At 35.9% G+C, this 55,686-nt stretch carries 81 protein-coding genes (2 of these 81 only partly in view); 78 read left to right on the forward strand and 3 right to left on the reverse strand.

Going from position 1 to position 55,686, the window contains the following annotated elements; translation table 11 throughout:
- The 39 genes from EO127_RS05570 to EO127_RS05750 form a co-directional block, all read left to right on the forward strand.
- On the forward strand, window positions 1–479 hold the 3' portion of the coding sequence (locus EO127_RS05570; protein WP_164742300.1) for a DNA cytosine methyltransferase. 394 nt of this gene lie to the left of the window's left edge; 479 of the gene's 873 nt are visible here — the last part of the coding sequence; the start codon falls outside the window, past its left edge; it ends in the stop codon at window positions 477–479.
- Window positions 476–862, forward strand: coding sequence for a hypothetical protein (locus EO127_RS05575; RefSeq protein WP_127448420.1), 387 nt, complete (start codon window positions 476–478; stop codon window positions 860–862). The genes EO127_RS05570 and EO127_RS05575 overlap by 4 nt, the downstream gene beginning before the upstream one ends.
- Window positions 863–871: 9 nt before the next feature.
- Complete coding sequence (locus EO127_RS05580; protein WP_127448422.1) at window positions 872–1,297, forward strand: hypothetical protein; 426 nt, start codon at window positions 872–874, stop codon at window positions 1,295–1,297.
- 9 nt (window positions 1,298–1,306) lie between these two features.
- On the forward strand, window positions 1,307–1,552 hold the full coding sequence (locus EO127_RS05585; protein ID WP_127448424.1) for a hypothetical protein: 246 nt from the start codon (window positions 1,307–1,309) through the stop codon (window positions 1,550–1,552).
- 8 nt (window positions 1,553–1,560) lie between these two features.
- The gene (locus EO127_RS05590) at window positions 1,561–1,965 is read left to right on the forward strand and encodes a hypothetical protein (RefSeq protein WP_127448426.1); all 405 of its coding nucleotides are present in this window, start codon (window positions 1,561–1,563) and stop codon (window positions 1,963–1,965) included.
- 12 nt (window positions 1,966–1,977) lie between these two features.
- Window positions 1,978–2,322, forward strand: a complete 345-nt coding sequence (locus tag EO127_RS05595) for a hypothetical protein (protein WP_127448429.1) — start codon at window positions 1,978–1,980, stop codon at window positions 2,320–2,322.
- A gap of 20 nt (window positions 2,323–2,342) precedes the next feature.
- The gene (locus tag EO127_RS05600) at window positions 2,343–2,708 is read left to right on the forward strand and encodes a hypothetical protein (protein WP_127448431.1); all 366 of its coding nucleotides are present in this window, start codon (window positions 2,343–2,345) and stop codon (window positions 2,706–2,708) included.
- Between the two features lie 18 nt (window positions 2,709–2,726).
- Window positions 2,727–3,194 (forward strand): hypothetical protein, encoded by a 468-nt coding sequence (locus EO127_RS05605; protein WP_127448433.1) that lies wholly within the window; start codon window positions 2,727–2,729, stop codon window positions 3,192–3,194.
- The gene (locus EO127_RS05610) at window positions 3,194–3,562 is read left to right on the forward strand and encodes a hypothetical protein (RefSeq protein WP_127448435.1); all 369 of its coding nucleotides are present in this window, start codon (window positions 3,194–3,196) and stop codon (window positions 3,560–3,562) included. The genes EO127_RS05605 and EO127_RS05610 overlap by 1 nt, the downstream gene beginning before the upstream one ends.
- A gap of 9 nt (window positions 3,563–3,571) precedes the next feature.
- On the forward strand, window positions 3,572–3,841 hold the full coding sequence (locus EO127_RS05615) for a hypothetical protein (protein ID WP_127448438.1): 270 nt from the start codon (window positions 3,572–3,574) through the stop codon (window positions 3,839–3,841).
- 27 nt (window positions 3,842–3,868) lie between these two features.
- A complete protein-coding gene (locus tag EO127_RS05620; protein ID WP_127448441.1) occupies window positions 3,869–4,186 on the forward strand; it encodes a 3D domain-containing protein in 318 nt (105 codons plus the stop codon).
- A 272-nt stretch (window positions 4,187–4,458) separates the two neighbouring features.
- The gene (gene thyX / locus EO127_RS05625; RefSeq protein ID WP_127448443.1) at window positions 4,459–5,118 is read left to right on the forward strand and encodes an FAD-dependent thymidylate synthase; all 660 of its coding nucleotides are present in this window, start codon (window positions 4,459–4,461) and stop codon (window positions 5,116–5,118) included.
- 439 nt (window positions 5,119–5,557) lie between these two features.
- Window positions 5,558–6,229 (forward strand): sigma-70 family RNA polymerase sigma factor, encoded by a 672-nt coding sequence (locus EO127_RS05630; RefSeq protein WP_127448445.1) that lies wholly within the window; start codon window positions 5,558–5,560, stop codon window positions 6,227–6,229.
- A 35-nt stretch (window positions 6,230–6,264) separates the two neighbouring features.
- Window positions 6,265–7,026 (forward strand): hypothetical protein, encoded by a 762-nt coding sequence (locus EO127_RS05635; protein WP_127448446.1) that lies wholly within the window; start codon window positions 6,265–6,267, stop codon window positions 7,024–7,026.
- Between the two features lie 3 nt (window positions 7,027–7,029).
- A complete protein-coding gene (locus EO127_RS05640) occupies window positions 7,030–7,218 on the forward strand; it encodes a hypothetical protein (protein WP_127448448.1) in 189 nt (62 codons plus the stop codon).
- 423 nt (window positions 7,219–7,641) lie between these two features.
- Complete coding sequence (locus tag EO127_RS05645; protein ID WP_127448450.1) at window positions 7,642–7,887, forward strand: hypothetical protein; 246 nt, start codon at window positions 7,642–7,644, stop codon at window positions 7,885–7,887.
- A gap of 38 nt (window positions 7,888–7,925) precedes the next feature.
- A complete protein-coding gene (locus tag EO127_RS05650; protein ID WP_127448452.1) occupies window positions 7,926–8,153 on the forward strand; it encodes a hypothetical protein in 228 nt (75 codons plus the stop codon).
- Window positions 8,146–8,358: a hypothetical protein gene (locus EO127_RS05655; RefSeq protein WP_127448454.1), complete on the forward strand. Its 213-nt coding sequence runs from the start codon at window positions 8,146–8,148 to the stop codon at window positions 8,356–8,358. Before EO127_RS05650 ends, EO127_RS05655 begins: the two co-directional genes overlap by 8 nt.
- Window positions 8,359–8,360: 2 nt before the next feature.
- Window positions 8,361–8,804, forward strand: a complete 444-nt coding sequence (locus EO127_RS05660; RefSeq protein WP_127448457.1) for a dUTP diphosphatase — start codon at window positions 8,361–8,363, stop codon at window positions 8,802–8,804.
- A gap of 74 nt (window positions 8,805–8,878) precedes the next feature.
- Entirely contained in the window at window positions 8,879–9,151 is a 273-nt protein-coding gene (locus tag EO127_RS05665) for a hypothetical protein (protein WP_127448458.1), read from the forward strand.
- Between the two features lie 15 nt (window positions 9,152–9,166).
- Window positions 9,167–9,634 carry a hypothetical protein gene (locus tag EO127_RS05670; RefSeq protein WP_127448460.1) on the forward strand — a complete coding sequence of 156 codons (468 nt, stop codon included), beginning with the start codon at window positions 9,167–9,169 and terminating at the stop codon, window positions 9,632–9,634.
- Window positions 9,627–10,031: a hypothetical protein gene (locus tag EO127_RS05675; protein WP_127448462.1), complete on the forward strand. Its 405-nt coding sequence runs from the start codon at window positions 9,627–9,629 to the stop codon at window positions 10,029–10,031. Before EO127_RS05670 ends, EO127_RS05675 begins: the two co-directional genes overlap by 8 nt.
- The gene (locus EO127_RS05680) at window positions 10,028–10,834 is read left to right on the forward strand and encodes a Dam family site-specific DNA-(adenine-N6)-methyltransferase (protein ID WP_127448464.1); all 807 of its coding nucleotides are present in this window, start codon (window positions 10,028–10,030) and stop codon (window positions 10,832–10,834) included. The genes EO127_RS05675 and EO127_RS05680 overlap by 4 nt, the downstream gene beginning before the upstream one ends.
- Window positions 10,835–10,841: 7 nt before the next feature.
- Entirely contained in the window at window positions 10,842–11,216 is a 375-nt protein-coding gene (locus tag EO127_RS05685) for a hypothetical protein (RefSeq protein WP_127448466.1), read from the forward strand.
- Window positions 11,213–11,797 (forward strand): hypothetical protein, encoded by a 585-nt coding sequence (locus EO127_RS05690; RefSeq protein WP_127448468.1) that lies wholly within the window; start codon window positions 11,213–11,215, stop codon window positions 11,795–11,797. The genes EO127_RS05685 and EO127_RS05690 overlap by 4 nt, the downstream gene beginning before the upstream one ends.
- A 42-nt stretch (window positions 11,798–11,839) precedes the next feature.
- On the forward strand, window positions 11,840–12,280 hold the full coding sequence (locus tag EO127_RS05695) for a hypothetical protein (protein ID WP_127448470.1): 441 nt from the start codon (window positions 11,840–11,842) through the stop codon (window positions 12,278–12,280).
- 14 nt (window positions 12,281–12,294) lie between these two features.
- A complete protein-coding gene (locus EO127_RS05700; RefSeq protein ID WP_127448472.1) occupies window positions 12,295–12,729 on the forward strand; it encodes a hypothetical protein in 435 nt (144 codons plus the stop codon).
- Window positions 12,730–12,740: 11 nt separating this feature from the next.
- On the forward strand, window positions 12,741–13,148 hold the full coding sequence (locus tag EO127_RS05705; RefSeq protein ID WP_127448474.1) for a hypothetical protein: 408 nt from the start codon (window positions 12,741–12,743) through the stop codon (window positions 13,146–13,148).
- A complete protein-coding gene (locus tag EO127_RS05710) occupies window positions 13,141–13,536 on the forward strand; it encodes a hypothetical protein (protein WP_127448476.1) in 396 nt (131 codons plus the stop codon). Before EO127_RS05705 ends, EO127_RS05710 begins: the two co-directional genes overlap by 8 nt.
- 421 nt (window positions 13,537–13,957) lie before the next feature.
- Window positions 13,958–14,131, forward strand: coding sequence for a hypothetical protein (locus tag EO127_RS08730; protein ID WP_164742301.1), 174 nt, complete (start codon window positions 13,958–13,960; stop codon window positions 14,129–14,131).
- A 3-nt stretch (window positions 14,132–14,134) separates the two neighbouring features.
- Entirely contained in the window at window positions 14,135–14,371 is a 237-nt protein-coding gene (locus tag EO127_RS05715; RefSeq protein WP_127448478.1) for a hypothetical protein, read from the forward strand.
- A 120-nt stretch (window positions 14,372–14,491) separates the two neighbouring features.
- Window positions 14,492–14,845: a helix-turn-helix domain-containing protein gene (locus EO127_RS05720; protein ID WP_164742302.1), complete on the forward strand. Its 354-nt coding sequence runs from the start codon at window positions 14,492–14,494 to the stop codon at window positions 14,843–14,845.
- Window positions 14,845–15,015, forward strand: coding sequence for a hypothetical protein (locus tag EO127_RS08735; protein ID WP_164742303.1), 171 nt, complete (start codon window positions 14,845–14,847; stop codon window positions 15,013–15,015). The genes EO127_RS05720 and EO127_RS08735 overlap by 1 nt, the downstream gene beginning before the upstream one ends.
- A gap of 54 nt (window positions 15,016–15,069) precedes the next feature.
- On the forward strand, window positions 15,070–15,495 hold the full coding sequence (locus EO127_RS05725; RefSeq protein WP_127448482.1) for a hypothetical protein: 426 nt from the start codon (window positions 15,070–15,072) through the stop codon (window positions 15,493–15,495).
- Window positions 15,492–15,845: a hypothetical protein gene (locus EO127_RS05730; protein ID WP_127448484.1), complete on the forward strand. Its 354-nt coding sequence runs from the start codon at window positions 15,492–15,494 to the stop codon at window positions 15,843–15,845. The genes EO127_RS05725 and EO127_RS05730 overlap by 4 nt, the downstream gene beginning before the upstream one ends.
- A 33-nt stretch (window positions 15,846–15,878) precedes the next feature.
- Complete coding sequence (locus EO127_RS05735) at window positions 15,879–16,244, forward strand: hypothetical protein (RefSeq protein ID WP_127448486.1); 366 nt, start codon at window positions 15,879–15,881, stop codon at window positions 16,242–16,244.
- A 142-nt stretch (window positions 16,245–16,386) separates the two neighbouring features.
- Window positions 16,387–16,827 (forward strand): hypothetical protein, encoded by a 441-nt coding sequence (locus EO127_RS05740; RefSeq protein ID WP_127448488.1) that lies wholly within the window; start codon window positions 16,387–16,389, stop codon window positions 16,825–16,827.
- A gap of 47 nt (window positions 16,828–16,874) precedes the next feature.
- Window positions 16,875–17,276: a hypothetical protein gene (locus EO127_RS05745; protein WP_127448490.1), complete on the forward strand. Its 402-nt coding sequence runs from the start codon at window positions 16,875–16,877 to the stop codon at window positions 17,274–17,276.
- Window position 17,277: 1 nt separating this feature from the next.
- Complete coding sequence (locus EO127_RS05750) at window positions 17,278–17,643, forward strand: hypothetical protein (protein WP_127448492.1); 366 nt, start codon at window positions 17,278–17,280, stop codon at window positions 17,641–17,643.
- A 177-nt stretch (window positions 17,644–17,820) separates the two neighbouring features.
- Here the strand turns inward: EO127_RS05750 and EO127_RS05755 are convergent, their stop codons facing one another.
- On the reverse strand, window positions 17,821–18,135 hold the full coding sequence (locus EO127_RS05755; RefSeq protein WP_127448494.1) for a hypothetical protein: 315 nt from the start codon (window positions 18,133–18,135) through the stop codon (window positions 17,821–17,823).
- 1,072 nt (window positions 18,136–19,207) lie between these two features.
- Here EO127_RS05755 and EO127_RS05760 point away from each other — a divergent pair.
- From EO127_RS05760 to EO127_RS05805, 10 genes are all read left to right on the forward strand, one after another.
- Window positions 19,208–19,450, forward strand: coding sequence for a hypothetical protein (locus tag EO127_RS05760; RefSeq protein WP_127448497.1), 243 nt, complete (start codon window positions 19,208–19,210; stop codon window positions 19,448–19,450).
- 229 nt (window positions 19,451–19,679) lie between these two features.
- Window positions 19,680–20,039 (forward strand): hypothetical protein, encoded by a 360-nt coding sequence (locus EO127_RS05765; RefSeq protein ID WP_127448498.1) that lies wholly within the window; start codon window positions 19,680–19,682, stop codon window positions 20,037–20,039.
- 100 nt (window positions 20,040–20,139) lie between these two features.
- The gene (locus EO127_RS05770) at window positions 20,140–20,514 is read left to right on the forward strand and encodes a hypothetical protein (RefSeq protein ID WP_127448501.1); all 375 of its coding nucleotides are present in this window, start codon (window positions 20,140–20,142) and stop codon (window positions 20,512–20,514) included.
- Window positions 20,515–20,526: 12 nt separating this feature from the next.
- A complete protein-coding gene (locus tag EO127_RS05775) occupies window positions 20,527–20,826 on the forward strand; it encodes a hypothetical protein (RefSeq protein ID WP_127448503.1) in 300 nt (99 codons plus the stop codon).
- 248 nt (window positions 20,827–21,074) lie between these two features.
- A complete protein-coding gene (locus EO127_RS05780; protein ID WP_127448505.1) occupies window positions 21,075–21,314 on the forward strand; it encodes a hypothetical protein in 240 nt (79 codons plus the stop codon).
- 4 nt (window positions 21,315–21,318) lie between these two features.
- Window positions 21,319–21,912 carry a hypothetical protein gene (locus tag EO127_RS05785; RefSeq protein WP_164742304.1) on the forward strand — a complete coding sequence of 198 codons (594 nt, stop codon included), beginning with the start codon at window positions 21,319–21,321 and terminating at the stop codon, window positions 21,910–21,912.
- A 217-nt stretch (window positions 21,913–22,129) separates the two neighbouring features.
- Complete coding sequence (locus EO127_RS05790; RefSeq protein WP_127448511.1) at window positions 22,130–22,450, forward strand: hypothetical protein; 321 nt, start codon at window positions 22,130–22,132, stop codon at window positions 22,448–22,450.
- 437 nt (window positions 22,451–22,887) lie between these two features.
- A complete protein-coding gene (locus tag EO127_RS05795; RefSeq protein WP_127448514.1) occupies window positions 22,888–23,481 on the forward strand; it encodes a RadC family protein in 594 nt (197 codons plus the stop codon).
- 196 nt (window positions 23,482–23,677) lie between these two features.
- Window positions 23,678–23,989, forward strand: coding sequence for a hypothetical protein (locus EO127_RS05800; RefSeq protein ID WP_127448516.1), 312 nt, complete (start codon window positions 23,678–23,680; stop codon window positions 23,987–23,989).
- Between the two features lie 333 nt (window positions 23,990–24,322).
- Window positions 24,323–24,511 (forward strand): hypothetical protein, encoded by a 189-nt coding sequence (locus tag EO127_RS05805; RefSeq protein WP_127448519.1) that lies wholly within the window; start codon window positions 24,323–24,325, stop codon window positions 24,509–24,511.
- A 2,082-nt stretch (window positions 24,512–26,593) separates the two neighbouring features.
- On the opposite strand, the gene EO127_RS05810 is transcribed toward EO127_RS05805, so the two are convergent.
- Together EO127_RS05810 and EO127_RS05815 are read right to left on the reverse strand one after the other, a co-directional pair.
- Window positions 26,594–26,887, reverse strand: coding sequence for a hypothetical protein (locus EO127_RS05810; RefSeq protein WP_127448521.1), 294 nt, complete (start codon window positions 26,885–26,887; stop codon window positions 26,594–26,596).
- A gap of 61 nt (window positions 26,888–26,948) precedes the next feature.
- The gene (locus tag EO127_RS05815; protein WP_127448523.1) at window positions 26,949–27,482 is read right to left on the reverse strand and encodes a tyrosine-type recombinase/integrase; all 534 of its coding nucleotides are present in this window, start codon (window positions 27,480–27,482) and stop codon (window positions 26,949–26,951) included.
- Between the two features lie 83 nt (window positions 27,483–27,565).
- Here EO127_RS05815 and EO127_RS05820 point away from each other — a divergent pair, with 83 nt between their 5' ends.
- From EO127_RS05820 to EO127_RS05955, 29 genes are all read left to right on the forward strand, one after another.
- Entirely contained in the window at window positions 27,566–28,210 is a 645-nt protein-coding gene (locus EO127_RS05820) for a hypothetical protein (protein WP_127448525.1), read from the forward strand.
- A 217-nt stretch (window positions 28,211–28,427) separates the two neighbouring features.
- On the forward strand, window positions 28,428–30,101 hold the full coding sequence (gene terL / locus EO127_RS05825; RefSeq protein ID WP_127448527.1) for a phage terminase large subunit: 1,674 nt from the start codon (window positions 28,428–28,430) through the stop codon (window positions 30,099–30,101).
- Entirely contained in the window at window positions 30,089–31,456 is a 1,368-nt protein-coding gene (locus EO127_RS05830) for a phage portal protein (protein WP_164742305.1), read from the forward strand. The genes terL and EO127_RS05830 overlap by 13 nt, the downstream gene beginning before the upstream one ends.
- Entirely contained in the window at window positions 31,422–32,357 is a 936-nt protein-coding gene (locus EO127_RS05835; RefSeq protein WP_127448532.1) for a hypothetical protein, read from the forward strand. Before EO127_RS05830 ends, EO127_RS05835 begins: the two co-directional genes overlap by 35 nt.
- A gap of 18 nt (window positions 32,358–32,375) precedes the next feature.
- Window positions 32,376–33,407 (forward strand): hypothetical protein, encoded by a 1,032-nt coding sequence (locus EO127_RS05840; protein WP_127448533.1) that lies wholly within the window; start codon window positions 32,376–32,378, stop codon window positions 33,405–33,407.
- A gap of 53 nt (window positions 33,408–33,460) precedes the next feature.
- Window positions 33,461–33,706, forward strand: coding sequence for a hypothetical protein (locus tag EO127_RS05845; protein ID WP_127448535.1), 246 nt, complete (start codon window positions 33,461–33,463; stop codon window positions 33,704–33,706).
- 3 nt (window positions 33,707–33,709) lie between these two features.
- The gene (locus EO127_RS05850; RefSeq protein ID WP_127448537.1) at window positions 33,710–34,288 is read left to right on the forward strand and encodes a hypothetical protein; all 579 of its coding nucleotides are present in this window, start codon (window positions 33,710–33,712) and stop codon (window positions 34,286–34,288) included.
- Window positions 34,285–34,872, forward strand: a complete 588-nt coding sequence (locus EO127_RS05855) for a hypothetical protein (RefSeq protein ID WP_127448539.1) — start codon at window positions 34,285–34,287, stop codon at window positions 34,870–34,872. Before EO127_RS05850 ends, EO127_RS05855 begins: the two co-directional genes overlap by 4 nt.
- A gap of 3 nt (window positions 34,873–34,875) precedes the next feature.
- Window positions 34,876–35,436, forward strand: coding sequence for a hypothetical protein (locus EO127_RS05860; protein ID WP_127448540.1), 561 nt, complete (start codon window positions 34,876–34,878; stop codon window positions 35,434–35,436).
- The gene (locus EO127_RS05865) at window positions 35,433–35,846 is read left to right on the forward strand and encodes a hypothetical protein (protein ID WP_127448541.1); all 414 of its coding nucleotides are present in this window, start codon (window positions 35,433–35,435) and stop codon (window positions 35,844–35,846) included. Before EO127_RS05860 ends, EO127_RS05865 begins: the two co-directional genes overlap by 4 nt.
- Before the next feature lie 10 nt (window positions 35,847–35,856).
- A complete protein-coding gene (locus tag EO127_RS05870; protein ID WP_127448542.1) occupies window positions 35,857–36,660 on the forward strand; it encodes a hypothetical protein in 804 nt (267 codons plus the stop codon).
- 61 nt (window positions 36,661–36,721) lie between these two features.
- A complete protein-coding gene (locus tag EO127_RS05875) occupies window positions 36,722–37,123 on the forward strand; it encodes a hypothetical protein (RefSeq protein WP_127448543.1) in 402 nt (133 codons plus the stop codon).
- Between the two features lie 44 nt (window positions 37,124–37,167).
- Entirely contained in the window at window positions 37,168–37,335 is a 168-nt protein-coding gene (locus tag EO127_RS08740) for a hypothetical protein (protein WP_164742306.1), read from the forward strand.
- A 10-nt stretch (window positions 37,336–37,345) separates the two neighbouring features.
- Window positions 37,346–41,707: a phage tail tape measure protein gene (locus tag EO127_RS05880; protein ID WP_127448544.1), complete on the forward strand. Its 4,362-nt coding sequence runs from the start codon at window positions 37,346–37,348 to the stop codon at window positions 41,705–41,707.
- Between the two features lie 68 nt (window positions 41,708–41,775).
- The gene (locus EO127_RS05885) at window positions 41,776–42,195 is read left to right on the forward strand and encodes a hypothetical protein (RefSeq protein WP_127448545.1); all 420 of its coding nucleotides are present in this window, start codon (window positions 41,776–41,778) and stop codon (window positions 42,193–42,195) included.
- Window positions 42,188–42,655: a hypothetical protein gene (locus tag EO127_RS05890; protein WP_127448546.1), complete on the forward strand. Its 468-nt coding sequence runs from the start codon at window positions 42,188–42,190 to the stop codon at window positions 42,653–42,655. Before EO127_RS05885 ends, EO127_RS05890 begins: the two co-directional genes overlap by 8 nt.
- Window positions 42,648–43,460, forward strand: coding sequence for a phage BR0599 family protein (locus EO127_RS05895; protein WP_127448547.1), 813 nt, complete (start codon window positions 42,648–42,650; stop codon window positions 43,458–43,460). The genes EO127_RS05890 and EO127_RS05895 overlap by 8 nt, the downstream gene beginning before the upstream one ends.
- A gap of 13 nt (window positions 43,461–43,473) precedes the next feature.
- Window positions 43,474–47,916, forward strand: a complete 4,443-nt coding sequence (locus tag EO127_RS08845) for a phage tail protein (RefSeq protein ID WP_127448548.1) — start codon at window positions 43,474–43,476, stop codon at window positions 47,914–47,916.
- A gap of 15 nt (window positions 47,917–47,931) precedes the next feature.
- Window positions 47,932–48,291 carry a hypothetical protein gene (locus EO127_RS05905; RefSeq protein ID WP_127448549.1) on the forward strand — a complete coding sequence of 120 codons (360 nt, stop codon included), beginning with the start codon at window positions 47,932–47,934 and terminating at the stop codon, window positions 48,289–48,291.
- A 1-nt stretch (window position 48,292) separates the two neighbouring features.
- Window positions 48,293–48,517 carry a CD1375 family protein gene (locus EO127_RS05910; protein WP_127448550.1) on the forward strand — a complete coding sequence of 75 codons (225 nt, stop codon included), beginning with the start codon at window positions 48,293–48,295 and terminating at the stop codon, window positions 48,515–48,517.
- Window positions 48,518–48,957: 440 nt separating this feature from the next.
- A complete protein-coding gene (locus EO127_RS05915) occupies window positions 48,958–49,251 on the forward strand; it encodes a hypothetical protein (RefSeq protein WP_127448551.1) in 294 nt (97 codons plus the stop codon).
- 1 nt (window position 49,252) lies between these two features.
- Complete coding sequence (locus EO127_RS05920) at window positions 49,253–49,789, forward strand: hypothetical protein (RefSeq protein ID WP_127448552.1); 537 nt, start codon at window positions 49,253–49,255, stop codon at window positions 49,787–49,789.
- A gap of 2 nt (window positions 49,790–49,791) precedes the next feature.
- Window positions 49,792–50,244 carry a hypothetical protein gene (locus EO127_RS05925; protein WP_127448553.1) on the forward strand — a complete coding sequence of 151 codons (453 nt, stop codon included), beginning with the start codon at window positions 49,792–49,794 and terminating at the stop codon, window positions 50,242–50,244.
- 9 nt (window positions 50,245–50,253) lie between these two features.
- Entirely contained in the window at window positions 50,254–50,901 is a 648-nt protein-coding gene (locus EO127_RS05930; RefSeq protein ID WP_127448554.1) for a hypothetical protein, read from the forward strand.
- Window positions 50,902–51,303: 402 nt separating this feature from the next.
- A complete protein-coding gene (locus EO127_RS05935) occupies window positions 51,304–51,849 on the forward strand; it encodes an N-acetylmuramoyl-L-alanine amidase (RefSeq protein ID WP_240646018.1) in 546 nt (181 codons plus the stop codon).
- Between the two features lie 22 nt (window positions 51,850–51,871).
- Window positions 51,872–52,294 carry a hypothetical protein gene (locus EO127_RS05940; protein WP_127448556.1) on the forward strand — a complete coding sequence of 141 codons (423 nt, stop codon included), beginning with the start codon at window positions 51,872–51,874 and terminating at the stop codon, window positions 52,292–52,294.
- Window positions 52,295–52,508: 214 nt separating this feature from the next.
- Window positions 52,509–53,870: a tyrosine-type recombinase/integrase gene (locus EO127_RS05945; RefSeq protein ID WP_127448557.1), complete on the forward strand. Its 1,362-nt coding sequence runs from the start codon at window positions 52,509–52,511 to the stop codon at window positions 53,868–53,870.
- 183 nt (window positions 53,871–54,053) lie between these two features.
- Window positions 54,054–54,842 (forward strand): adenosylmethionine decarboxylase, encoded by a 789-nt coding sequence (gene speD / locus EO127_RS05950; RefSeq protein ID WP_009353328.1) that lies wholly within the window; start codon window positions 54,054–54,056, stop codon window positions 54,840–54,842.
- Window positions 54,843–54,853: 11 nt separating this feature from the next.
- Window positions 54,854–55,686, forward strand: the 5' portion of a protein-coding gene (locus EO127_RS05955; RefSeq protein WP_127448558.1) for an NADP-dependent malic enzyme. The gene runs 355 nt beyond the window's last position; the window shows 833 of its 1,188 coding nt (coding positions 1–833); the start codon lies at window positions 54,854–54,856; its stop codon lies beyond the right edge, outside the window.

A 55,686-nucleotide genomic window follows, 5' to 3' on the forward strand; every position in this document is an offset into this window, starting at 1 on the left:
AGCACCGCGAGAAAATACCACAGGGGTATCGTGTGTATGAAGTAGACGGCATAACCCCTACAGTTAATTGTGCTGGTGGTGGCGTTGGCGGTAAAACTGGACTATATGGTATTGACGTTATTAATCGAGGGGATATAACTCACCAAAGAAGTAGAGTATATAATCCTATTGGACATATCGGAGCACTCACGGCGACAGACTATAAAGAACCGCCTAAAGTTTTTCAGCCTATCGAAATAGACGAAACTATGTATCCGAACGTATGTAAGCTAAAGAATAACCGTGTAATAACAGTTAGAAAGCTAACACCACGTGAATGCTTTAGATTGCAAGGCTTCACAGATGAACAGTTCGATAGAATACCAGCCGAGATTAGTGATACTCAAAGATACAGACAGGCGGGAAACAGTGTGACTGTACCTTTAGTTAAAGAAATCGGAGAATCTATCGTTAAGTATTGGGAAGGAATGGATAAATGAGCGAGTTATTAAAACTAAAGTTTGAACCGTATTATATTAGAGAAGAAAGCGAAGAAGGGTGGAAGGTTGATGTTGTTTACGTGGATAAGAATCTAGCAGGTGAAAGAATTGAAGTTTTTAAAGAAAGTGATGGGTATAGGTTGTATTCGATAGATTTGGGCAATAGTTTTATAAAATTAAAAATCTGTAATCCACAAGTGGACGAAATCGTAATCTATTCAAATAAAAGCGGTTGTTTTGTGAAAAACAAAAATTTAGAAAAAACGAAAAATGCACTTGAGATTTTAAAGCCAGCTATGAAAAGGCGTTATGATGAAATTGTTGAAAAGAAACAGGTAGAAAAAGAATGGCAAGAGCAAAAATCTTTTGAATTAACACTATAGGAGTTAAGTATGAGTGATTTGTTAAAACTAAAGTTTATAGCAGACTGGGATTGTTATTGTTCACCTTATGAATGCTATCGGATTCAAGTAGATAAAGTGGATTACTATTTGCTTGGTGCTGTGATTTCCGTTGTAAATGAAAAAGATAAAAATCAAGAATATACGATTAAAATCGGAAGTTTGGGTATAGAATTAAAGTCATTCTACGATTATCCTTACGATGTGGATATAGATGGTGAAACTAGATTAGTTGATATACCATACAACCGTTTCAGTTATCTTGACGCAGATGACTTAGAGGAAGTCCTTAACGCACTCAAAATGTTAAAGCCAGAGATGGAAAAGTACAGAAACACAATGCGAGACAAAGAACTTGCAAAAGAGAAACGCAAGGCTTTGTGGCTAGAAAAAGAACCTTTTGAGTTTACACTATAGGAGTTAAGTATGACGAATGTAGAATTTAGACAATCACTCAGCAAGAAACAAGTAGGATTCTTGCGAGAAAAATATAAAGACTTACTAAATCAAGTGGAAGAGGAGCTAGACGGATGTAGCTATTTATCCTTTGGGGATAAGGTGGAGAGTGTAGGCAAATTGTTGTTATTAGCAAGTACTTACAAAGAATTACTTCTAGGGGATAGTTTGGATGGTCTATTTAGCGAATGTTATGAACGTTACGAAAACATATAGGAGTTATCATGAACGATTTATTTAAACTCACGTTTACACCTATCGTAAACGGCTATAAAAGTATCAACAAGTATAAAGTAAAAGTTGAGTATTTTGACAAGAATGTCGTCGGGACTATGTTCGACATGAGAGGTGACGATAGACTAGGATTTGTTATTTTCTTTAATGAAGAATTTATCAATGCATTTAATCACTGTATAGAGGGATACTGCGGAGAAACAATAACATCAAGGTCATTAATAGGCGATGGCTATACGATAGAAAAACGATATATTGATTTGTATATCGAAGCCATAAATAAAGTTAAACCACAGCTTAAAGAAGTTTGTTTAGAAAAACAAAGGAAAGAAGATTGCTTGAAAAAGACTTATGAAGAATGGAAACGGGAAAAGCCTATCGAGTATTCATTTTAAAGGAGTAAACCAATGGAGGAATTAATCAGTTTTGACTTAGTGCCAACATTTAAAGAGTGTTATATTGTTGACAATCTACAAATAAACAAGCGCCTTTTTGAGTTTAGGTGCGAAAAGAAAATTGATGGTGTTACATATGAATTTGTTATTTTTAAAAGGTCGTTCGATATTTATGCGAATAAAAACGGCGGAAACACGTTTTGTACTTTATGCTGCATAAAACAGGATAATCCAGTTTGTGAAAACGTCATCGATGATATTCAAAATGTTCTTAAACTGTTTAAATCCGAAATGCAAGAGTATGTAGAGCGAAAAAAGAAATGGGAGCAAAAGAACAAGATTAACATTTCAGTTTAATATAAATGGGAGTGAAACCAATGGATGAACTGATTAGTTTTGATTTAGAAGAAGAAGGCGTTGTAACATATAGGGTTAAAAATCTAAGAATTAATCCAAATCTTGAATATTTCAACAATACTGTAAAATTCAGTGGTCAAAAATATCGTATTAATATTAGTCTTGGATATATCTCTGTATTTCGAGTTGGATTATTTGAGAATGAAACACGTTTATTTTTCTTTAAACACATGTCAAGTTATAACAAAAGAAGATGTGAACTTGTAAAAGAATTGTTAAGTCTATCCAAAGATAAAATGCAACAATATGCTGACAAAGTAAAAGAGCGTATGAATAAAGTTGAAGATTGGAAAACACAAAGAAAAGTCGATAGTTTTAAAATCTAAAGAATAACAGGAGGAATTATGCAAAGGAAATGTCATGCATGCGGTGCAACGTTCACAGTGCAAGGCGATTGTCAAACAAAATGTGAATTATGTACAGCTGGAGTATCAAGAGAGGGTCGCATGGTGTACGGCTATGTACCACCAAAAGAAGAAAAACCTAAAGAAAAATCAGAAAAAAAGTGTAGAAAAACAGCGGAAGTGCTAAAAACATGTGAAATATGCGGTCTTGTTTTTAAGCCAAGCAGTCCAGCTCAAAAAACTTGTTCTTATCCATGTAGATTAGAGCGTGTAAAGAGAATGCGAGATAAAGGCGTTGAAAGACAGTCAAACGTACATGAAGAGACGTGCGTTATATGTGGTAAGCAGTTTATGACAAAACGATACAATCAAATTGTTTGTTCGGAAGAATGTTTAAAAGAAAAAACAAGAAGGCAAAGACGTGAGTATAAAAAGCGTTGTAGAGAACGAGCAAAGGCGGTGAGCTAATGGCAAGAAACATTGAAATACGAATGCTCCCTATATGGTTAGACCACGGCGACAATAGGGCATGTTATCTTATCGAACAAGTAAATGTAGATAAATATCTAAATGGTAAAACGTTTAGAAAAACAGTAGATAACGTGCCTTATGAAATTAGATTTGAAAAGGAGCATATCATAATTCGTGAGGATAAACCAGTATTTTGTGAGTTCTCACTAAAAATATCCAAAGGAAAGAAACATCAAAAAGGCATGATGCATAAAGGGGTAAAAGTCTTACGTGAGATTTCCGAAGAGATTCGTAAGACAGTTATCGAACAGCAGAAAGAGCGAACCGAATGGTTATCTCAAGATAGCTTATTATTTAGTCTATAGGAGATTATTATGTATGACTACAAAGATTTTGCAAACGATTTGAATGACAATCAAAGAGAACTACTGACTAGATACTATGAACAGGCAGTGCAGTGTGCAGAATACAATCTATCTACTTTCATGGATGAACGAATTGATAGAAGAACAACAGCTAATCAAGTAAGATATGCGTTGAATCAAGTAAACTTTCTTTCTAAATTGACAGGAATTGAACTTGAAAGAGATTATATTCGTATTTTACATGAGTTTAAAATCAATGGCGGTATGAATTACTATTGATTGATATTTTGTTTGTAGGAGGTCTTTATGAAGTATATCTTAGCAATTATGCTTGCGATAGTACCTATTATTTTAGGAAACAATGTGCAAGCAGAACGATTGATGAACGTGAGTGCATACACTCACACTGGTAACGTAATGGCAAATGGTGAGTATCCACATGTAGGGGCAGTGGCTAGTGACGATTTACCATTGGGTACAAAAGTATTAGTAAACGGGCAAGAGTATATCGTAAAAGATAGATTTGGCGGTGGATACACTGACAGATTAGACATCTTTATGGATACATACGATGAAGCTATTGAGTTCGGTAGACAGTGGCTTAACGTTAAAGTCTTGGGATAACAAGTATAGTAGAAACAAAGGGGAATCTTCCCTTTTGTTTCCAGTACAGTCGAAATCATTATGAACACAAAAGAAATCAGCAAAATAAGTCCTAGAAGAGAGTATTGTCTAAGAAATTATAAGCAATACTGGTGGACATATGAATGGTATATGTGTGACTTATACAGGATTACTAAGAAAGATAAAAGATGTCCTCTATGTCGTTGCAGGGCTAACTACTCAAGGATTCGTAAGATTGGAAAACGCAATAAAAAGACGGGAGTTATATACAAATGAGGGTAGAAATAAAATATATAGAGTCTTTAAATAAATGTATCAACGGCATGAGTATGTGCTATGGTGCAAAATGTAGTATCAACTCACTAGTAAAAGCAGTTGGTGCTGGTCATCTATCCTTGCTAGAACATGCGAATGCAACGTTTGAAGTAGAGTGCAGTCAAAAGTGTTTAGCACAGATTACAAGGCACAGACATTTCAGCTTTACGGTTGAATCCACACGTGGGAAGGATATCACGGAGAATGGGTACTATGAGTTACCACTGAAAGACAAAGAACTCAACGATACTATCAATCAGTTGTGGAAACTAAGTGTTGAAGCCTATGGACTACTAGTCGATAGTGGTGAGTCTAAAGAACATGCAGCCTATGTATTGCCACTCATGACAAACGTAAAGTTTTATATCACTGGAAATTTACGAGTGTGGTTTGAATATCTACAGAAAAGACTATGCAATAGAGCCAGCGATGAACATAAAGAACTAGCACTAGAGATTTACAAGCGATTACACGTACAGTATCCACCTATTTTTAATTCTACGGTCATGGGTCTGTGTGAGGGATGTAAAGAGAGTTCTTGTGACTTCACCGTACATAAAACGCAAGCCAAAAATCCACTAGTAAAAGTCATTAAAGAAATGGAGCAAGAATTATGAACACGTTGACATTATGGACTGCATTTATCTTTATTTTGGTAGAGACATTTTTATTCATTTACTTAACGTATTTAATTCAACAAAACAATCTATTAACTCAATTCTTATCAAAAAAGAATTGGTCTAATGGATATATAGATTTATAAAAAGGAAAGCAAAATTTGATTATACACTACTATTTAGCAGATATTGCCAATGACGGCAACATGTATTTGTTAGGAGTTAGTGGAGACGATAGTAACGAAATATTAGATTATCTTGAGAGCCAATATAAAGAGGTAATCTATTTAGAAACAAAAGAAAAGAACAAGCGAAATCGTAAGCATGGGTCAAAAGAAATACCATGCGGAATGATTGTAACATGTAAGTATTATTGCGATAGGTGTCAATCACTTGTTAGGTCAAAGAGGATTGTTAAACACGACAGGAGATTTACAGTATGGCAATAACATTGATTTCTTTTCTTGCAGAAAATTACAACGAGATAATCGAACTAGAGAGACTATATCGTATGGACTCATTTCAAGCGTTTACAGACGATAGAAAACAGGCGAGGATATACAAGAAGCTGTTATCGTATGGTGAAACGTTTGTAGAATCTCCCGAAGAGTTAATCATTCGTGAAGAGGATAACAAGGCGATGTTAAAAGCATGTCTTGCGGTCAAACGTAAAATCGGGGAGAAAAAATTTCATATGATGTGGCTTCGATATGGCTATCAAATGAAAATATCAAAGATTGCAGACCAAATGGGATACAGTAAACAATACGTATCTAAAGCAGTAAGACAGGCGATGAGAGACAGCATGCGTACAATCATTAGAATGATACGTCAAGGCGTGTTAGACAAAGATATGCTATCTAATAAACGTGGGTACTATGTGGCAACAACACCACAAAATAAACTACGGTATCCATGCGACAGTGCCAAGGAAACGTGGGTAGAAACAACAGTTAGAAATAATCAGCTACGATACAAAACTAAATGCATGATTCCCGAATATCTACATGATTCGTTTAAAGATAAAGAAACAATGTGTATTCTTTGTCAGAATCACTTAGGAGAAAGCACATGTACTAGAAAGTCAGCAAATAAAGGTAAAGGAGAATAACCATTAATATTACAGCACAATCACTAAATGACAATATGTTGAGCGTACGTTTAGACGCAGATTATGTATATCTAGCAGATGTATCTGACATACACATCGGCAACATTTATCACAACAAAGAAGTCTTTGAAAAATTCATCAAGAGTGTCGCAGAGATTCCAAACATGTATGTAATCATTGGTGGTGATTCGACAGACGGAAGTAGCACTACTACCGCAAGTTCTTTATTCGAGGAAAACATACATGGGTCTGAACAAGTGTTGACGGCGGTAAAAATGCTAGAGCCTATCAAAGACAGAATATTATTCGTACGTAGTGGAAACCACGGATATGAACGTGCATTAAAGCACGGCAAGATGATTCCCGAACAGATGTTAGCCTACATGCTTGATAAGCCGTTTTACCACGGATGTGCTAGTGCTTTTATCAATGTACGTGAAAACTGTTATGTTATTGGCACATGGCACAACTCTAAAAGACCTAATGCGATGGAATGGCTACAGACGGATATAACATTCTTTGAACATCTACATAAGACAGACTATGAACGCAAGCTAGTGGCACAGCCTAATAGATATGCTAAATGCTGGACGTTAAAAGAACGTTACGATATTCAAACAGGGTCATTTCTTGGATGGGGAGGCTATAGCGCAGATAAAGGCTATAGACCATCCAACAGTGGTACAGCGGTTGTTGAACTAAGCGGTGGACATAACAAGCGAGGTATCAGAGTGTTTGAACACATTGACCATGTTAAAGAGTTAGTAACACTTAGAAAGCAAATTCAAAAGGAGTAGCATATGGGTAGTATACGCAAGGTGAAAACACCAATACAAGCAATCGTTAAGAAATGCATGGAATGTTGCTGTAGTGTCAAAGAAGAGGTTAGACAATGCGATATGTACGATTGTGCATTATGGGGATTTAGACTTGGCGATGAAGTACCTATTGAGAAACCTAAAGAGAAAAAGACAAAACATAAGAAATAACATTCTGAAAACACATCAAGTAAAAATGGTGTGTTTTATTTTTTAGAGATATTTATTCCAAAAAGTATTTACAATATTCTGAAAACGTGCTATTATATAAACAAGAAAGGAGATTTTAGAAACAAATGAGTGAAAAAGACAAATACAAGTCATACAATCGACAGTTTAGAGAAACTCATTTAAGTATTCCAGAAACAAGAGAGTTGCTAGTAAATGACGGCATTGAAAAGAATGTGAAGAAGATTCAACGGTGTCATAAGTGTGGTAGTATTCCACGGGCAGTATATCAACAGTACAGGAATAGAAACGTCAATCGGGTCTATTTAGAGTGTAGGTATCACATGGCAAATAGAACCTATGTATGCTGTAGTTTAGATACGGCGTACAAGTGTTGGAAATTTATCAACAGAAGAGGTGAAGATAATGAATAAAGTAGAAAAAGCAGCAAGAGAAATTATGAATCAATTATCAGAAGAAGAACTGGTCAGCTTTTTGCAACAGGATTACTCATCTTTAATTAAATTCCTAGAGTTGCGAGTAAAGTCAATCAATGAAGATACAGAAACAAAAGATAAAACAGATAGGGTAGTTAATGAAGTTATTGCTATGACATTAGAAACATTAAAAGATTTCTTAGTAGATATTAACAGCAAAAAAGGAGAGAAATAAAAATGTTATAAGTTGTTTAAACCAAAGGGAGAAATGGAATGATGAGATTCAGTAATAGAACGTCAACAGTTGGATATGCGCTTGCTTTCATAGTAGGTGGATTGTTGGCAGAAAATAATTTAAACTCAGTAAACGCATCCACATTATGGTGGATGTTTGGAATCGGAGCGTTGTGGTTATGGTTAGTATTTAGTGATATTAAACACCGAATCCAACGTTTGGAAAAGGAAAATAGACAATATAGGGAGGTATATCATCATGTTTGATACAGACTTAGTTATGAGTGTGGGAAGAACGATAGGCGAACTTAGTGATGAAAGTAGCGAGTTACTTGGATTCCTTGATAAAGTTGCAAGCAACACAGACTTTAAAAGTAAAACACGTGACGACATCGGTAAAGAAGTTAAATCCATCGAAACATCACTAGCCAACATTACACAGATTTTGGCTTTAGAGTTAAAAGGAGAATAAGCATGAAAGAAAGAACACGTGGATTTGAATCCATCAAAGGGTATACAGCCGTATTACCTACACGAAAAACTAAAGGCAGTGCAGGGTATGACATCTCAGTACCACAACGCACGGTACTACCAGCTGGTAAGCTAACTGTAGTAGGAACTGGATTAAAAGCCTACATGTTAGACGATGAGTATTTAGCCGTACATATTCGCTCCAGCATGGCAATCAAACGTGATGTCATCATGGTGAATGCCACAGGAATTATCGACAGCGATTACTATGAGAATGTAGATAATGACGGTCACATTCAGTTGCCACTACTTAATCTTGATACTAAAGATATTATCTTAGAAAAAGGCGAACGAGTAGCACAGGGAATTTTCATGAAATACTTACTCACAGATGATGATAATTCCACAGATACACGTAACGGTGGGATTGGGTCTACGGGTAAATAGCAATGGATAAAATATACATAGTATATCACCATGATGTGGATTCTCTAATTTCATACGATAGATACGTATATTCGGTGCATAATAATCTAGTTGATAGCTTGCGTTCGATTGCTAGAGCGTATGAACAGTTAGATAAAAACCAAAAAGAGTATGAAGAGTTATTGCGAACTGGTGCTCCAAATGATGACAAAGAGTTTTACGAAATCGAGGATAAACTCAGCTGGTTGTTAAGTCGTACGAAGGCATACAACAGATATTCACTAGAGGAAGTGGCTTTAGATGAAGAAACTGGAGAGGTAATCAGTACTTGTATGCTAGATAACAAAACAGGCAAGAGAATCTTTTAAAAGGAATAGGTGGAAATGGTCAAATATCTGAATAAAGCAAATAAAACGAATTTGTTGATATTGTGCTTGATGGCTTCAGAAGCACAACATATAGGTCAAGCCTTGCAACTAGAAGGGCAACTTAAACGCAAGGCAACAACAATAAGTACATACGCACAGAATCTCTTTCAAGAGATAATGGAATGTCTTGACGATAGTCAAAAGAAACAGATGTTAAGGCTTATTAGAGATAACACAATAGAGGTAGTGCCTACTAATGTGTTTACTAAACGAGAAAGACAGGATGAGGAAGATTCTTGGGTGACAATACTAGCACAAAAAGCCTTTGAATCAAACTGTATCAAGTGTCGATTGAAAGACCATAATGCATGCAGTCTAAAAGACGCAATGATACATATGGGGATAGATATGGTGCATGAGAATACAGACGATTGTCCGTATCGTGTACAGTTCGATGAACAGGGGAATTTTATCCATGACTGATTTCTTTAGCAGATATAACAAACAGGTAAAAGATGACCTTGCGATTATCGATATCGCAATTACAAACGTATATAAAGAAATGAAAAAAGCCAAACAGCATGCACTGGAGAATGGTATCGATGTGAAACCGTTTGATAGACTTCTTTCAGTGTACCATGCAATAGATAGAACTCATGCACATATCTATACGGCGTTACAGCAATTCAAGCTAGACATTAGAACAATTCTAGTGAAAGTCTTTGACATGTATATATACGTTGATACGTTATATCATTGGTACAAACTAAGTGGGTATAGCCAGCTTGAGCAAGAAATCTATAACTTATATGTGCTAAGTAAACATCTATATGATTGGACATTTAGAAAACATCAAGCGATTAACGCAGGAGGAGTATGAATCCATTGATAAATTACCGTGGTGGTAAAAAGCTGGAGATTAAATATTTCAAGCATTACATACCAGCGGAATATAACAGATATATAGAACCCTTTATTGGTGGCGGTGCGGTATATTTTCACTTAGAGCCACTAGGCAGAGCAATAATCAACGATGTAAATAAACATCTGATTAATTACTATAGAGGTATCGTTACAGACGGCAACAGGGTGATAGAAGAACTTAAAGAATTAAAGTCTACTATTGGTAACATGAAAGATGTAGACCGTGAACGTAAACTCTTTAATGAACTAAGAGATTGTTACAACGGATTAAAAGACAGTAAGTATCACGAATCTACGTTATATCACTTTTTGAATAAACTAAGCCATGGGTCAAGGTTCAGTGTCAACAGTCAAGGACATTATAACAACTCATATGTAGGTAGACCTAACCTACCAGTGACGGTTACAGAAAAACATGTTGAGTTACTAAAGAATACACAGATATGTAATACAGACTACAAAGAAATCATGAACATGGCAACAGAAGATGACTTTATCTTTTTAGACCCTCCATATGATTGTGCATACACTTGTTATGGTAACAAAGGAAATCCATTCAAAGAACAAGAGCATGTAGAATTATGTGGGATGTTTAAACAGTCTAAAGCTAAAATCTTAATGATATTAAATGCCACAGACTTTACAAGGCGGTTGTACAACGAATATATCGTTGATGAGTATTCTAAACGATATGCAATGCACATAACTGATAAGCCAAATTCACCACCAGCTAAACATCTCATTATTAAAAACTACTAGGAGTGCTATGGACACAATACGAATGAATACTATAATCTTCTATACGGTGATTAAAATCGTTAATGCTATCAAGATATTAAAAACAGCGAATATCGAAAAGATAGATAACGATAAGTTTAAAAACAAAATGTACTGTATATATGTGAGTGGTGCTTTAGAGAGTATTCTAAGAACATTGTCGCAAGTCAAAACTAGCAAGAATAAACTACAGACTTTAGGCAAGGCGTGGAAAAAGCTAGAGATTCTTAAACAGTCTATAATCTATAGGTATAAATATTTTGACGAACTTGGGGTAGATGGACTTGAGGTTAGACATTTGATAGAAAACTCAGAGATAAGCCTATCGGCATATCTACTGAAAGAAACAGAGGTGAAACAATGACAGACAATGAAACAAGAGAAATTAAACGGTGCTATGGAAATGTGGAAAACCAAATCGATGAGATTCTAGCAACGATTGATACTATTGACCGTAACGAAATCAAGGCAAGACTAAAGAATGCGGCGCTAGATATTAAGAAAATCGGTTATTGTCTTTATGGATGGGATGACGAAAAGACAAAAATCATCCAATACGATGAAAAGCTGGAAGAGATTTTTAATTATGTAGACAGCAAGCTGGTAAATGCATATTGTTATTTTATTGAGGATAATGAACTAACAGAAAATGACAGTGTGATGTTTTACCCTAAATGTACTGCATTGGCGATTTTCAACATGCTGACAGAAGCAGAGGAATGCGTAAGAGAATATACGTGCATGGAATACGGTCGAATTGTTAGACTAAGGCATGTTGGGTCGCTTGTTAGTAGACTGATTGTTATTGAGGACGTTGTTGAAACTCACAAAAAGGTATTACTGGAGCTTGGTGTCAACGGTGAAGCGGTTCTATGTGAACTACGTGGAGCGATTTTAAAACTACAGCATTTTTTATGGAAACATATTCCACCTATTAAACAGTAAGGAGTAGTCAATTAACTGTAACTGAAAGGAGAACTATTAGACATGGAAACAACTGAAAAATATAAAGTATCCATTAACGGTATGATTTCTATTCAATGGTCAGATGAAGTTGGGAGGTTGCTAGAGGCGGTAAAAGAGCATTTATCAACAGCACGTTGGCGATTTATCTCAAACAATGTATTCATTGGTTCTGATAAAGAGTTTTTTCAACAGAATTGTGTGACTTTGGCAATCTATTATATGTTGTTCGAAATCGATACCAATGTAGGCGATTATAAACATGAATGCCACAAAGCATACGTTAAATTAAGAAGTATTGGTACTTTTGCAACACGATTAATCATTCTCGAAAATTCTGTAGAAGAGTACTGTAGAGAACTTAACGCATTAAATATTGACAGCGAGAAAGTTCTAAGCGACCTGCACAAAGCGATTTCACTATTACAAAAGTTTTTACACGAGCAAAATCTATCCGTTAGATAACAGGAGCAATACAGATGAAAAACACAACGTTTGAACAGTTGGTAAACACGTTACAACAACAAACGTGTAAGCTAAAGAAAATCGTAGTCGATGATGTCTCTTTAGACAATAAACGGTTATCTATCTACGGTAGTTCTATCTACATGTATATTGCAATGATTACAGACATTATAAATGTATATGTAGATGAACTACAGAAAGAAACTGCAGGATGTGGCGATAGTGTCAAAATGGTAGACGCAGCAACGGTAACAGCCGTATGCTTGCTACTATTGAATATCAAGCAGAAAATGGATATGGATATTAAACCGTTTGAAGAACTACCGCTTAATCTATCGGAATTTAAAGCTGTAGTTGAGTACATGCTGGACAGTATTGAATGTTGTATCGGTAGGAAAGCAGTGCAAGAACAAAATCTAAAGTATTCTAAACCTACTGTAATTCACTAAGGAGAACAAAAATGAAACTAACAAGCGATTCTTTCAAGGGAAATATTTGCATGATATCTCATATAGCATGCGAACTTGAGAATGTTGCTATGTATAGCACTGTAGATGAATCTAAAGATAATGAATGCAATGCAAAATCATTAAAGTGTACAATGCATTCGATGGCAAACATGTTACAGTCGCATGGAATGAACTTAACGGTCAATATCAAGACAAAACGGAGTAAGCCAAAACGTGAAGATATTATTCTGTTAAAATCCATGCGAATGCTAGCCAAAAGTATTGAGGACTTGATGATGAGAAACATGGAGTTAGTCACAATGATTAATTTTGACAGAGTGGAATACATGCAAAAACTGACGTTCTTAATCGACATGATAAAAGAACTAGAGGATAAATACGGTGATATTCATGAATAAATCGTTTGAGATATTGGTAAATTATATACATCTTAAATTAGATTTAATCGAACATGAGTTAGAGAAATCAGAGTATCTACAGGTAAGTCGCGCACCACGCAATATAATAATGCTAGTTGTGCTCTTAGTTATGCATATTAAACGGTGCAAGGCAAATCCTATATTTGATAAATTAAGTGACCTTTGTGAAGATGAAGTGTTATCTAATCTATGTGCTATATATGATTCATCTTACAGAATGGAAAATGCATATTATGAGCGTATCGGACAGATTGATTGTGAAGGAGATAGTGCATGCAATATCTATGAGTTACTGAGCGATATTACTTCTGATATATTACATTTCCTACAAACAAAACATGTAGGATTCCGTCAAAGAGTGGAATAAACTGTAGTTATTTATTAGGGGGTAAGCACGATGAAATGTTTAGCTATGTGTAAAAGTTCGCCATGCATGGGTTGCGAACATAGAAGTATTGGATGTCATGATAAGTGTTCTAAGTACGGCGAATACAAAGCTATATTATATAAAGAATCACAAGAACGTATCGAACGTGTTAGAACATGGTATCCTAACAAGTCAGAAGCGTCAATTTGTGGACATAGAAATACATTTCATTCAAGACGTAGAGAGGTGGTGGCTACTCTATGAATAGATTTCTTATCGGGGTAATGGTATCAATGCTACTGATTGCAATCACAGGCACAGTATTCACAGGTACAGACCGTCAATAGTGTCTAATGTTTATTGGATTTGTGATGTTTACTTGGGGCATTGCAGAAAGTTTATTATCAAGCAAGGAGAAATCATGAATAGTTTTTCAACAAAATACATTATTTCAATTATTATACTCACTATACTTATTATCGTATTTAGAGACCCAGAGATTGCAGAAATCTTACGAAATTTATTAGGCTGTATTATCTTACTAGCTTTTGTAGAAACAATGAATATTCTTTTAAACAAAGCAAAGGGAGATTAAATTGTGAATAGTTTTACCTTAAAGTATATAATCTCCATATTGGTCATTGGTGTTATTATGTTGTTTACTGACAATATAAAGACAGCATGTTTACTATTTCTTGCGGGGTGTATTGTTATATTAGCAATTGCAGAATCATTTACGGTTGATTGGGAAGAAACAAAAAAGGTGAAGAAGAATGAAACAACATATAAAAAGGTGGATGTATCTGTACATGTTTTACCTAGTCGCAATTCCTAACTTCTTTGTTACTAATAGTGTAATCAAATTAGGTTTAATAGGTATTATGATTTTTCTATTGATTATGTTCTATCGGTCAACGGTAGATAGAATCTATAGAAAAAGATAGGAGGAATCATATTGTTATCAGAATATGGAAAGACCTTGCGGAAAATACGCATAGATAAGGGCTTGACGATGGCACAAATGGCAAAAGCCGTTGGCATTACATCGGCATATTTGTCAACGATAGAACGAGGTAATCGAAAAATTCCAAAGAACCTAACTCAAAATATTATCGGTCATTATGAGTTATCCAATGAACAAGTTGCAGAATTACAAAAAGCAGAACTTCAAAGTATGGATAGTCTTGAGATTGAATTATCAGCTGTTAGCCTACATAAAAAGACTTTGGTGTTGTCGCTTGCAAAGAATCTAAAGAATATGACATACGAACAAGTCGCAAGGATTAAAAGCATTATGGAGGAAAACTAATGGATATACATATGTGGGTATCAATCGTGAATGTGCTGCTAGCTTTCACAGTAGGTGCATTAATGGCGAGGGATACAGACTTGCCTATATGGATTTTGAGTTTAGTGTATTTTGTAGTAACAACATTAGTACATGTAGTTGGACTTTACATCTTTAGTATAAAACCGTGAGATACTTTCTTGCTTTAAAATCTATAGGATAAGGCATAGAAGAATAGGAGAATTATGGCTAAAGAATTAAGCGACATTAGGTATAGTCTATCAAGAGTGTTAGATAAAGTTTCAACGTTGTTTTATATATCTAAATTAAAAGGCAATCTATTAATGAGTGAATTGCTAGACAATAGTAGGTTGATGTTGTTCCAATCTACCTATAGCAATCCACTTAATTCTTGCTCAAGTGAGATTTGCAATAGTAGTAATATTTTTGAATTAGACGGCGAATATCTGTTGGTTTGGGGTAGAGCAAAAACAGCGCTTATCGTTATCAATCATATTACGCAGAGTTGTCAAGACAGTAAGTACATTGATGAGATTAAAGAAGTCGAAGAAGAATTATCTTTAATTGTTGATGAAATGGAAGATTTTATCCGTTTGGTAATCGTTGATATTGACAGTATTGAAGAATCGGAGTTAAATGTGATATCATGACAGAAAAAGAACTTGTTGAATACATTCAACATAGACTTGACGAGATAATTGACGTTATTGAGCGTGCAATTGAAAATGGAGATGGTGACTTTGAAACAAATTGTCTCTATAAGTATCTAATCATGCAATGCAATAGCACAAAGAGTTTTGTCGGAATTGCGTCAACGAGACCGTGGCGTAAAAAAGATTTATGCAGAATATATCATTTAATTTACAACTCTATGCTATCTATTGATTTGCTTTTTGAGTACGAAAAAGATAATTTTGGATACTACGAGTACACAGACTTGGATGAATTGTTGACAGATTGCATGCAAACGTTAAGCGGTCAAATGTTATTAACACAATAAAATCTCTTAAATAGATAGAAAGTGGGTGAAACAATGACAAAAGAATGGAAACTTAGGGTGATATATCACAGGTTGACAGAAACAGTTGATATTTTTAGATACAATCAAAAATCATATAAAGGCGAGGGAATAGAGTCAATATGTGCATTAAGATATGCTATTACAGTATGTAAAGTTGTGAAATCAATTGTTGATGAGATACAGAATAAGAATAAGCAAGGGAAAGAACTTGTCGAACTTTTGTATTTATCAAAATTTATTCTACACGGGATTAATGAGACAAGTTATTACGTACCGTATAGATTAGAAACTGGAGACTATTCAATAGTTAAAGAGAATTTTGAAGTGTGCATTGATGCGCTAGATAGATTAATTAAATCTTATGAAGAATGCGACTGACAATAAGTAGCCGTGTGATATATTCATGTGGCTATTATTTTTATAAATAATGTATTGACAAAAATAAATAAAACATGGTATTATATACGTGTAGGTAAGCTACACGTTATTTATTTAAGCTAAGTCAGAAAGAGGTATCTATATGACAAAGAAAGAACTCGGCGATAAAATCAAATATATAGAACGAGAGTATTTGCTAACACTAGGAATATATCAATTAAGACGGCTTAATGAACTAATGGATACACTCAGCATTAGACATCCACAGTACGACCAGCTAGAAGGATTCATTGGGTTTGTAAACAGTAGACTGCAAGCGAACGAAGAACTAAAGAGTTATTTGCATTCGCTAACACCAAACAAAGATGTACTTGATGAGATATATTCAGCTGTAGAATGCAGATTTTATATTCATCTGAAAGATTCGTTCGTTCGTGGCGCAGAAGATTTTCTTGATACTATCAGCTGGAGACATCCACAGTATGACGCGCTGGAGGAAGCTATTAAGTTTGCATACGAGCAATGTGAACAGTGGGATGATTTGTTAAACTACGTAGATTCAGAATTGGGTGGCTACTGTTAGGAGTAGCTACTAAGGATAACGATTAGAATTATGTAAAAGGAGAATGAATGATGAGTGAGTCTGTTGATAAATTTGAGTTAGAAGCACATTATCTATATGAAAATACGCCCAGTAAAAACCGTAAACTACGGGCACTTCTGTATCCAACAGAGGTATATGACGCATTTAACAATCTCATAGAAAAAGGTGCAAAAAGACCTGCGACTGTTTGTGCTTCTATGTTGAGATATATTGAAAAGATTGAAACCAATGGATTTAGAGAACCTGCTGGAGATGTCGAACTGAAACCATACATTTTACACAATAAAAACAAAAATAAAAAGAGAGTCTCTGTATGTATTCCAGTGGAACTATTAGAGAGATTTGAGGGGTTAGATGTACCAACAAACAACACCTTAACATACACATTAGCTATGTATGATTACTTATTAAGTAAAGGGGAGATGTAGTATGACAAAAGGCGAAGAACGAGCGGTTATTTTGAAGAATTGCAAGCAAAAAACAAAAATGTGCTTACTAACTGTACCAAAAAAACTAAAGGATTTGGTTGCGAAAGTAAGCAACGGTATTCCTGGAACGCAAGCAGTAATTATTGCTATGTGTGAGTACTTAGATGATGAGAATAGCAACACCAGCAATTCCGCAGATGTGGAGCTTAGAGCGATGATTGAGTGGGAAATAGCAGAAGAAAAAACTAGATACACCATTAGACTTCCGATTAGCTTAGTGGAAGAATTTTTCAGTTATAACCCCGAAAAGACTAGCACAGTAAAATATAATGAAGCTCTTTGGGGCTATGTGTTAAGGAGAAGTTAGTAGCTATATTCCAATGATAGAATGTAACAAGAGTAAAAATATGATTCCAAATTCAGCTGGTCTATTCTGTAAAAATGTAAAACAGAAATCACAGCATAACAAACTCTTTAGTGCGCTAAAGAAAATAAAACAAAAGAAATGCACCAAAAAGTATATAACTTTAGGTGCATTTTTAGTTTATTTAGTTACGTTTTTGTCTTGTTCTGAGTCTCCGTAGTAATTATTTGTGATGTATGTATTTTGATTGTTTTGCGTGTTGTCGCCACTTTGTTGAATTGTCTCAATATTGTTTTGAGTTGCTTCTCTTTGTCTTTCTAAAACATAAGAAATTAAAACATCACGAATAGCAATACTCATAGATTTTCCAACTGGAATAATTTTCAAAAAATCATCTCTTAGTGACGCTGGGATTCGTGGATGAATTGATACCAGCTGTTCATCTGTAGTGTAGTAATGATACATTTTTAAATATTCATAATCCAAATCTTCCATAGATTCCTCCAAAAATCCAAAATCCAATATTCCAAATTTAAAAAACAGAAATTTAAAAAATAAGAAGTAAAACCAAATTAATAAAACTGTAGAAATACTATTTGTTATAAATGCAGTATTTTAATCAATAAGGCTTCCCTAGTATTGTTGACGATAGAATGTACCTATGGAGAAATAAACGTATGTAGAAAGGCTGCGTAGATAATTCTACAGGTTATTTTGCATTTACATATATCACAGGGTTATTTTATCGTGCTATTATTGTCGTAAGGTTATTTTTTGCCTATATACAAGAACACCCCATTAGTTACCTAACGGGGGGAATCTTGCGTTATTTATAAGCCGTGGTTAATTCCACGCCAGAAAGGAAACGTACAAAGTTATAATCGTGATGGAAATGGAACACGATTATAACGTATCAGTACGTTACGTGTATATAATAACACAGTGAATATACTCTTGTCAATACTTCAATGATAAAAACTGAATGTTTTTGCCAAATATTTTTATATCAATAATTATTTCAATATTTGCTACACAAAAGTATTTAATTTGATGTATCTTTAGACTAGCAGCATAGATGAATACCACAAGGGAAATATCTATCCGTGCTGGTGCTTGGTGAGACATCTATATAATTTTTACCAAGTGCGATATACTATAGGTAAAAAATAAATCGTATATAGTTTTTAGAAATCACTATACGCTATGAATTTTTGATACCTCTATAGGATATATAGCACCCCTATATAGGCTATATGATGCGCCCCTATAGGGAGTTTTCTAGCCTTATATATTGGCGACCCTCGAATTCTTTAGCGGACTAAAGAATTAATTAAATGTTTAACTAAATAGATTGGAAATTTTTTAAAATTTTGCTTGACTTTTTAGCTAATCCGTGATATTTAAATAATAACAATAAATATAGCTCACTTTAAACTTAGAAAAAAGCTATAAATTTTTATAATTTATCTATTGACAAATATATACAAGTGTGATATAATAAAAGTGTAGTAAGGAAGTACTACATAGTTATTTATAAAGCTGGTACACCAGCGGGAAGAGGTACACGATGACAAAACAACAAATTAAAAAACAAGCGCAAGACTTCGCAATTCAAGTAATGACAATGCGCCACAATTATGATGAGGTTCAAGAGTTTATCAATAAGGCGGAGCTAGAATTGTTTGACGGCGAAAGTCTTGAGATTGCAGAGTTTACGGCGCGTAACTTATTCCCCGAAGATGAAAGCGACGCGTTGGACGATGAGCAATATTTGCTCAATTGCTTACAAGTAATTGAATACGCTTGCTAATATGTAGCGGTGGTTGCCTTATGGTTGCCACCGCTTTTTTGTATCATATATATGAATACATGAGTATATAAATCAAACGATATAAACTCATAAAAAATATACAATATTTTATAATTTAAGTATTGACAAAGTAATATAAACAATGTATAATGTAATTAAAGATAAGGGCAAGAGAAAAGCCCTACAAGTTATTTATAAGCAGGGTAAACCTGCAGAAAGAAGGTACAAAATGGAATTACAGGAAATGACGGCAGAACAAACAGCCGTATACAACTACTTAATAAGTCAAGTTGACTATACAGCAGAAGAAGCAACGGAAACAATCGAGCGTGGAGAGTATTCTGTATTTGAAAATATCGAAAATGCTTTAGAATACTGGGCGAATGTAGAAGGATTTGAAATTCCAGCGGGCTACACGGCAGATGTAACTGAAATATGGTTAGGCAACTTAGAACACGACCACGATTTATTAGACAAGTCTCCATCTTTAGGCTTGAGATACTCCGACAATGAAAGTCGAGCGGAGTATATGCACCAGCTAGAAAACTGCTTGCATGAAAGCCGTATTATTTACCTATACAATCAATGATATAAAAGCGGTATCCGCCGCCAGCACGTCAAGCGGTTAGGCGGTGGAATGTATTAAATAGTTATTTATTTAAGCCAATATATACGGCAGGAGGTTTATAATGGATTTTGAAAAATTAGATACAGAACAAAAGGAAGTTTATAGTTGCTTGGTCGACTCTATAGGCTATGATGAAGATGAAGCCTATGAGATAGTATCAGAATATGAGTATTCTCTATATGATAGTTTTGAAGATTTTATATATAACTCTATAGAATCTAACGGCTGGAATATTCCCGACTTTATAGAGTTTGATTTTGTTGGGATGTGGTTGCATACATTCTCACAATACTATAGCCAGTACAACTTTATAGACTACCCAAATTTCAAACGCAGTCCGAATTACCTATATAAAGACGAGCCAGAATATAAACATTGGAAGTTTTATTTTCTTGATATAATCAAAGATAGTAGATTCTTAGAAGTACATAGATAAGGGGGCGAAGAAATGACTAAAAAAGAACATCAAGAAATAATAAACAATATTAAAAACCAAATAGAAGAAAAAGCCTATCGAACAAACAACAATATAGAATCATACTTTGTAGACTTTGACGGATTGGCGATACTGGAAGAATTACATACGATTGTAAAAGACCTATCGTTTTGTACTACTGGTATACACCCGTGGCGTGATACGTTTGATAAAATGGAGCGTATGCTGGAGGATATAAAAGAGGAAATTCAAGACCTAAAGTATGACGTAATAACAGAAGTACAAGAATTTCTTGATGATATCAACGTTTAGGCGGTGAAGCATGCTGAGTCTATTTATAGTGTGGTTGATGTACCAGTATACAAACAGCAGATAAAACAAATCAAAAGAGATACAACGGCGGGAATACACCCCGCCGTTTTTCTATTGTCAATAAAAATAAATAATATTTTATATATTTAGTATTGACGAAGTATAATAAAAGATGTATACTATAAGTGTAGTAAGGAATGGTACTACATAGTTATTTATAGCAGGTGTAACCCTGCGGGAGGTATCACATGGAAACAATCACAATTAATAGAAGCGAACTTTTAAAAACTATCGTGGAGAGACTAGTTAAAGCAGATAAGTGGCTAGAGGAAGCTAGAAAAGAAGATGGAACTATTAATACGGATTGCTTAGCATTTGTTGAGTTTGCAAGAAGTTCAACAATAGCAGACGCATATATTGAATTGGGAGGCTTTACAGATTGGGAAGTTGCTGACGCTGTGGAAGAGTTAGAAAAGGCGGAGGCGTAAAGTCATGGAATACAACTATATGGAATTAACAATAAGCATTCACGGCAGACCATTCTTTTATAGAGTGAGAAACGACCACAACAGCTATATTATTACACTACATCATATTATTGATGGTGTATATAAATATGCTGGCGTTGACTTCGGTATTATTTTAGAGGGTGAAATAGAAAAAGAAATCAAAGAGAACGCGAACGATGAAAATTATACACCGTTCCCGACCCTTGAAATGTTTAAAGAATTAGGGGAGGAACTTGTTATAAGCGGTTGTGATGTATTTCCTGTGCGTTACCAGTTCGACAACTTGCGGGACTTTGTAGACTATCTAAGAAAATTCCCGCTTGAGATTGTCAAAGTAAACAAATACAATATATATACTTTAGAGGGGAAAAGCATTTATAGAGTTTTTTACGTTGATGAGTTTAGCGACTACGGTTATAGTTTAATTTGTGAAATCCAATCAGAAATAAACGATGAAAATTTATATAATGAATTGGATAGTATCAATACAGATAATGCCGTAGAAATAATACTTGGTGGAATTAAACAAGTATTAGCACGTTACGGCTACAAGCTAACAGAAATGATTCCACATTAATTACAACGGCGGTTAGTCCTACAGATTGACCGCCGTTATTGTCGCCAGCTTGCAAGCTGTTGTATAATATAATCGTAAACAATCTGTAAGTTTTTATAATATAGATATTGACAATTAGACATAACTGTAGTATACTGTAATTAAAGATAGGACATCAATTGATACCATACATGTTATTTATAAGTGCTGAAACATACCAGCAGAAAAGAGGTGCACGATGGATATAGTAATAAACCTAAATATGACTAATAGCCAAATATTGGCAATCGTTCAAAGTATAACAATTGGTAAAATAGACTTTGACAGCCTTAATCGGGAAGATTCAAACGATGTTTTATACATCATGAATCAAGCATATAAAACAATATTGTTAGAGGTTGAGAATTTAAGAATACGATTGTCAAACCCCGACTATTCAGCCGATTATATTCGCAGTGGGATTCAGTCGGGGGAGTATGATTTTATAATGAATCTAACCACGACAAGAAACAATAGCCCCGCGAACTTTGGTAATTATTTTGTAAAATTAAGAGAATAAAAACGGCGGTAACAGTCAATAAGATTGTTACCGCTTTGTTATATCATATACATGAATACATGATAATATATCATAATGATGTACGATACAGCAGTATTCTCATTTAGATAAAACATTCTCAAATACAAAACTCTCTTATTTGTGTTATAAGGCTTATGACGGCTGTTTTAGGTATCATTATATTAGGCGACTATAGAACGCCTTATAGAGTGTATCGGGCACATTATAGCAAATATGATATATCATTCATGTAATAACTATAGCATAAATAGTCTATAGGGTGGGTTTTATAGATTTAATCTATATAATGTTACATTAGTTTTTATAACTTCAGTATTGACAAAAGTATATAATAATGATATACTATAGATGTAGTAAGGAATGGTACTACATGAGTTATTTATAGGGCTGGTGCATACCAGCAGAAAGAGTATAATATGGAAATTCAAACAATTGAACAAACTTTATACGAAATCTTGCCAGCACATTCAGTACGTGAAATGGTTGAGCAATACAACGGCGACCCGTTCAAGGCGTTATTTACAGCAGATATTTCTGAATGGAAAAACACAAAAGGAATAGGCTCAGCAGGACTTCGCAAGGTTAAGGCTTTGAAAGCAATCATTAACGGCTTTCAAGAAAAAAGAACGAAAGAGCTTATAGACGCCTCAACACCCGAAGCCGTATACAATACAATGCTTGACATGCAGTATTTACAAGTGGAGCAATTTCGAGCGGTATTCTTAAATGTGAAAAACAAAATAATAAAAACTGTTACTATTTCAAGCGGTGGATTGATGGGGTCAGTGGCAGAACAACGGAGTTTATTCCGTGAAGCAATCAAGGCTAACGCTGGGGCTATTATCCTTGTACATAACCATCCATCGGGAGACCCTACAGAGAGTGCTGATGATGTACGAGTAACTAAAATTATGGTAAAAGCTGGGGAAGTGATGGGAATACCAGTATTAGACCATGTTATTATAGGCGATGGGGTATACACCAGTTTATGCGAAAAAGGTATCATATAGGACGAAAAACAAGCGGTATTATTACCGCTTGTTTTTATGTCTACACATATAGAATCAATAAAAAAATATTACTATCTTTTATATATTAAGTATTGACAAAGTAGCATAAATAATGTATAATATAATTAAAGATAAGGCAATAGAGAAATTGACAAAGGTTATTTATAAGCAGGGCAAGACCTGCGGGAGGTATCAGATGGGGAAAATGACAAAAAGAGATAAAACGCTAGAAAGAAAGGGAAGGATTGCAAATATAAAATTGAAATACTACTACAATAAAATAAAAGTAGTAGAAGATAAAATAAAAGCCTTGCATGTAATCGACTACGGCGACTATTTTTGGCAGTATCGAGACGCAAAGCTTGATTATTTTTGGTGTGGCTTTGAGTTTGAATTGACTCCATACGGTCGGGAGTGTTTAGAACAAGGAATCCGAGACGAGTATTACGAATTTATAGAATACTTGTACGAAACGGGTCACTGTGTGCGTTGGCAACGTTCTAAATAAGTTTGGAGGTATAAGATGAAAACTTTGGTAAAATTCAACAAGAAAAGAACTATCTGCTGTTTCACGTTTCACGCTGGATGGTTCGGAGAGTTCTCCGACTGTGGCGAACTTGTAAAAGTATACGCCTATCCGTATGTAAACTATAACAGCCGAGAGAGGTCGGCTACATGGAATGCATGTAGAATATTTACAAGGAAATTTGATACGCTTATGACTAACTGGGAGTACAGGGAAAAACTTCCATCTATTGTATGTTGGCACTTTGACAATATCACAAAGTATAGAAAGCGTTGTTATATCGAAAACCTAAGAGCGGGATACGTAGGGGGAAACATGGAAATAAAAAACATTGATATTAATCAAATTATAAAAAAGTATCATGAAAACATGGAGACGGCAGAAAGAGCGTATAAAATATATGAAGATGAGATGAGTTTGAATGAACTACATGTACATCATTATTGCATAGGAAAAGCGCATATGCTATATGAATTGTTTAACTTAAAAGAATACGGGTTGTAATATTCTAAAGAGGTATCATAAAGATACCTCTATTTTATTTACCCTATTGAATTGCACACAATGTATTATACTACACGATACACACAAATGATACACCAGTAGTGACCGCCTATAGACTCAAGTACAATAGAATAACTATAGTTACACTCTACCATGCCAGCAGGTGGACTATATCAAATAGTATAAATCAAATATATAAAATCTATAAAATAGAAATCATGTGAACTATACTCATGATAGTCAATAGGCTAGTATGGTAGATTGGTTCACATTGATATTACTATAGATTGTAACAGCAGGGGAAACGATAGGAGCAATCAACGTGATAGGGTCAATAGGCTATGCGGTAGGTTATTAACTATCTGTTGTGGTCGCTGGGTTGGTGTCGTTGGGTTGTTACTGCTTGGGGTTTGGCTTGAGGATAATAGTTTTCCATTGCTGTTATTGGCTACCACTCTGAAATACTTTAGTACACTAAAGAATTAAAGAACTAAAGAAAACTGTTATTGCAAATAGGGTTTTCTAATCATTAGAAATACTAATAGATATATAAGTTTTGCTTATCCAGTCTTTGGCGCTGGTATCGTATCGTTTATTCTCAAGATTATAACTTATTGATAATCTAGTAAATATAATAACATTGTATTGACTACAGTAGGGCGGTGGGGGTATGCCTTGGATACCCTATAGGGGTATACCGTGGGTAATAAATCGACAATCCAAAATATGTTCATATGAGCATGCGGCGGCGGTATTATTCACGCTCCATCCTCAAGCCCCATCCACTAGTCAAAACATACCGTTACAATCCATTCGACCACCCTACAGACTAATCACTAGCCACATCAAATAGATTTACTATCACTTGGATATAACATCACCCCGTTATTTGCATACTACAGCCGTTTATAACTATCGTATATCGTAAGCAGTAATAATCAATAGGGGTATACGGTGGACGTATCAATAGTCTATCACGTGGGTATATCATGTAGTTTGTCAGTATAGATAACTGATAGATAGATATACTGTAGCTGGAAACTGGTGGCGTTTGTCTGTTGATAACACTATAGTATCACAAGTCTTTAGCAGGTATCAATCTATTAGAAGCTGGGTGAGTTCACTTCTAATGAATACTGAAAGATAACCTAACGCGGGTATCTATTCGTATACCCATATGACAGTACATTTTAAGTATGTATCATAGGGGTATATCGTTGAATGTACAATATTGAGTGATGACCCCCTATCTTGTTTTACATATGACAAAATCAGAATGAAAAATATGGGTATGTTTTTGTCTGTTGATAGTCTAAATAAATGGTAGTCAGATAATGCACTCTATAGGGGTATATCGTTCGACTAGTCAAAGTAAAAACAGGGGTATATTTTAGTCACGAAAAAATACAGAGATGTGGGTATATTTCTGATTTTCAAGTCAAGATTTTCTGTATGTGTTTTTCTAAAGAATATAGTCAGATTTAGGTTAAAAACATCTTAATATTATACAATTCGTGTAAAAATAAGATAAAAATCAATACTTTATCAAACTTTTTGTTGACGTTTTTAAGCTTTTTTACACTATATATGAGAGATATGAGAGATAACTATAGATTACAACAAAGTGATGAACCTGTAACAGATAACCTACAACAGTTCACTTGACATACTATAAGAATTGACTTGAAAAGTCATTCAGTGAAACTGAATCAAAACTAAAGGTTAAGAAACAATAAGATATAAAACTATAGATAAGTAACATATAGATATAACATTGAAGATAATCTATAGATGAATCTATAGATATGAAACCTATAGATAAAACTAAAAGATGTAACCTATAGATACATCGTAGAGATAGAATCTATAGATTACACCTTTAGCTGGTCTTTAGATTGTAATTACTAGATAGCCTATAACAGTTTACCTTGACTTGCTCCTATATGATATATCTATAGATAGTCATAGAGACTGTATCACGACAAAGCCTATAGACTGTATCTATATGGTACATTTACATATAAGATAATCTACAATAGTATGCTTTGACTTGGAAACTATAGATTGTATCTATATGATAGCCTAGTATAGAAACTCATAGATAACATAGGATAGTCCAGAGCAGAAGAATACCCAAAACCAAATCATTTCATTGCCTGTACCATCATCCCAAGTGGCTTCATCACTAATAGCCAATAGGATGGCAAAAAATGAGTACACAAAACATAAAATAGGCGCAATGATAAGTCCTTTTTCAACAATCATATAGATTCCAGCCAATGCAACAAATACAGCATGTGGAATCACCATGATTCTAAAGCTAAAGGAATACATCAAGACTGCATAGGCAGCATGAATCAGCAAGATACCAAACATATAAATTTTCCTCCTTTATGTGAAAATAGACCCTGTGAAATTCAGCAGGGTCATTTTTACGTTATAACGCCATTTTACCGTACACGGTATCATTCATAACATCTTCTGTTATGCCAATGTATCTGAGTGTATGTGATTCGCTAGAATGATTCAAGGCTTCCATGATATAGGCAATAGGTACTTTGAGTACATTATAGGCGTAATATCCAAATGTTTTACGCATTGTATGTGTACCAATGTCATCAACACCAGCTTTTTTGCCAGCAGTTTTGATAATCTTGTAAGCCTGTGCATAGCTTAACGGTTCACCAGTCTTTGACGGGAATAACCATTCGCCTTTACAGTACATTTCAATATACTCAAGCAATTCACTATAGAACGAATCAGATAACTGGAAACGTTTGATTTTCCCTGTTTTTTGTTCTTGTAATTCTATTGTACGTTTAATATCAGATACTTTCAAGTCTAAGATGTCACTGATACGTAGACCAGTGTTAAGTCCTAAGCGGAATAACATCTTGTTACGGATACCGCCTAGATTGTCGATAACTTGATTTAATTTATCTTTGTCTTTAATTGGTTGTACTGTTTTCATTGCATGTCTCCTTTAATAAATAACTTTACGTAAATTATAACAGAATTTATTATAAAATGTCAATACTAAAAGGAGTGAATATATTGTCAAAACTAAATGTAGAAGAAATAAAACCTATTAAGGTTCATCTGCACGATACTAGACCTATTTCTATTATTGATAAATATGGACTAGGAGACTATATCCGCCAATTGCGTGCCAAAGGGTTGTCGTATCTAAGCATTGCAAAAGAAATCAATAAACAACCCGAAATGAAAGGCAAGCCAATAGCACCACAGATTGTATCAAGCTGGGGTAAAGCCAACATCGAAGAACAAATGAGCGTAAACAAACGTGATGAAATAATCAATACGTATAACGAAAACAAGCGGTTATTGACTGCAGTAGAAAACCAAATGACGCTACTAGAAGTATTTCTTGATGATTTGTCGCAAGAGGTATTAGTCGCCAATGATGTTGCCACATTGTATAAACGTATGCAAGAACTCAATAAGGACTACGAGAAATATATCAATCGTAAGCAGTCTATATTGCAACAAATCCAGCTGTTACAAGATAAAGTATATAATCTACAGACTTTATCAGAGATTGTGCAAGAAGTGTTAGAAACAGTAAGACGTATTAGTCCCGATATATACGAGGAAGTAGTATCTGACATGAAAAGCAATAAAGTATTACTATCAGCGTATGAGAAAGTCATGGATTTTGAGACAAAATATACTGTATAGAAATATAGTTCAACGCAACAATCCACATCAGATTAAGTATTTAAAATGGCATTTTTAGAAACTTAATTAAGACTAAGTTTTAAAATATTAAATTTACAGACTTATTATAGGATTCCTATCAATCTATATAAAAATTTTTGTATTTTTTAAAACTTTTGGTTGACAAAATAAGACTTTTTTACATTATATATGAAAAGCATAGAAAGTAGGTGAATGAGTGGCAAATATTTTAGAAGATGTGTTAGGTACAACCATAAAGCAAAAGCGACAAACAAAGTTAGTCGATGAAGTAACAAACAGAGATAAAGGGGCAAATGATTTTCAATTTTTTGCCACGCATTACTTTCCACATATATTTTCAGCCCCCTTATGTAATTTTCACATCGACATGTTTAAAGACGTAGAAAACATGATATTAAACTTTGACGGATTACATAATAAATTTGTCAGAGGAGCACCACGTGGTCATGGTAAGTCACGTATTATATCAGTAGCAGCAGTTCTATGGATTATATGCTATGGATACAGGCGAAATATCATGCTGATAGCAGATACATCCAGCCAATCCAAAGAATACATTCAGACTATCAAAGCAGAATTAGAAGATAACGTAGAACTGAAAAAAGACTTTGGTATTTTAGTAGGTGACGAAAAATGGCGAGAGGATGAAATCATTACAGGAAATGACATACACGTGATTTCAAAATCGAGTGGACAGTCCTTACGTGGTTCATCGTACAAGAACATTAGACCAGAGGTTGTAATACTTGACGATTTAGAGAATGACGAAAACGTTGAAACAGAATCACAACGTCAAAAGCTGTATAACTGGTTCATGAAAGTATTAATGCCTATTGGCAATCCACGCACAGTATTTCTATACGTTGGGTCAGTACTACATTATGAATCACTGTTATATAAAGTACTAACAGAATCCAAATACAACGATTGGTCACGCAGGTTATATCGTGCTGTAGACCAATTCTCCAGCAGTCCACTATGGGATGAGTGGCGAGATATATTTAATGACTTATCGAGAGATAATCCTTCGGATGAAGCCTACCAGTTCTTTTGTGATAATGCAGATGAAATGATGAAAGACGTTGAAATAATGTGGAGCGGTAGAGACTACTCTTTATTTGCTAATCAGAAAATATCTCACGATGAACGCATGGAGAAAAGCCGTAGAAGCTGGTACTACAAATTAATGGTACTCAAATTGCAAGACGATGACGCATTTAACAGTGAGTATCAAAACAATCCTATGACAGAGGATAGCCGTATATTTAAAGAAGAATGGATAAAGAGGAACTACTATGAAACACTACCACAGCTTAAAGAGATATATGGAAGTGTTGACGTATCTATGGGTAAAAGCCGTACAGGTGACACATCCGCAATCATATTTGTTGGTCGGGGTGTGGATAATTTCTTGTATATCCTAGAAGCAGACATATGTAGACGTTCACCCGACATAATCATTCGTGACTTAATCGGCTATTTGGACAAATATAGCGGTCGAATCACAGGCTTTATAGTCGAAGAGAACGTATTCCAAGAGTTCTTTTCTAAGACATTACAAGAGACGTGTAGAAACATGGGCTTGTATGTAAACTGGATAAGCGCTAGAAGTAGCACAGGTGATTCAAAACCGTTGCGTATCCGAAGTTTAGCACCAAAGATACAACAAGGCTATTTAAAATTTAATCAAGGACAAACAGTCCTAATACAACAATTGAAAAACTTTCCAAAAGACCATGATGATGGTCCTGACGCACTAGAACGATGTATCAATCAAATGATTAATACAAAGTCTAGTGTTTTTTTTACGAGTACAGCAGTTAAGAAACAAGATATGTTTAATCAAATGATAAGGGGGTGGAGAAGATAAACGTATTCAAGCGAATGTATCTATGGGCGACATCGTTCGTAAAACGTGATACAGTACAATCCATTCCTCTAGGGTACTTTGGCAGTGGTAGCGGTACAAGATATTTCACTACAGCTATGAAACGCAGTTTATCGTTCGATGAACTCAGAGCCTTATCCAAAACTCCACTTGCTAGAAGTGCAATCAACCAAATTCGAGAGGGTATCTTAAATCTACCGTATGAAATCGTATCAGTAGATGGCAAGGTACATAAAAAAGAGATAGAACTTGTAAGAAATATTATACAGAATCCGAACTGTATCGATGACTATGAACAGTTTATCGGTAAGCTAATCGATGACTTGTTAGTCTTAGACCAAGCAACTTTTGAAAAGAAATTAGTTAAGAATAATCCACAGCCGTTACACTTGTTTACTATCGACTCAAAAACAATCGAACTAGTAGAAAACTGGAGTGGAAATCCAAAAGAATATCGATATGCACAGGCACTAGAGACAGGTCAGAAAGCATTCTATACAGGTGAAAAAGTCGCAATGATTCAACGTACGAATTTTACATACGATGATTTTGGACATTCGCCAATGCAGACAGCATACAATCATATTCGTTATCTAGTGGACATCCAAGAGTATGCAAGCGAAATCACTGGCAACGGTATGCCTAAGTACTTATTAGTCATGAGTGAAGCCGTAGGTCAAGAAGAGTTAGATAGATTAAGAGCATACATCGAGAACTCTTTACAAGGGTCTACTACTCTAGGCGTTATTTCGGGGAAAGACGTTCAGTCGGTACAAACGAGTCCTATCGGAGATGAAGCTACATGCTTATCGTGGCAGAAAATGTTAATCCAAATCATTGCAACGGCGTTTAACATTCCACCAGAAAAACTAGGTAGTGCAATATCAAACGATAGAAGTACTACAGCAGAAAAAGATAGCGACATGCTAGAGTACACTATCAAACCGTGGTCTAAGGTAATCGAACGTGCGATTAACAAACACGTGATTGATACGTTGGGATTATCTAACAAGATTGAGTTTAGATACATTTATACACCGACAGCTAGTCAACAGACAGCGACAGTAGACCGTGTGAAAAAGCTAGTCGATAGCGACATGATAACTTTCAATGAAGCACGATTGTTACTCAGCGGTGTTGTATCTATCGAGTTGCCGCCAATCGAACAAGGTGACTTGAGATTGTCAGAATATAAAAACGAATTGGCAACAAGTCTAGCGGTAACACAACAGCAAGCACAGATTGACTCCACTACAGAAAATGTAGTTGATGATAAATCTTTAGAGAAAGGAGAGAAAAGCGATGAGCAAGAAACAGACGATAACCCTACAGGCTAGTGGAAATGATTTTACAGTCAAAACTGAAAGCCACTCTAATAAGATGAAATTCACGGCTACAGTTATGTATTTAGACCAATACAGTGACGGCGTACCAGATGGAAGTGTATGGGAAAAAATTCTGTTAGAAAAGTCAGAATGTGAGAAATCACTAGAAACAATGAATCTTATGGGTATTAATTGCGTGTGGGATGAGTGGGGAAAAGCAAATTGGCAATTTGATGGTCATGACCCTAGAAACAAAATAGGTGTTGTTGAAAATACATACATCGAGGGAAATGAACTCAAGATAGACGGAATTATTTATAAGCGAGACTTTTCAGACATTTCTCAATTCATTAGGAACACAATGGAATCTATGGGATTTTCTATTGAGGCGTCATTTAACGATTGGGAGGAAACTGAAGAGGGCTTAATCATCCGTGATGTCGAATTTACGGGTGTTAGTATGTTATTTAAAAATTGTGCTGCCTACAGTGATACATATATTGAAACACTTAGTGCAAGCAAGAAAGATAAGGAGATTATGACACAAGAAGAACGCAATACTTTTATGGAAGAAGTAACAAACTCTATTATGGCAAAAATTAATGAAGTACAAGAACAAGAAAAACAAGCAAGTGAGTTAGAAGCACTCAAAGCACAAATCGAAACATTGCAAGCCAGCAACAAAGCCTTAGAAGAGGAAAACAACAGCTTAAAAGCTAATGCGAAAACAGTTGAAGCAAAATCCAAAGAAGAACCTTCTAAAGAAAAAGAAGAAGAACCTAAAGAGGATGTAAAAGCTAGTACAGTAACAAGTGACTTAAAAACTAAAGCAAAATTTGTAGAAGCGTCAAATGTTAAGTATGACAATTATGGCGCAATGATTAATGCATTCATTAAATCTATTAACGGTTAATTACAGGAGAATAAAACAATGGCAGTAAAAAATACAAGATTCGTAAATGCTGGAACAGTAGCAGATTATAACCAAGGTCACTATGTCGAGTTACCTAAATTCCAAGAAGGTATGTTGGATTTGGTTGACCGTCGAGTGACAATTTTAAACCGTATCCAACCAGTACCAGCGACAGGACACCCTACACGTTATTGGGAACAAACTAAATTTGCTAAAAATGCAAAATTTGTGAATCCACGTAACGGTGGTACAAATGGAAACTATGGTGTAGATACACTTGATGAAGATTATGGACGTGTTGAAAAGTCCGCAATGTTGAAAGCCTTGACATCTGAAATTAAGTTTACATTATTCGATTCTGAACTTGTAAAACAACAAGGCGTTATGGAAGCATTACTTGACAAAGACATGAAAGATATGATTGTTGACTTACGCCGTACGCAAAATAATTCCATTTGGAACGGTGCAGCTACAGATTTAAACTCTAATGATTCCGCAGAATATGTTGGTTTAAAAACGCAAATCAAAAAAGAACGTCAAGTTGCTAAACCTGTAAAATTGAATGAAGCATTGACCCCTGACATGCAATATGTAGCAGATGAAATCATCTCTCAAATTGCGTTACAAGAATCTGACTTAGATTTTGACGCATATCCTACAGCATTGTATGCCAATCCACAAACGATTGATTATATCATTAAATCCGAAGCTAAACGTGAAAACCGTCAAATCTGTAGTCCAGATGAGCGTGCAGAATTAGGTGTTGGCTTTAAAGTGTACACTATCCGCACATCTCAAGGTGACTTGCCTTTAATTTCTGACCCTTTTATTAAGTTAGAAGATGGTACTGGTGGTAAGAAAAAACATACTGTATACGCAGTCAATGAAAAACTTATTGAACGTCACTACTTGACTTCATCCGAGCCACGTATCTTTAAAATGGGTTTAAACAAAACTTTAGTGGATGACTATGTAGCGGTTCAATTCGATACAATTATTGCTAAAGGTGCAGAAGCTGGCGCACACTTCAAAGTATCCTTTGAACTTTAATCAGCGGTATAGACAGAGGGTGAGTAATCACCCTCTTTTAATTTGAGGTATATATGGAAAAAGTAAAAGCTAAATTAAAAAACAAGCACGTTACAACATTGTCTTTTGCAAATGTTGCTTTTGACGTTGTTGATGGAATGGTTGAGATTCCAGCTAAGTATATTACAGATGAGTTTAAACATCTTTTTGAAGAAGTCCTTGAGAAAGAAGCAAAAGCAGAAACTGTAGAGGAAACAAAAGAGGAATCCACAGAAGAACCAAAAGAAGAAGCTAAGGGCAAAAAGAAAGAAAAGGAGTAGTCAATGGCACAGTCGATGTATTTGACAGAAAATGAGATGATTGCCTATTGTGAAGCAGTACCAGTTACCGTGAGTCAAGTTCGATTCGCTTCATCTATGATTGACGCATACATCGGACTAGTTGACGGAAAATCAAAGTTTGGAGTTCATGTAGGCACAGAAACCGTAAGGTTTAATCGTAAGGGTATCGGGAGAATCAAGCGAAGTCCTATCATAGGAATTACTAAAGCAATAGTCAGCGGAAGTGGTCACTTCGGAATGACAGAATTTGAAATAGATAGTCGATTGCTTTCTTACGATGAACTAGGGTATGTATACGCACCGAATGTATCGGGTTGCTTTAATTCTGTTATAAGCGGTGTAACAACACCTAAAGAGATTACAATTCACTATCTATACGGATATGAAGAAATACCAGAGCCTATTAAGGTGGCGTGTGCAATGATTGCGATGAATATAGCACAAAGCGCAACATTCTTAAATCTTGACTCCATGACTACACTTGACGCACGATTCTCTTTATCAGACCCTAGTGTAATTACTAGCGAGATTAGACGGTTATTATCGGGGTACAGGCTATGAGTGTACGTATCGGAAGTAAGTTTAGTGCAACAGCTATGTTCGCAAGATATAGAACTATATGTCACTGTGAGAATAAAGATGATGAATTTATCATGTTTACACGTATCGGACGTGGCACAAAACGATTCCTTATTAATAATGTGTTGTGGGGGTTAATGGATACAGATTCTGCATTTGATGTGGGAGATGTTATTACAGACGATAACGGTACAATGTATTTCCTAGTGGCAAAAACAAACTCAATGCAGGGTGACAAAGGAGAGTTCTATAAAACAAATTGTACGATAGATATTGTAGACGTCAAAAAGAATTATAACGAATATGGTGAACAGCTAGACAATAGCGAGATAACACGATATAAAGACTATCCAGTAGTTTATGAGGATGTATCAGCACATATGCACCTATTCGATTATGGACTTTTGCCAACAACAACAAGGCGGTTCATCGTACCGAGTTGTACTGTAGTCGATGTAGGCGACAGAATAGTTCTTAATGGCGAAAACAGCCGTGTTGATAGTATCAATAAGTCAGACTTTCAACCGTTCTTATACCTACAGTGTTCAAAAGACAACAGGGTGTAGTCTATGAATATGGTAGAGATTGAATCTATTGTAAAACAGTACGTTGAGGTACTCAATCAACGAATATCTCAAAAGTGGGCGGAAGTAGACCAGGGAATTTTTACAGAACGAAATATATCGGTAAATTATTTAAGCGACAGTGAATCTATAGAGGTAAAACTTGAGTATGGTGGCATGGGTGCATTTATCATAGAATACGGCAGTGGTTCAGCTATGGTAACACATACAGCAGATACACTAGGTAGCTATGGCAACCCAGCATATTCGCACTATATCGGAAGTGAAACATTTAATACTGATAGGCTATCAAAGGGAAATGCATTCTTAGGGCGTGAACAAGGTGGTACAGTATATACTCCTACAGGTGCAAGGTATCAATCAACAGGTCGGATGAAAGGTATCAATTTAGAAAAACATAGTAATCCATACAAACCACAGCTACCTATGCACATTATTGAAACAGAAATTATCCATTGGAAAGACGAATTAGGGCAAGCATTGGATAAGGCAATCAAAGAATCTATAGAGATAAGTATTCTAGGTGCATTCATGGGGGATATATGAAACACAGTGTTGAATTAAAAAGCGAACTATTTCTACTGTTTAAACAAGATAAAGCAATTAGAGAACTCTTAGGAATCACAGCTTTATCAACGGTAGAGGAAATCAATAAGAAAATCAAAAGAGTGTTGGGTAGTGATGATTTAGTTGATGAAACAACACCTTTGTTTTTTGTTTACGCATTTATTCCAAGTGTAAGTAACACAAAGAATTATAAAGTCAATCAGTTTACACTTGAGTTTAGAATATACGGTAGATTACAAAGTAAAATAGATAAGCTGTATTTAGCAATCAAAGATTGTTTATATCAAAATTATGAAGATATGACTATTTTCTCCGAGGGAAGTATATCAACGGGGAATCAAAATTTATATGCATATATGTTTAGAACAAGACCTCTAGTAAGGTCATAAGGAGCAACAAATGGCAGAAGCAAAAGGTAAGAAATTCGTACTTAACGGTGTAGGTGAAGCAGTCATGACACGTGTTGTGGATGGCAAATATGAAACAATCACCCTAGGTACATTACAAGACATGAAATTGTCTTTCAGCGCGAGTGAAGAGGATGTATTTGGTGGAGACTCCCCTGTACCAATCTATATCATTCCTAAAGAACAAAAAGTAAACGTATCCTTTACGGAAGCGCAATTCAATCTTGATTACTTAGGTGTGACGAATGGTGCTAAGTTATCCAAAGGTGGAGAATTGATTTTTTCCGTAGCACCAAAACTTGTAAGCGGTCAAACGTACAATATCGAGGGCAAAACAACAGTCATTCCTAAAACAGTACGAGTGACTATTTCTGATGATTTAAGTGGTGCAATCAACGCACAATCTTTAAAATTGAAAACAGACGGTGAACCATCTACAGGCGAGTTTACTATTACAAGTGCTGGTGCAGTCAAGTTTGGTGATACACTAGATAACAAATATGTTACGATTAGTGGAATGTACACATCTACAGACGCACGTACAGCAACAGTAACAACAGCGAGCGTACCGCAATATGTTGAGTTGCGTCACGTATCTCATCCTGTAGAAATGGGTGATGGTACAAAAGTTCGCATTCATACTGTAATCTACAAAGCACGAGCAACAGGTAAACTTGACATTGACCATAAACGTCAAGCAGCACATGCGCCACAGTTAGAATTTTCTGTAGTATACGATACTACACGTACTGACGGTGCAATTATGCAAATGGCACAAGAAATCATTGCAGTTTAATACGGAAGGGGGTGGGCGGAAGTCTACCCCCTTATTTTTATTATAAAGAGAGGTCAAACTTATGACAGATAACGATACACTAATACCGCAAGAGATATACGTGGGAATTGACGGGAAAGAATACCGAATATACCCTATGAAATTAAAAGACTATCCACGAGTAGATAGATTGTTTTCAAAAATAGATGACATGTATTTGTTCTTAAATCTACCTACTATTAGAGAAGATAAAGACGGTAATCCAATGCTTAATGACAATGGAAAACCAATGCTTAACTTTACAGCTTACAATGCAATGTGTGAACTGTTTGAATTAGCACTACATATTGATAGAAAGCGTGTAATGGAAATTGTAGATGTATCCAATGGAGTTGAGATATTGGATAAATTTAGAGGAATTAGTGGTTTAAAAAAAAAGATACAGACAGACCTAGCGAAGCAGACAGTGGGTTTAATCATGTAATAGCAAGCCTTGTTCAGCATACGAGCGAAACACGTCAATCAATCATGGAGTATACAATTCCACAGCTAGAAGCATTATCCATAGCACTGGCGGAGAACAACGAAATGGATGACGATAAGAAAGAAAAATCGAAAGAAAAACCGTTTAATGATAACGATTCGATGAGTGGCGTTGACGCAATCAACGGTTTAAAAGCTATGGGGATGATTTAAGGAGAGATATATGGCAGGAGATAACATTAAGTATTCTGTATCGGTCGCAACAGGTGGTGCAAAGAAAAATGTAGACGACCTTATTGCAAGTATTGGGAACTTATACAAAGCTATTGACACAATACAGAAAAAAGGCGGTAAACTTTTAAGTATAGATGCAGACAGTAGTTCTATTGACACCCTAACCAACAAGATTGCAAAAATGCAAGAAGAGATTAATGCTGTTAACGGTGTATTTAAAGAAACACTAGCTGTAAAACAAGAATTAGGCAAAAAGCTGAATGGTGAGTTCAATAAGGAAATAAAAGAATTAGCAGATGACTCTACTAAGGCTGCCAAAGAAATTGCGAAAATTAAGGATGAAATTAACAAAACACAGCAAGACGGAGTTGGCAGTAAAAACAACGGTCACTTACCAAGAACAAAAGATAGTTACGAGGTACTTGATAGAGCAAGACGATTAGGTGAGTTACGAAAAGCCATGGAAGAAAACTATAACGAAAATTATGGGAAAAACATGGACTTGTACAGAAGTAAGGCAAAAGCTATCAGTAGCGAGTTTACTAAGGTAAAACAAGAAATTCGAGAAATTGAATCTTATACAAAAGAAGCCTTTTCGTGGACAAAATTGTGGGAAGAAACAACAAAAGACATTTCCGCTCGATTAGCATGGTTTACTACTAGGGGGATTGCATGGTTCGGTCTTAGTCAGATAACTAGTGCAATAGGTGCTGTGAGAGACATCGAGGTAGGGATGGCAAGTTTTTCACAGGTAATGGCACATGGGGAGCAAAACGTCAACTTATTCAAGAAAGCACTAGCAGATATTACACCAGAGGATTTGTCCAAAGGCTTAAATACATCGGTTGAAAACGGTGAGCACTTTGTCGAAACATTACACAAAATGCAAGACGCACTGATTGATTTGTCCGTTAAGTATGGGGCAACAAGCCAAGAAGCTATTGAATCAGCAACGTTGTGGGGTCGAGCATATAAAGACAACGAAACAGTCTTAACGTTAACTCAACAAGCGACTAAGCTAGCTATAGCGGATAACTTTAGTATTGTACAGTCGAATAAAGCCTTAGAATCTTCTATCATGCAATGGGGATACCACATTCAAAACGCCGCTCAAGCACAGGCGGTATCTAACATGATGATTGATTCGTGGACAGCTTTGTCACACAACTACACTGTTAGTGCTAACACATTGGTAGAAGCCAACAGGCGTATGGCGCAGTCAGCCAAAGAAGTGGGAGTCTCATTCCATTCAGCACAAGCATTAATATCCGTCATGGCACGTAAAACAATGGCAGAAGGTGGAGAGATTGGTAACGCCTTGAAATCTATCTTTGGTTCGATTCATTCTGATAAAGCCATCGGTGAGTTAGAACGAATTGGCGTTCAAGTTTATAAAATCGGTGAGAGTGGTAAGAAAGAGTTTAGAGCTGTAGACGATGTTCTTGTTGATTTGATGATTCATGCACAAACCACGAATGAAAACATGGAAGAATTGCTTAAAGGTATATCGGGCGGTAAATTCCAATGGAATAAAGCTGGTGCAATGCTTGATTTGAAGGAATATCTAACAGCCTTAGAAATCTCTACATCTTCACGTGGATTCGGCGAACAACAGGTTGCTATGCAGTTGGATACGATTGACAAAAAACTTAAATCTATCACTGCACAGCTTGAAAAAATGACTAGCGGACACCATGGGATGGCTACAATTTTTAAAGGGGCTCTTGATATTATTCTTTGGCTATTACAAACTATTGATAAGATTCATCCAGCTGTATCACTGCTTATTCTCACACTACCAGTTAGTGGAAAGATGTTCACTAAACTAGCCGTAGAGGGTCAAGCGGCGCTTACGAAACTATCTAGCAAATTTACAGAGTTGATAACTAAAGTTAGAGCATTTACGTTATCAATGAGAGGTGCTAGTAACGCAACATCTGCAATGGGGGCAACGGCAACAACAAGCGTAGGGGCAGTCGGACGTGCTGTATCAGCGCTTGAAAAGGCACACTGGATTTTAGCAGCTATTGGTGTAGCTTATCAGTTGTATCAATCTTACGTTGGTTCAGCCAACGAAAAAGAAGCGGAGCACATCGATACTTTAAACAAAGAGATTGAGGTTTACGATGAACAGCTTAGACGTATGGAAGAATCCTATCCGTTAATCGAACGAATGACTAACACATACAACAGTCTATCTGAGAAACGCAAGGGATACGTTGAGGGTTCTGCAGAAGAGATTGCCATCACAAAAGAAATGGACAAAGCAAGAAAAATCCTTGTAAATACCGTTGGTGAGGAAGAGGCGGCAATTCTAACCACAGGTCAAGCAACTAGAGATGACATCGAAAAGGTGCAACAAAAGTATAGAGATAAGGAAGATACGATTCGCAAGGCAGAAGCACAGGCAAAAGAACATATCGATGACGCAGCTGCACAAATTAAAAAACATACAAGTGACGTTATTGCATGGATAAACAACGAGGAAACAAAGTGGTGGGATTTAATCTTTGCAATAATGAACTATATGACATGGGCAGAGGCAGCAATGCATATATCAGACAATCTACAGTTGAGTATGGCGAAGTCAAACCTTGCCAAGTTAGAATCAGATAAAGCAAATTATGGTGCAGAATCAGACAGTCTAGCGTCAGATAGTCTACAGTCATTAGGAATAGCAGGCACTGATATTGACACTAAAATCAGTCAAGAAAAGGCAACCATTGCACAATTGGAAGAAAAAGTCAACAGTCGAATGGAGAATTTAAAATCTTCCGCTGTCGCTAAAGAGATGGAGAAAATCAATACAATGAGAGGTGCTATTTCAAGCAGTACTCCAGACTCAACACGTTCAGAAGTACCTACAGGCGGTGACGATGGAAAACACCACGGCGGTGGACATCACAAAGAGGAAGACCCCGAAAAGAAAGAAGCCAAAGCATTAAAAGAGAGATACGAAGCCTACAGAAAGTCTTTAGAGCTTACATCTAAAGACACTGAACAAAAGTACAAAAGAGCATTAGATGATGTATCTGATAAAGAAAAACTGCATGGTGAAACTGTACAATCAATGACAGAAAAACTAGAGATACATCGGAAGCAATACGATAGTCTAAAGAAATCTCTTAACGATTATACATACGCTTATAATACGTATTTAGCTGGCGAATTTACAGATACAGATAAACAAAAGATAAAAGATTCTCTAGGTGTTACTTTGGAAGAGTATTCTAAGCTAACTCCACTTATGAAACAAGAAAAACTGTTACACCTTGAAAAAGAGTCCAACAAAGTATTGTATGAAAAGCTAGATAATATCAATAAGATTTCAGAAGAGATGGATAAACTGAATGACAAAATCAAACGAGACACAACTGAACTAGAGGTAATGAAGCGTAAGATTGAAGATACAGATTATAACAAGAAGAAAGAAATCAACGATACTAAAAAGGCTTTGTCAGATGAGGAAATGAAATACGTTTATGAAAATTCAGAGGATAAACATAAACGTGAGATTCAGTTCTTAGAAACGGAAGTACAGTTAGAACGTGATAAACTTGAGTTGATGAAACAACGTGGTTCAAATTCAGATGAATTATTAAAGCAAGAGTTAGCACTCAAGAAAGTAGAAAATGCTGCCAAAAACTATGCGAAAACATTACAGAAAGACGTTCGACAATCAGCTAGAGATGTATTCAAAGATATTGTCATGGAAAGTAAATCTATCAAAGACGTTTGGAAGAAACTATGGAAAGGCTTAGCAGATGACGCACTGAACGCACTATTTAGAATAGGCGAAGGAGCAACAAGTCCACTAGGTAAGCTATTAAACTTAGGTGGTTTATTTGGCGGTGGTGGCGGGTCTAAATATGCTATGACTACCTTTAGAAGTGGTGGTGCAGGGTGGACTAAATTCTTAGGACATGAAAACGGCGGTATTGTAGATGAGGACGCAATCTATCGTGCTGGTGAACATGGAAAAAAAGAAATGGTAATTCCACTAGATTCTAATTCGCCAAGAAGTCGAATGTTATTAAAACAAACGGCTAGCCACTTAGGTGTATCTGCAGATGGTCGAGGTGTTCAGCCAGTGTTTAAAAACAAGGATGTAGCAAGCGGTAAAACAGCTAGTCAAATCAGCAGACAAACAAAATCGATGAGTAAGCTAGAATCACTAACAGAAAGCATGGTAAACATTCTGACATTCATGGCGAATAACCAGCAGAATGCAAGCGGTGGTCAAGCTACTATTATGCAACCAGTGATTACTAAACAAACGATGACAGACGCAGAATTTGCAAGAATGTACCAAAAGTTAGGAGCACAGGGTAAATTGAACGGTAGACGATAAATAGAATATGTATAAAAACCGTGGTTGACAAAATCACGGTTTTTTACATTATATGTAGAGGTATTAATATGAACGAAAAGATATACGGATTAATTGGATTACAGTATGGATTTTCTAAAGATAAAAATCATTGTGTTGATTTGTGTAGAAAATTCTATGCGTTACACGATTGGAAAGAAGATTTTAGAGACGGTAAAGATGACCCCGAAACATTAGAAGAATTTAATAAACATCATAAGTTAAGATTACTTAGATATTTACTGAAAAACTTTGACAAGGTTAGAGATACATATGCATTAGAATATGGAGACGTAGTTATTTTTGACGTATTAGGGGATTTACATTGTGGAGTCTTTATCGGTAACGGCGACATTATAGCAATGGAAGTACCATGTGGTGAGGGTAGTCGCAGTGCAGTCTACAAATATAAATTTTGGAAACAGGCGTTCTTATGTGCATTCAGACGTAGAGGTGTAACGAATGATTAAATATAAGATATTTCCATTGCCTTATCGTTTTCAAACGGTAGTAGGCGTATCATTCGCAACAAGAGAGGTAGTCTTTGAAAGCCAAAAGAAACAAGTACAACAGCTATCTATCAATCCTATTGAAGATTGGCAGATTGATGTGGCAGGTGATGCCGATGACTATATTAAATTGGATAAATTCTTTAAAGAAATGGGTGGCAATACGCGCCCGTTTATTTTTTTTGATGAAGCGAATCGTCCACGGTTGGTACGCTTTAGTAGTAATAAACTCACGGTAACAGCTAAGCGTGAGTGGAAACATAATAATGTAACCAATGGCAAAATCGTTGGATTTACAGGCAGTCTTGCTTTAGAGACAGTGATTGATACATTCGATGGAGTAAATCCAAACGATGTATACGGCAGTCGATATAAAGAATGGTGGAAAGTGCAACTAGGAGATAAATACATAGATGATTAATTTACCAGTTAAGATGAAAGAACAGACTGAAAGCGGTAGTGTATTTACTATCGAACTATATGAAGTTTACATGCCTAACACTGTTCTTAGATTTTGTGCGTGTGACGAAAACATAGAATATAACGGTCAGACTTATCTAGCCGTACCAGTCCAACGTGGTGAAATCTCAAAGAATGTTGACTTGACGGCAGATACATGCGAGTTATCCGTATCGAATACTACTGATTATTTCACGCAGTTATTATTCAGTGGAATCAACTTTATTGGGTCTAAAGTTTACATCTATCAGATTTTATACCCCGATGCACTAACAGATGTAAATAATATCCGTTTGTTATTCTATGGCATTGTAGATACTCCAGAGCTAACATCAGACGGTGTATTCAAAGTGCAAGTAACAAATGATATGCCTCTTGCTACAGGTGGTCGGAAAATGCACTTGCCATGCAATGCAACGTTTGGAGATTCTATTTGTGGAATTAAGCCTAAGACGCTCACAGGTAGTATTGTTGAAATAGTAGAAAATACATCTATTCGACTAAGTTCACTACAAGATAGTGCAACAGCATATAAAGATTGGTTGCATGGTATTCTAGTAATTAATGGCGAAGGTAGATATATTACAAACGTAAAATCTAATGGGTGGATAGAGGTTGAATATCCATTTTTACAAAATATTGAGCACGCAAAATTTGAGATGATACAAGGTTGTGATAAAACACAATCAGACTGTAGTCGATATGATAACCGCAGAAGATATAGCGGATTCCCATCCGTACCATATGAATACGAAATTAAAACATAAAGGAGTGAACTAATTGGGTAAACGTAGAGGTGGCAAAAGCAAGGTTGGCAAGTTTATATCCCTAGGTCTTGCCATTGCAGGTGCATTCGCTCCACAGATTTTTGGACTTGCGAAAGTAGCAAATGGTGCATTCAAGGCAGCACTATATGGCTTATCTTTGGGGTCTACTATTGGTTCAGTATTCGATAAGCCTAAAGACTTCGGAACAACAACGCAAGGTGCTTTTGACGCCAAGATGAACAGGGTAGACGGAACAGCAATGTTACCTATTATCTATGGAACGCAAAAGGCTGGAGGAATGCAGACCTATCACAGAACGAATTATAATGGACGTGTATTGTATAAGCATGTACTAGTATGTGAGGGTGAAATTCAAGGCGTAAGGGGTGTAGCCGTCAACAGTTATCTTTGCCCTTATACAATAGAGAATTATGGAAAGACAAATACTCCACAGGTATTTGGACTAAAGAATACTCTATATGAGGACGCAACTGTGCAAGTAGTTGACGCTGGTAAAGCTATGCGTTCTAGTGTAGGGAAAGCACTAAAAAAAGATGAAGAATCTGCAGATAAAAACAAACCAAAGTTAAGTGACTACGCACGAGGAAAAGAAGGAGTAGGTCACAAATACATTGAGGGAGAATCTAAAGAGCAAGCAATCGAACGATACAACAAAGACTTATCTGCATGGGAATCCAACAGTAGAGCCTATCGAGAAAAACGTAGAAAGTACCTTGAATCCATCAACAAATATAAAGATATGCGAACAGGAAACGATAAAGTTCTTGTATTGTATGCGAACGGCGAGTATGACGCAGTGTTGTTGCAACATCCGTCAGATATGCGAGAGGATAAAGCAAATGAAATGTTTACATCATTTGCTGGTGTATATCAATACATTATTGGCGACAGCGTAGAGAATACAATCAAGGAACATGGTTGGGAATTAGTAAACCCAGTAAATTGCCAAGACGCACCCGAAAAGTTGCAAACAATGGGTGAAACTAGTGCATACAACCGAACGGTCTACTGTTCTTTATCTAGCGACATGATTGCTAGAGATTCGCACTTTACAGTACATCTAGGGGATGAGAATCAATCAGCACCAAACAACTACATGGCAGTCGGTGGTTATCCGTCAATGGCTTATGTAGATGGTAGTATTAAATGGACAGAAGAAGTAGGTAGTGGCAATCCTACTGTAACAATGCTTGTTGACGGTCGAACGTTATATGACCCACGTATTAAAGGTACTAGATTTTCTAAGAATCCAGCTTTAGTACTTATGGACTATATGACAAATCCAGTATATGGTGCAGGGCAGTATATCACTAAAGAAATGTTAGACATGGACTCTTTCATTGATGTTGCTAGCTATTGTGATGAACTAGTATATTATGAAAATCAATTTGGACATGTGGTAAAAGAGCCACGGTATGAGATTGACTTAGTATTACAGGAAAGACGTTCTCACTTAGACAACATCAAAGATATATTGCGTTGTTTTGCTGGATTCATTGTGTTTTCAAACGATAAGATATGCTTGCGTGTGGAACGTAATCAAACTCCAGTGTATCACTTCGACAAAGATAATATCGTTGAGAAAAGTCTTGCGTATAAAGGTGCTGGTATAGACCAGTCGCCTAATAAACTACTGATAACCTATGTAGAGCCAGCGCTAGATTATAACGCAGTACGTGTTATCGTTGAGGATTCAGTCAATCAGTTGCCACCACCAATTGGTAGAGGTCGAGCGGTAGAACAAGAGATACAGCTAGCGGGAGTCGCAAGACAATCTCAAGCACTTAGACTAGGGAAAATCTACAGAGATATTATTCGTCTTTGTCCTATCACGGTGACTTTTAAAACAGGTGCTATGGCAATGCATTTAGAGCCGGGTGACATTATCACAATTACTAAAACATTCATTGATGAAAATGGCGTAGAACAAAACATCTTTGATAGATTCCAATGTAGAATCATTGAGATTCGTGAGGAGCACGGCACATATGAAATCACAGCACGACAATACAATCCGTCAATCTATGATGACAAACACGGCGCAACATTGAAACCATTAGATGTATTAGCATACAATAAGCCTGTTAAATTAACTCCGACAGACGTTGAGAGAGTACCATATGCTCAAGCAGATGTACGGTTCGTGCAATCTACAGTTGGAGTAGGACGTTATGATTTGATAATCTCATGGCAAATACCAGACGGCAATTATGCTAAAGGTAGACTATCGTATAAAGCTAAAGATGTTAATACTGAATGGGTACTAGCTGGAGACTTTGAAACTGTAGGCACTATCTATAATGTAATGTATGGTAAATCGTATGATATAAAAATCGAAACGGTGGACTCTAAAGGCATTGTACATGAAGAAGCAGTCACAAAGATGAGCGACATTCTGATTACCAACAATACGGCACAGCCTAGCAATGTGACTAACTTTAGATTAGAAGCTACAGACAAAATAACAGCAAGTTGGGATTCGCCTAATGACGCAACGCAAGTTATGTACTATGAACTACGTACAGATGATAAAGTCAGCAACGATGGTGATGGCTTGATTACACGTACAGTATCTAACAAAACTGAAATATCACTCAAAGATAGAACAGGTAAGATATATGTATACGTGAGAAATCTCTTAGGAACATATTCTAGTGGATACATTCATTCATATGATTTTCCTAAGTTAGAAGCACCACGGCTTGAAAGTCAAAAAGATATATTAGGCGGTGTATCCTTGCAGTTTAATGTTAAGCCAGCTAAAGCTAAAGAATTGCACATCAAAGTGGGTGACGCATTGTATATTTCACAGACTAATCAGTATAACTTTATGGGTAGTGCTGGAATCTACGATATGACATTTTGTTGGGTAGACTACTTCGGAGAATGTACAGAGAGTGGTAACACTAGGATTACTGTTCAAGCGAATATACCGCAAGCATATCTAACTGAACAGGCGAATGCAATTAAAAGTGTTGAAACAAAAATCAAAGAGATTGAAAGTATTAGAAGTAAAATTGACGGAATTGACGGCAGATTTACTTCATTCGATAGCAAGTTGGGTGCTTTACAGGCGAACTATAATACTACAGCTACATGGGCTACACAAACGCATAAGAGAGTAAATCAAGCAATTGCAGATTTATCTAAAATAGATAATAAGATAGCGACAGCTATCACTAGCAAAACGGGTGAAATCTCAAGCAAGGTTGTTCAGCTAGAGGGGTTAATTAATCAAAAAGTAGAAGATGTTAAAAGTGGAGTATCTACTCAAATCAGTCAATTGAGTGATACCGTCAATACATCGGTAACGAACAAACTAAAAGGACTGGAATCACATCTAACCCAAACGGACAATGCTATTACAAGAGCAATTGCAGATAGTAAAAGTTACACTAACTCACAAGTAACACAATTATCAAATGCTATTGACAGTAAAGTCGCAAATGCTAACAGCGGTCTAAGCACTAGAATTACACAATTAGAGGGTAGTATCGATTCAAAAGTAGCCAATGCGAATCAAAACATTAGTTCACAAATCACACAGCTAACCAATAACATAGACTTAAAGGTGCAAAACGGGATTAATTCTCTCAGTGGAGATACTCTTGTTAGTCGTATTAATTTATCATCAAGTGGTACACGGATTGACGGCAAGCTACTACACGTAACAGGTCAAGCATTATTTGATGATAACATCATAACAAGCAAAATGTTGCAAGCCAAGGCGGTAACGGCAGATAAAATCAAAGTAGATACCCTTAGCGCTATTAGTGCGAATGTTGGGGAACTAAAAGGTGGAACAATCATAGGAACTACTCTAAAGAATGAAAACGGTACGTTTAGTGTATCGGCGACTGGTGATATATCGGGGGCAAAAATCAACGGCAGTACTATTACAGGTACAACGATACAAAACGCCAGTGGCACATTTAGTGTATCAAGCGAGGGTGTAATCAAAGGGGCAACGATAGATGCTCAATCGTTTAGGAAATCGGGATTTGAGATTACGGCAATAAAACAAGAATTATATGTTGTTGCAGATGAAGCGTTGATTCCAGCTCCAGATGGATATAATAGAGAGGATTGTATATATATTCCATTAAGATTGCTGAATCTTAAACAATTGCTTAGTTATAGAAGTTGGGGTCAATCACTTTCGTCAACACAGAGAGATTTAAAAGATAAATTCTATCGAAATTTCAAAGCAATTGATGACATGAGATTTGTCGGCATCGGGAGTGGGATGACTAAAGGGGTTGATAAACAAAAATCCGATGTAATCGAAGATTTAAGGTTTGGAATAGATAAAAATTATAATGTAATTGCCAAAAAGACGACAGAGGAAAATGGACACAATAAAAATGGTAGCTATACTTACTATAACCTTTACTATGGATACATAGAAGTCTTATGCCTTGCATTTAAGAAATAACAAGGAGAATAAACTATGCATTATATATTCGATAGCACAGGCTCTTGCGTTATCACCTCTCAATCACCAATCGAACCAATCGAGGGATACACTCACGTGGAAAGCACAGAAGTATATAACCCATGGGAAATACGGCTAGTGGATGGTGCAATCGTCAAGCAAGAGCCAAAAGAAGAGCCGCCAAATACTCATACAGAAGAATCTACAGATAAGCAAGATGAACCCGCAGAAGTAATTACACCTACGGTAGAGGAACTTGCGAAAAGTGTAGCTGGTCTGTATGGTATATTGGCAGAAATAGCGCCTAAAGAGGAGTCCGAAGAAGATACAGCGGATGAATCTACAGGTAAAGAAACAAAAGAAAGCGAGGGTTAATATGAGTAAAATTCACGCAGTTTATGATTATGTAAAAGGAGTTTACAAGATGAAAGTACAAGAGTTTATGATTCCAATCTATGGATACTTAGTATCTACAGGTGCTTATGCACTCACAAAGGCAGACCGTAAAGAGAGTCAAAAAGTAATTCCAAAGGCTTATATCGAAGCTGTAGCAACATGGATAGCTAAAAAGATGGAAGAGCGTCATAAAGAGGATGACTAAAGCAAGTATATAGTTTTTAGGGTGTATAAAAACTTTTTAGAAAAATTTTAAACAAAAGTGTTGACTTTAAAGAAATAACATGCTAATATGTAACCATAAGGAACAAACCTTAGAAATTAAATCTTGAGATGTCATCCAAAGTGGAAAGACAGAAAGGAGAATCAGCATGAATCTTAAATATTGGAAATATCGTAGTGGTTTTATAATACATACCAATCTTTAGAAATAATCAGAAAGAGAGGTAACATGAAGCGAACAATCCATACGTCAACAAAACTTGACGAATATATCGAACAGATGAAGCAACAGGGCAAATCACCCTCTACCGTAGTCAATGAACTGTTCGATGAGTACGTCAAAATGAAAAACAAAGAAATAATAGCTAGGAGTGGTAATCAGTAGATTATCACTCTTTTTGTTATGCGTTAAAGGGGGATACAGTGGAATTACTAACAATGGTATCGCTCGTAGTAACAGTAGTTGCAGCAGTAGGCGGCATGATTATTACAGCTTTTAAAGTTGCAATCATTTCCCCTTTATCTAAGGAGATTAGTCAAGCGACAAAGGCGAACGAGAATACTAACAAACTAATCGAAAACATCTCAAATGAACTCACAAAGATTAGGGAACATCAAACAGTGCAAGAACTAAAGATTGCAACACTTGAAACTCACATCGAGTATCTCAGAAACAAGGGGGCAGATAGAATGTTGGGAACAACAGGGGGTCTTTAGAATGAATCGTATAGTAAAAATCAAAGATGATATGACACCTATCAGACATGACTTTAGGATTTATAAAGGTGAAGATTCAGTCATGAAGATACGCGTACCAGTAGAATATACTTTAGGCGACAATCTAAAAGCATATCTTAGACGGAATGAACGCAGTGATAAGGTGCTTGCGAAAATGACATTAGCACCACGCAAGGAAGTAGAATCTATCGTTTTAAATTCATACAAAGATAGAAAGCTAAGTGAGGATAATCCGAATGAAGTAGTCGAAGTAGATATAGTCAATTCAATAGATGTGCAAGTGGTCGATATGATACTGACCGCAGAAGATTCTAACAAGCTAGTCACTAATATGTATCAAAAGTCATTTCACTATGATGTATTTAGTGGATGTGACTGCATTGCATATGGGGAGATAGATGTTATCGGAGCAGTATCTAACCGTGAGGAGTATAACGATTTAGATAACGTTGCTGATACATCAAACAGAGAGTTTACAGATTTTTTAGTACTTTATAAATTGGAGAGAGGTAACTAATTATGACACTAGTAGAGAGAATTACAGAAGTAGTAAAAGCAATCGGAGCAGATATTAAATCTTTAAAAGGACGTGTGTTAACACTTGAAAATAAACCAGCAAGTACAGGCGGAGTAGATGAATCTCAAATACAATCCAAAGTAAATGCTAAGGTGGAAGAATCTATCAATACACTCAAAGGTGAACTTGCGACACTAGTCACTCCGACTATTACAGCAGAAATTAATAAAGTGGTTGACGGTGCGCCAGAGACATTCAATACGCTAAAAGAAATTGCAGATTATATCGAGCAAGATAAAACTGGTGCAAGTGCAATGACTACATCTATTAATAATCGATTACGTTTTGATGAACAGCAGTCTCTAACAGAAGCGCAACAAACAAACGTACTTAACTCTTTGGGATTAACAGATACAGATTTAGTGGCAGCATACACAACAGCAGTAAACGGTTAGGAGGTTGTTATGACTTTGATTCAAAGAATAATTGAACTAGCCAAAGCAATCGGAAATGATATTAAGACCCTAAAATCTAGGGTCTTAACTCTTGAAACAAAGCAGAATGGAACGCAAGGACAAACAACGGAAAAGAAGTATGTATATCGAACACCAAAAGGGGCATCATGGCTGAATGGTAACAGCTACATCCAGTTGACACGCATTGGCAATTTAGTGGTTGCTGGGGCAGACGGAGATAGTTATGCTACTATCTCAATTACTCCACCTACAGACTCCAATTTTAATAAGTTGCCAAAACGTGAATCTACTGTTGATGGTAAAGGCGGAACATGGCTACAAATACAAAAGCCAAATAACAGTGGTGGTTTTCAAAGCAACTTCATTATCCCAGAGGGATTCGCTCCTGTTAAGTCAACATATGGAATGATAGTAAACGACAATGGTATACCAGTAGCAACTGTCATGTTCGGTGACAAGGCGAATCAACGCTTGATACGTATTCATTTTGATGGGATGGGTAGTGAGGCAAGAGGAAAGTTCCCTACTAGATTATTGCGATTAGGTACCTGCTCGTGGATAACAGAAGATGACCAGCCAACAAAAGAGTTCAACAACAACGATGGAATACTACAGATTCAAACCGTTAATAAATAACATAACGATACCAATCGACAGAAAGGAGAGCGGTCAGTATAAATACAATAGTGAATCAACTCAAAGATTATTACAAGCGACTGAAAGAAGCACACGTTTCTATACAGTCGCTTGTATTCGTTAAGATAGTTATACTTATCAGCTTTCTACCTATTGGAATTTATCTATCAGCATGGCTATACACCGTATATGCAATGCATGTGGGAATTAACGTCACGTTTCTAATCTCACTGTTAAGCGAACTAAGGCAATTTGTATCCGTGATATTTTCTACACAGACAGTCACAGGAATACTTGCCTATGGTGTAGCCTTAATAGATAAAGACCATGATGGAGAATCAGATGAATTAAAAAACAGAGTAGATACTAAATCTAGCGAACAGTTTATAGGACGGTGATATATTGAGAGAGATAACTTTACAAGAATTACAAACACTAGCAATTAACGCTAGAGGACAAATCAGCAAGATTTATATTCATTGGACAGCAGGTCACTATGGACAGGCTTTTGATGACTATCATATCAACATTGATAAAGACGGCAAGATGTACACTGATATGGACAGTCTAACAGATTACAAGCCACATACATGGCGAAGAAATACAGGTGCAGTTGGAATCTCTTTGATGTGTGCATACGGTGCAACAAGCATAAACAATCTAGGAGATGAACCGCCAACGGAAACACAATTAGATAAAGTCGCAGAAGTGATAGCCGTATTGTGTGTAGACATTGGATTACTTTGCGACATTTACCACGTGTTGACACATGCAGAGGCAGCAGAAAACATGGATGGGTGGTTTGCACATGAACCATACGGATACTATCATAATTGTGAACGTTGGGATTTACTAGTAGTTAGAGCTGGAGATTCTCCGTTTAGTGGTGGAGAATGGATACGTAATAAAGCAAAAGAATATGCCTTATCGTGGGGAAGTACGATTTAAAAGGCGAACAGCAGAGGATTATATGAATGAACATATTAGATACATCAAAGAACAGATTACAACACATAAGATTTCTTTTATCGTTTTCACTATTAGCTTTCTTGCCTTGTTTGTCGCAGTCGGTTTACTCTTCTACAGTGTATCAGATAACAGAGAGTCAATTGACGGCACTAGACATGAACTTACAGACGCTAGAAACGAATATCGACAGGCTATCGGTGATGTACAACGAATCGAAAACAGACTTAAAGATAGTGAAGCTAGAAGCCGAGAAATCGAGGTTAGAAGCCTTGAGATTGAAAAACATAGCCGAGAAATTATCCAGCGACTTGAGTCAGTCGAGGAGCGAAACAGAGAGGTTGAACGCCTCCTTAAAGAAAGCCGACAGCTTGCTACAGAAAGCCGAGGAATCATTAAAGAGGTTAGAGAAACAACTGGCAAATAAACAAAGAGAAACTAATCTTTGGAAAACAGTCGCATTAGGAGCAACAATAGCACTTATCGTGACGAGATAAACTTAGGGGTATATCCAACAGGGTATACCCCTCTTTTTTGTTTTTCAGAAATAAAATTACAATAATGTTGACTTTTTAGAATATTGGTTATATGATAAGTGTGTAAAGTATAACTTTTCGGAATATTTTGAAAGGCGGTGAGATATGGAGACAAAAGAAACGTATACTGTTAAGGATATTTCTAAGTATTTAAACGTCACGGAACAGACGATTAGAAAGAAAATCAAAGATTTAGAAAAAGATGGTGTTTTCTACTTAGGGAAAGACTGTAGTGGCAAAATCATACTGACTAAACTTGACGTATCGTTACTATTGGCGAAGTATTATAAAAGTGTGTATAATAAATTCTGTAAAGAGTGTGGTATCACGGAAAGGAGTACTATCGTGATTCCATCTAAAAAGGGAACAATACAACGATTAGTTCGCAGTAACGGTCAAGAAGTATTTTACATTAGAAATTTACCAATTGGATTTGATTCTAGCGGTAAAGAGATTATGTATAAAGGTCCTAAGTTTACGTCAAGAGAGTTGGCAGAACAGAAAAGAAACGAGGTGATTCAACAAAGAGTATTCAACGCACAGAATACACAAAACGATACACAAAAAGATGAAACGTACTACAGAATTGCTAACATGAGATTTGTAGATTTTTGTAGAGAGTATATAGAAAAGAAAGACGTGCGAGAATCTACAATGTTTGTATACAACAAAACATTAAATGTGTTGGAAAAATATATCGGAAACATGCTTATCAAAGATATATCAGCAAGGTCAATCAGCTTAGCAATCGAACCAATAGATGTAATGGTGGGGCATGTAAAGACTATATTAAAAAATACACTAGATAAGCTATACAGGCTAGACGTGATTGACAAATCTGTAATAGATAAAATTACATATCCTAATCCAAAATTTAAGCCACAAAAGAAAATAGCACTTACTGAAGAGCAAGTACGTATTATCTTAAAAAACTCAAGATATACAAGACATGAACTACTAACACATCTTTTGTTTAAAACTGGAATGAGAATATCAGAAGCATTAGCACTTACATGGGAAGATGTTGAAATTAAACAAGAATTTATTTTAATTCACGTTACAAAAACAATATCAAAAGATGTTTACGGAAATTCAACAAATATTCAGCCACCAAAGACTAAAAGCGGGTACAGGGATGTGTTCGTATTTGACGATAAATTGATAGAATTGTTTAATAAGCAAAAATCAAAATCAAAAGGAGATATTATCTTTAGTGGCAGGTGTGGTGGGCGCATAGGGTATCAAACAATACTGAAACAATTTAAAAATTATGGTGACTTACTAGGGATTACTTTGTCCCCACACGTAGCAAGACACACATATATATCTATTGCTTTATCGAAAGGTGTTGATTTGTACTCTTTAGTCGAACAAGTAGGTCATTCAAACCCCGACATGATTTTAAAAGTTTATGGAAAGCGTGTTTTGGATAAACATAATGTATTTTCAATGTTTAGTGTAATATAATACAAGATACACAAATAATACACAAAATCATATAAAATTGTTTATAAGCATTGATTCTATTGGATTTTAAAGTAATTAAGTAATTTAATAATTAAAGTAAAAAAATATATCGAAAGTCTTGAATATATGGATTTAATTCGATATAATAATGGTAGGTATTATAAGGAAGGCAGATATTAAGTTATGGATACATCTGTAAAATCAAATAAAATGAAACTCTATGGGTTTAACAATTTAACAAAAACCTTGAGTTTTAATATTTATGATATTTGTTATACGCGTACAGAAGAAGAAAAACGCCAATATATTGAATACATTGACGAAGTTTACAATGCACAGCGCCTGACTGATATTTTAACAGAGGTTTCACATATTATCGGAGCCAATGTGCTGAATGTGGCTAAGCAAGACTATGATCCACAAGGGGCAAGTGTAACCATTCTGATTTCGGAAGAACCTGTTGACAAAGTAGATAAAGATGATGTGGTAATGCATCTCGATAAATCTCACTTGACGGTTCATACCTACCCTGAAAGTCATCCAGACAATGGAGTAAGTACATTCCGTGCAGATATCGACGTGTCCACATGTGGTCAAATTTCTCCACTTAATGCATTGAACTATCTTATCGATAGCTTTGATTCCGATATCATTAGCCTAGATTACAGAGTGCGTGGATTCACTCGCGATATTCATGGTAAAAAATTATTTATGGATCATCGCATGAATTCCATTCAAAATTACATTAACTCTAAAACTCGTAATCTCTACAATATGATCGATGTGAATGTGTATCAAGAAAATATTTTCCATACCAAAATGATGCTGAAAGAGTACGACATTAATAATTATTTGTTTGGTATTACCGAAGAAGATTTGACGCTGAAAGAGCGTAAACAAATTAACCAACAACTCAAACAAGAGATGGCGGAAATATTCTACGGTAGAAACTTACCATCATTGAAAATCTAGGAGGTTTTCCCATGGACGTAAAACAAGAGGCAATTGAAAAACGCTTGGAACTTAAAGGTTTCTTGCAAACTGGAACAAAATATGAATTAAAAGATGCTCATGACTTAACAGTGGCATACACTCCAGGTGTAGCTGAGCCATGCCTTCACATCAAAGAAGATGAAGACAAATCCTTCGACTTAACATGTCGTTCTAATATGGTAGCCGTTGTATCTGACGGTACTCGCGTATTAGGCTTAGGTGATATCGGGGCAGCGGCAGCGATTCCAGTAATGGAAGGTAAATCCTTGCTATTCAAACGTTTTGGTAATGTAGATTGCATTCCTTTGGTGATCGATACAAAAGATCCAGACGTGTTGATCAACACTGTGAAATTAGTACAAAAAAACTTCGCTGGCATTAACTTAGAAGATATCTCTTCCCCTAAATGCTACGAAATCGAAAATCGCTTGAAAAAAGAGTTGGAAATCCCTGTGTTCCATGATGATCAACATGGTACAGCTATCGCTTGCTTAGCAGGCGTAAAAGCAGCGCTTCGCTTTGTAAAAAAAGATTTATCTAAAGTAAAAATCGTTGTAAATGGTGCTGGTGCAGCGGGTGCTAATATTGCTCGTCTATTATACTTAGCAGGCGCTCGTGACATTACATTAATGGTAAGCTCCGGTGTATTGAACAAAGATTACAAACGTCTTGATTCTTTACAAGCTGAGTTGATCAAAACATTAGGTCAAGAAACAAAAACAGGCAACTTAGCAGAGATTGCAAAAGGTGCTGACGTATTGTTGGGTGTATCTGCAGCAGGTGCTTTCACAAAAGAAATTTTAGAAAGCTTAGCTGATGATGC

Source organism: Veillonella sp. 3310, assembly GCF_003999875.1.
Lineage (GTDB): Bacteria > Bacillota > Negativicutes > Veillonellales > Veillonellaceae > F0422.

Excerpts from the sequence above, each read along its gene's own strand:
- EO127_RS05575 (WP_127448420.1), top strand. The coding sequence starts at position 476 with ATGAGCGAGTTATTAAAACTAAAGTTTGAACCGTATTATATTAGAGAA.
- EO127_RS05580 (WP_127448422.1), top strand. The coding sequence starts at position 872 with ATGAGTGATTTGTTAAAACTAAAGTTTATAGCAGACTGGGATTGTTAT.
- EO127_RS05585 (WP_127448424.1), top strand. The coding sequence starts at position 1,307 with ATGACGAATGTAGAATTTAGACAATCACTCAGCAAGAAACAAGTAGGA.
- EO127_RS05590 (WP_127448426.1), top strand. The coding sequence starts at position 1,561 with ATGAACGATTTATTTAAACTCACGTTTACACCTATCGTAAACGGCTAT.
- EO127_RS05595 (WP_127448429.1), top strand. The coding sequence starts at position 1,978 with ATGGAGGAATTAATCAGTTTTGACTTAGTGCCAACATTTAAAGAGTGT.
- EO127_RS05600 (WP_127448431.1), top strand. The coding sequence starts at position 2,343 with ATGGATGAACTGATTAGTTTTGATTTAGAAGAAGAAGGCGTTGTAACA.
- EO127_RS05605 (WP_127448433.1), top strand. The coding sequence starts at position 2,727 with ATGCAAAGGAAATGTCATGCATGCGGTGCAACGTTCACAGTGCAAGGC.
- EO127_RS05610 (WP_127448435.1), top strand. The coding sequence starts at position 3,194 with ATGGCAAGAAACATTGAAATACGAATGCTCCCTATATGGTTAGACCAC.
- EO127_RS05615 (WP_127448438.1), top strand. The coding sequence starts at position 3,572 with ATGTATGACTACAAAGATTTTGCAAACGATTTGAATGACAATCAAAGA.
- EO127_RS05620 (WP_127448441.1), top strand. The coding sequence starts at position 3,869 with ATGAAGTATATCTTAGCAATTATGCTTGCGATAGTACCTATTATTTTA.
- thyX (WP_127448443.1), top strand. The coding sequence starts at position 4,459 with ATGAGGGTAGAAATAAAATATATAGAGTCTTTAAATAAATGTATCAAC.
- EO127_RS05630 (WP_127448445.1), top strand. The coding sequence starts at position 5,558 with ATGGCAATAACATTGATTTCTTTTCTTGCAGAAAATTACAACGAGATA.
- EO127_RS05635 (WP_127448446.1), top strand. The coding sequence starts at position 6,265 with ATGTTGAGCGTACGTTTAGACGCAGATTATGTATATCTAGCAGATGTA.
- EO127_RS05640 (WP_127448448.1), top strand. The coding sequence starts at position 7,030 with ATGGGTAGTATACGCAAGGTGAAAACACCAATACAAGCAATCGTTAAG.
- EO127_RS05645 (WP_127448450.1), top strand. The coding sequence starts at position 7,642 with ATGAATAAAGTAGAAAAAGCAGCAAGAGAAATTATGAATCAATTATCA.
- EO127_RS05650 (WP_127448452.1), top strand. The coding sequence starts at position 7,926 with ATGATGAGATTCAGTAATAGAACGTCAACAGTTGGATATGCGCTTGCT.
- EO127_RS05655 (WP_127448454.1), top strand. The coding sequence starts at position 8,146 with ATGTTTGATACAGACTTAGTTATGAGTGTGGGAAGAACGATAGGCGAA.
- EO127_RS05660 (WP_127448457.1), top strand. The coding sequence starts at position 8,361 with ATGAAAGAAAGAACACGTGGATTTGAATCCATCAAAGGGTATACAGCC.
- EO127_RS05670 (WP_127448460.1), top strand. The coding sequence starts at position 9,167 with ATGGTCAAATATCTGAATAAAGCAAATAAAACGAATTTGTTGATATTG.
- EO127_RS05675 (WP_127448462.1), top strand. The coding sequence starts at position 9,627 with ATGACTGATTTCTTTAGCAGATATAACAAACAGGTAAAAGATGACCTT.
- EO127_RS05680 (WP_127448464.1), top strand. The coding sequence starts at position 10,028 with ATGAATCCATTGATAAATTACCGTGGTGGTAAAAAGCTGGAGATTAAA.
- EO127_RS05685 (WP_127448466.1), top strand. The coding sequence starts at position 10,842 with ATGGACACAATACGAATGAATACTATAATCTTCTATACGGTGATTAAA.
- EO127_RS05690 (WP_127448468.1), top strand. The coding sequence starts at position 11,213 with ATGACAGACAATGAAACAAGAGAAATTAAACGGTGCTATGGAAATGTG.
- EO127_RS05695 (WP_127448470.1), top strand. The coding sequence starts at position 11,840 with ATGGAAACAACTGAAAAATATAAAGTATCCATTAACGGTATGATTTCT.
- EO127_RS05700 (WP_127448472.1), top strand. The coding sequence starts at position 12,295 with ATGAAAAACACAACGTTTGAACAGTTGGTAAACACGTTACAACAACAA.
- EO127_RS05705 (WP_127448474.1), top strand. The coding sequence starts at position 12,741 with ATGAAACTAACAAGCGATTCTTTCAAGGGAAATATTTGCATGATATCT.
- EO127_RS05710 (WP_127448476.1), top strand. The coding sequence starts at position 13,141 with ATGAATAAATCGTTTGAGATATTGGTAAATTATATACATCTTAAATTA.
- EO127_RS08730 (WP_164742301.1), top strand. The coding sequence starts at position 13,958 with ATGAATAGTTTTTCAACAAAATACATTATTTCAATTATTATACTCACT.
- EO127_RS08735 (WP_164742303.1), top strand. The coding sequence starts at position 14,845 with ATGGATATACATATGTGGGTATCAATCGTGAATGTGCTGCTAGCTTTC.
- EO127_RS05725 (WP_127448482.1), top strand. The coding sequence starts at position 15,070 with ATGGCTAAAGAATTAAGCGACATTAGGTATAGTCTATCAAGAGTGTTA.
- EO127_RS05730 (WP_127448484.1), top strand. The coding sequence starts at position 15,492 with ATGACAGAAAAAGAACTTGTTGAATACATTCAACATAGACTTGACGAG.
- EO127_RS05735 (WP_127448486.1), top strand. The coding sequence starts at position 15,879 with ATGACAAAAGAATGGAAACTTAGGGTGATATATCACAGGTTGACAGAA.
- EO127_RS05740 (WP_127448488.1), top strand. The coding sequence starts at position 16,387 with ATGACAAAGAAAGAACTCGGCGATAAAATCAAATATATAGAACGAGAG.
- EO127_RS05745 (WP_127448490.1), top strand. The coding sequence starts at position 16,875 with ATGATGAGTGAGTCTGTTGATAAATTTGAGTTAGAAGCACATTATCTA.
- EO127_RS05750 (WP_127448492.1), top strand. The coding sequence starts at position 17,278 with ATGACAAAAGGCGAAGAACGAGCGGTTATTTTGAAGAATTGCAAGCAA.
- EO127_RS05755 (WP_127448494.1), bottom strand. The coding sequence starts at position 18,135 with ATGGAAGATTTGGATTATGAATATTTAAAAATGTATCATTACTACACT.
- EO127_RS05760 (WP_127448497.1), top strand. The coding sequence starts at position 19,208 with ATGACAAAACAACAAATTAAAAAACAAGCGCAAGACTTCGCAATTCAA.
- EO127_RS05765 (WP_127448498.1), top strand. The coding sequence starts at position 19,680 with ATGGAATTACAGGAAATGACGGCAGAACAAACAGCCGTATACAACTAC.
- EO127_RS05770 (WP_127448501.1), top strand. The coding sequence starts at position 20,140 with ATGGATTTTGAAAAATTAGATACAGAACAAAAGGAAGTTTATAGTTGC.
- EO127_RS05775 (WP_127448503.1), top strand. The coding sequence starts at position 20,527 with ATGACTAAAAAAGAACATCAAGAAATAATAAACAATATTAAAAACCAA.
- EO127_RS05780 (WP_127448505.1), top strand. The coding sequence starts at position 21,075 with ATGGAAACAATCACAATTAATAGAAGCGAACTTTTAAAAACTATCGTG.
- EO127_RS05785 (WP_164742304.1), top strand. The coding sequence starts at position 21,319 with ATGGAATACAACTATATGGAATTAACAATAAGCATTCACGGCAGACCA.
- EO127_RS05790 (WP_127448511.1), top strand. The coding sequence starts at position 22,130 with ATGGATATAGTAATAAACCTAAATATGACTAATAGCCAAATATTGGCA.
- EO127_RS05795 (WP_127448514.1), top strand. The coding sequence starts at position 22,888 with ATGGAAATTCAAACAATTGAACAAACTTTATACGAAATCTTGCCAGCA.
- EO127_RS05800 (WP_127448516.1), top strand. The coding sequence starts at position 23,678 with ATGGGGAAAATGACAAAAAGAGATAAAACGCTAGAAAGAAAGGGAAGG.
- EO127_RS05805 (WP_127448519.1), top strand. The coding sequence starts at position 24,323 with ATGGAAATAAAAAACATTGATATTAATCAAATTATAAAAAAGTATCAT.
- EO127_RS05810 (WP_127448521.1), bottom strand. The coding sequence starts at position 26,887 with ATGTTTGGTATCTTGCTGATTCATGCTGCCTATGCAGTCTTGATGTAT.
- EO127_RS05815 (WP_127448523.1), bottom strand. The coding sequence starts at position 27,482 with ATGAAAACAGTACAACCAATTAAAGACAAAGATAAATTAAATCAAGTT.
- EO127_RS05835 (WP_127448532.1), top strand. The coding sequence starts at position 31,422 with ATGAGCAAGAAACAGACGATAACCCTACAGGCTAGTGGAAATGATTTT.
- EO127_RS05840 (WP_127448533.1), top strand. The coding sequence starts at position 32,376 with ATGGCAGTAAAAAATACAAGATTCGTAAATGCTGGAACAGTAGCAGAT.
- EO127_RS05845 (WP_127448535.1), top strand. The coding sequence starts at position 33,461 with ATGGAAAAAGTAAAAGCTAAATTAAAAAACAAGCACGTTACAACATTG.
- EO127_RS05850 (WP_127448537.1), top strand. The coding sequence starts at position 33,710 with ATGGCACAGTCGATGTATTTGACAGAAAATGAGATGATTGCCTATTGT.
- EO127_RS05855 (WP_127448539.1), top strand. The coding sequence starts at position 34,285 with ATGAGTGTACGTATCGGAAGTAAGTTTAGTGCAACAGCTATGTTCGCA.
- EO127_RS05860 (WP_127448540.1), top strand. The coding sequence starts at position 34,876 with ATGAATATGGTAGAGATTGAATCTATTGTAAAACAGTACGTTGAGGTA.
- EO127_RS05865 (WP_127448541.1), top strand. The coding sequence starts at position 35,433 with ATGAAACACAGTGTTGAATTAAAAAGCGAACTATTTCTACTGTTTAAA.
- EO127_RS05870 (WP_127448542.1), top strand. The coding sequence starts at position 35,857 with ATGGCAGAAGCAAAAGGTAAGAAATTCGTACTTAACGGTGTAGGTGAA.
- EO127_RS05875 (WP_127448543.1), top strand. The coding sequence starts at position 36,722 with ATGACAGATAACGATACACTAATACCGCAAGAGATATACGTGGGAATT.
- EO127_RS08740 (WP_164742306.1), top strand. The coding sequence starts at position 37,168 with ATGGAGTATACAATTCCACAGCTAGAAGCATTATCCATAGCACTGGCG.
- EO127_RS05880 (WP_127448544.1), top strand. The coding sequence starts at position 37,346 with ATGGCAGGAGATAACATTAAGTATTCTGTATCGGTCGCAACAGGTGGT.
- EO127_RS05885 (WP_127448545.1), top strand. The coding sequence starts at position 41,776 with ATGAACGAAAAGATATACGGATTAATTGGATTACAGTATGGATTTTCT.
- EO127_RS05890 (WP_127448546.1), top strand. The coding sequence starts at position 42,188 with ATGATTAAATATAAGATATTTCCATTGCCTTATCGTTTTCAAACGGTA.
- EO127_RS05895 (WP_127448547.1), top strand. The coding sequence starts at position 42,648 with ATGATTAATTTACCAGTTAAGATGAAAGAACAGACTGAAAGCGGTAGT.
- EO127_RS05905 (WP_127448549.1), top strand. The coding sequence starts at position 47,932 with ATGCATTATATATTCGATAGCACAGGCTCTTGCGTTATCACCTCTCAA.
- EO127_RS05910 (WP_127448550.1), top strand. The coding sequence starts at position 48,293 with ATGAGTAAAATTCACGCAGTTTATGATTATGTAAAAGGAGTTTACAAG.
- EO127_RS05920 (WP_127448552.1), top strand. The coding sequence starts at position 49,253 with ATGAATCGTATAGTAAAAATCAAAGATGATATGACACCTATCAGACAT.
- EO127_RS05925 (WP_127448553.1), top strand. The coding sequence starts at position 49,792 with ATGACACTAGTAGAGAGAATTACAGAAGTAGTAAAAGCAATCGGAGCA.
- EO127_RS05930 (WP_127448554.1), top strand. The coding sequence starts at position 50,254 with ATGACTTTGATTCAAAGAATAATTGAACTAGCCAAAGCAATCGGAAAT.
- EO127_RS05940 (WP_127448556.1), top strand. The coding sequence starts at position 51,872 with ATGAATGAACATATTAGATACATCAAAGAACAGATTACAACACATAAG.
- EO127_RS05945 (WP_127448557.1), top strand. The coding sequence starts at position 52,509 with ATGGAGACAAAAGAAACGTATACTGTTAAGGATATTTCTAAGTATTTA.
- speD (WP_009353328.1), top strand. The coding sequence starts at position 54,054 with ATGGATACATCTGTAAAATCAAATAAAATGAAACTCTATGGGTTTAAC.